The 40,515-nt window shown below is 76.3% G+C and carries 42 protein-coding genes and 1 pseudogene (1 of these 43 cut by a window edge); 14 read left to right on the top strand and 29 right to left on the bottom strand.

Features of this window, described 5'->3' with window-relative positions:
* Positions 1–117 precede the first annotated feature (117 nt).
* Complete coding sequence (locus tag ACI798_RS13775; protein ID WP_456942973.1) at positions 118–1,083, bottom strand: DUF3068 domain-containing protein; 966 nt, start codon at positions 1,081–1,083, stop codon at positions 118–120.
* Between the two features lie 157 nt (positions 1,084–1,240).
* On the bottom strand, positions 1,241–1,981 hold the full coding sequence (locus tag ACI798_RS13770; RefSeq protein ID WP_457048160.1) for a class I SAM-dependent methyltransferase: 741 nt from the start codon (positions 1,979–1,981) through the stop codon (positions 1,241–1,243).
* Between the two features lie 26 nt (positions 1,982–2,007).
* Here ACI798_RS13770 and ACI798_RS13765 point away from each other — a divergent pair.
* Positions 2,008–3,129 (top strand): annotated as a pseudogene (locus ACI798_RS13765) (glycosyltransferase family 4 protein); the annotation flags it as partial.
* Positions 3,130–3,201: 72 nt separating this feature from the next.
* Here ACI798_RS13765 and ACI798_RS13760 read toward each other — a convergent pair.
* Positions 3,202–3,300: a hypothetical protein gene (locus tag ACI798_RS13760; RefSeq protein WP_457048162.1), complete on the bottom strand. Its 99-nt coding sequence runs from the start codon at positions 3,298–3,300 to the stop codon at positions 3,202–3,204.
* A 59-nt stretch (positions 3,301–3,359) separates the two neighbouring features.
* Positions 3,360–5,105: a hypothetical protein gene (locus ACI798_RS13755; RefSeq protein WP_457048159.1), complete on the bottom strand. Its 1,746-nt coding sequence runs from the start codon at positions 5,103–5,105 to the stop codon at positions 3,360–3,362.
* Between the two features lie 59 nt (positions 5,106–5,164).
* On the opposite strand from ACI798_RS13755, the gene ACI798_RS13750 reads away from it, so the two are divergent.
* Positions 5,165–6,466, top strand: coding sequence for a hypothetical protein (locus tag ACI798_RS13750; RefSeq protein WP_457048158.1), 1,302 nt, complete (start codon positions 5,165–5,167; stop codon positions 6,464–6,466).
* Here the strand turns inward: ACI798_RS13750 and ACI798_RS13745 are convergent.
* A complete protein-coding gene (locus ACI798_RS13745; RefSeq protein WP_457048157.1) occupies positions 6,414–7,826 on the bottom strand; it encodes an MFS transporter in 1,413 nt (470 codons plus the stop codon). The genes ACI798_RS13750 and ACI798_RS13745 overlap by 53 nt on opposite strands.
* 178 nt (positions 7,827–8,004) lie before the next feature.
* Between ACI798_RS13745 and ACI798_RS13740 the strand changes: the two genes are divergently transcribed.
* The 3 genes from ACI798_RS13740 to ACI798_RS13730 all read left to right on the top strand — a co-directional run bounded on the left by ACI798_RS13740 (position 8,005) and on the right by ACI798_RS13730 (position 12,048).
* Positions 8,005–8,409, top strand: coding sequence for a cupin domain-containing protein (locus ACI798_RS13740; RefSeq protein ID WP_457048156.1), 405 nt, complete (start codon positions 8,005–8,007; stop codon positions 8,407–8,409).
* 53 nt (positions 8,410–8,462) lie between these two features.
* Positions 8,463–11,291: an FAD-binding and (Fe-S)-binding domain-containing protein gene (locus ACI798_RS13735; protein WP_457048155.1), complete on the top strand. Its 2,829-nt coding sequence runs from the start codon at positions 8,463–8,465 to the stop codon at positions 11,289–11,291.
* Between the two features lie 97 nt (positions 11,292–11,388).
* The gene (locus ACI798_RS13730) at positions 11,389–12,048 is read left to right on the top strand and encodes an NADPH-dependent F420 reductase (protein ID WP_456942980.1); all 660 of its coding nucleotides are present in this window, start codon (positions 11,389–11,391) and stop codon (positions 12,046–12,048) included.
* 2 nt (positions 12,049–12,050) lie between these two features.
* On the opposite strand, the gene ACI798_RS13725 is transcribed toward ACI798_RS13730, so the two are convergent.
* A complete protein-coding gene (locus ACI798_RS13725; protein WP_457048154.1) occupies positions 12,051–12,671 on the bottom strand; it encodes an SGNH/GDSL hydrolase family protein in 621 nt (206 codons plus the stop codon).
* A 109-nt stretch (positions 12,672–12,780) separates the two neighbouring features.
* Here ACI798_RS13725 and ACI798_RS13720 point away from each other — a divergent pair, with 109 nt between their 5' ends.
* Positions 12,781–13,269 carry a cation:proton antiporter regulatory subunit gene (locus ACI798_RS13720; protein ID WP_457048153.1) on the top strand — a complete coding sequence of 163 codons (489 nt, stop codon included), beginning with the start codon at positions 12,781–12,783 and terminating at the stop codon, positions 13,267–13,269.
* Positions 13,270–13,279: 10 nt separating this feature from the next.
* Positions 13,280–14,461 (top strand): cation:proton antiporter, encoded by a 1,182-nt coding sequence (locus ACI798_RS13715; RefSeq protein ID WP_456942983.1) that lies wholly within the window; start codon positions 13,280–13,282, stop codon positions 14,459–14,461.
* 42 nt (positions 14,462–14,503) lie between these two features.
* On the opposite strand, the gene ACI798_RS13710 is transcribed toward ACI798_RS13715, so the two are convergent.
* From ACI798_RS13710 to ACI798_RS13660, 11 genes are all read right to left on the bottom strand, one after another.
* Complete coding sequence (locus ACI798_RS13710; protein WP_457048152.1) at positions 14,504–14,800, bottom strand: hypothetical protein; 297 nt, start codon at positions 14,798–14,800, stop codon at positions 14,504–14,506.
* A 107-nt stretch (positions 14,801–14,907) separates the two neighbouring features.
* On the bottom strand, positions 14,908–15,669 hold the full coding sequence (gene fabG, locus ACI798_RS13705) for a 3-oxoacyl-ACP reductase FabG (protein ID WP_456942985.1): 762 nt from the start codon (positions 15,667–15,669) through the stop codon (positions 14,908–14,910).
* Positions 15,670–15,826: 157 nt separating this feature from the next.
* A complete protein-coding gene (locus tag ACI798_RS13700) occupies positions 15,827–16,246 on the bottom strand; it encodes a DUF350 domain-containing protein (RefSeq protein ID WP_456942986.1) in 420 nt (139 codons plus the stop codon).
* An 87-nt stretch (positions 16,247–16,333) separates the two neighbouring features.
* On the bottom strand, positions 16,334–16,813 hold the full coding sequence (locus ACI798_RS13695) for an AAA family ATPase (RefSeq protein WP_457048151.1): 480 nt from the start codon (positions 16,811–16,813) through the stop codon (positions 16,334–16,336).
* Positions 16,810–17,076: a hypothetical protein gene (locus ACI798_RS13690; RefSeq protein ID WP_456927976.1), complete on the bottom strand. Its 267-nt coding sequence runs from the start codon at positions 17,074–17,076 to the stop codon at positions 16,810–16,812. Before ACI798_RS13690 ends, ACI798_RS13695 begins: the two co-directional genes overlap by 4 nt.
* An 85-nt stretch (positions 17,077–17,161) precedes the next feature.
* Entirely contained in the window at positions 17,162–18,490 is a 1,329-nt protein-coding gene (locus ACI798_RS13685) for an AI-2E family transporter (RefSeq protein WP_457048150.1), read from the bottom strand.
* Between the two features lie 71 nt (positions 18,491–18,561).
* Positions 18,562–18,960, bottom strand: coding sequence for an ankyrin repeat domain-containing protein (locus ACI798_RS13680; RefSeq protein ID WP_456942989.1), 399 nt, complete (start codon positions 18,958–18,960; stop codon positions 18,562–18,564).
* A complete protein-coding gene (locus tag ACI798_RS13675; RefSeq protein ID WP_457048149.1) occupies positions 18,957–19,724 on the bottom strand; it encodes a dienelactone hydrolase family protein in 768 nt (255 codons plus the stop codon). Before ACI798_RS13675 ends, ACI798_RS13680 begins: the two co-directional genes overlap by 4 nt.
* Positions 19,725–19,771: 47 nt before the next feature.
* Positions 19,772–20,311, bottom strand: a complete 540-nt coding sequence (locus ACI798_RS13670) for a hypothetical protein (RefSeq protein ID WP_456942991.1) — start codon at positions 20,309–20,311, stop codon at positions 19,772–19,774.
* A gap of 68 nt (positions 20,312–20,379) precedes the next feature.
* On the bottom strand, positions 20,380–20,922 hold the full coding sequence (locus ACI798_RS13665; RefSeq protein ID WP_456942992.1) for a hypothetical protein: 543 nt from the start codon (positions 20,920–20,922) through the stop codon (positions 20,380–20,382).
* A gap of 61 nt (positions 20,923–20,983) precedes the next feature.
* A complete protein-coding gene (locus ACI798_RS13660) occupies positions 20,984–21,448 on the bottom strand; it encodes a PPOX class F420-dependent oxidoreductase (protein ID WP_387989820.1) in 465 nt (154 codons plus the stop codon).
* Positions 21,449–21,526: 78 nt separating this feature from the next.
* Here ACI798_RS13660 and ACI798_RS13655 point away from each other — a divergent pair, with 78 nt between their 5' ends.
* Both ACI798_RS13655 and ACI798_RS13650 read left to right on the top strand, forming a co-directional pair.
* Positions 21,527–22,888 carry an AI-2E family transporter gene (locus tag ACI798_RS13655; protein ID WP_456942993.1) on the top strand — a complete coding sequence of 454 codons (1,362 nt, stop codon included), beginning with the start codon at positions 21,527–21,529 and terminating at the stop codon, positions 22,886–22,888.
* Between the two features lie 70 nt (positions 22,889–22,958).
* Positions 22,959–23,912 (top strand): proteasome assembly chaperone family protein, encoded by a 954-nt coding sequence (locus ACI798_RS13650; RefSeq protein ID WP_456942994.1) that lies wholly within the window; start codon positions 22,959–22,961, stop codon positions 23,910–23,912.
* A gap of 282 nt (positions 23,913–24,194) precedes the next feature.
* Here ACI798_RS13650 and ACI798_RS13645 read toward each other — a convergent pair whose 3' ends face one another.
* The 8 genes from ACI798_RS13645 to ACI798_RS13610 form a co-directional block, all read right to left on the bottom strand.
* Positions 24,195–25,502: an MFS transporter gene (locus ACI798_RS13645; protein ID WP_457048148.1), complete on the bottom strand. Its 1,308-nt coding sequence runs from the start codon at positions 25,500–25,502 to the stop codon at positions 24,195–24,197.
* A 164-nt stretch (positions 25,503–25,666) separates the two neighbouring features.
* On the bottom strand, positions 25,667–27,331 hold the full coding sequence (locus ACI798_RS13640; protein ID WP_456942996.1) for a catalase: 1,665 nt from the start codon (positions 27,329–27,331) through the stop codon (positions 25,667–25,669).
* The gene (locus ACI798_RS13635; protein ID WP_456942997.1) at positions 27,328–27,828 is read right to left on the bottom strand and encodes a Fur family transcriptional regulator; all 501 of its coding nucleotides are present in this window, start codon (positions 27,826–27,828) and stop codon (positions 27,328–27,330) included. The genes ACI798_RS13640 and ACI798_RS13635 overlap by 4 nt, the downstream gene beginning before the upstream one ends.
* Before the next feature lie 106 nt (positions 27,829–27,934).
* A complete protein-coding gene (purU, locus tag ACI798_RS13630; protein WP_456942998.1) occupies positions 27,935–28,819 on the bottom strand; it encodes a formyltetrahydrofolate deformylase in 885 nt (294 codons plus the stop codon).
* A 47-nt stretch (positions 28,820–28,866) separates the two neighbouring features.
* Positions 28,867–29,787, bottom strand: a complete 921-nt coding sequence (gene ligD, locus ACI798_RS13625) for a non-homologous end-joining DNA ligase (RefSeq protein WP_457048147.1) — start codon at positions 29,785–29,787, stop codon at positions 28,867–28,869.
* Positions 29,788–29,797: 10 nt separating this feature from the next.
* Positions 29,798–30,781 carry a non-homologous end-joining DNA ligase gene (gene ligD / locus ACI798_RS13620; protein WP_457048146.1) on the bottom strand — a complete coding sequence of 328 codons (984 nt, stop codon included), beginning with the start codon at positions 30,779–30,781 and terminating at the stop codon, positions 29,798–29,800.
* 9 nt (positions 30,782–30,790) lie between these two features.
* Positions 30,791–31,750, bottom strand: a complete 960-nt coding sequence (ku, locus tag ACI798_RS13615) for a non-homologous end joining protein Ku (RefSeq protein WP_457048145.1) — start codon at positions 31,748–31,750, stop codon at positions 30,791–30,793.
* A 138-nt stretch (positions 31,751–31,888) separates the two neighbouring features.
* On the bottom strand, positions 31,889–32,494 hold the full coding sequence (locus ACI798_RS13610) for a DUF1360 domain-containing protein (RefSeq protein ID WP_456943002.1): 606 nt from the start codon (positions 32,492–32,494) through the stop codon (positions 31,889–31,891).
* A 157-nt stretch (positions 32,495–32,651) separates the two neighbouring features.
* Here ACI798_RS13610 and ACI798_RS13605 point away from each other — a divergent pair, with 157 nt between their 5' ends.
* Together ACI798_RS13605 and ACI798_RS13600 are read left to right on the top strand one after the other, a co-directional pair.
* A complete protein-coding gene (locus ACI798_RS13605) occupies positions 32,652–33,173 on the top strand; it encodes a hypothetical protein (RefSeq protein WP_456943003.1) in 522 nt (173 codons plus the stop codon).
* 262 nt (positions 33,174–33,435) lie between these two features.
* The gene (locus ACI798_RS13600; RefSeq protein WP_387989785.1) at positions 33,436–33,834 is read left to right on the top strand and encodes an STAS domain-containing protein; all 399 of its coding nucleotides are present in this window, start codon (positions 33,436–33,438) and stop codon (positions 33,832–33,834) included.
* Positions 33,835–33,897: 63 nt separating this feature from the next.
* Here ACI798_RS13600 and ACI798_RS13595 read toward each other — a convergent pair whose 3' ends face one another.
* Together ACI798_RS13595 and ACI798_RS13590 are read right to left on the bottom strand one after the other, a co-directional pair.
* Positions 33,898–34,908, bottom strand: a complete 1,011-nt coding sequence (locus ACI798_RS13595) for a DNA topoisomerase IB (protein WP_457048144.1) — start codon at positions 34,906–34,908, stop codon at positions 33,898–33,900.
* Between the two features lie 48 nt (positions 34,909–34,956).
* Positions 34,957–36,807 carry a SpoIIE family protein phosphatase gene (locus ACI798_RS13590; RefSeq protein WP_457048143.1) on the bottom strand — a complete coding sequence of 617 codons (1,851 nt, stop codon included), beginning with the start codon at positions 36,805–36,807 and terminating at the stop codon, positions 34,957–34,959.
* Positions 36,808–37,057: 250 nt separating this feature from the next.
* Here ACI798_RS13590 and ACI798_RS13585 point away from each other — a divergent pair, with 250 nt between their 5' ends.
* Both ACI798_RS13585 and ACI798_RS13580 read left to right on the top strand, forming a co-directional pair.
* A complete protein-coding gene (locus ACI798_RS13585) occupies positions 37,058–37,555 on the top strand; it encodes an ATP-binding protein (RefSeq protein ID WP_456943006.1) in 498 nt (165 codons plus the stop codon).
* A complete protein-coding gene (locus ACI798_RS13580) occupies positions 37,552–38,559 on the top strand; it encodes a SigB/SigF/SigG family RNA polymerase sigma factor (protein ID WP_456943007.1) in 1,008 nt (335 codons plus the stop codon). Before ACI798_RS13585 ends, ACI798_RS13580 begins: the two co-directional genes overlap by 4 nt.
* A gap of 1 nt (position 38,560) precedes the next feature.
* Here the strand turns inward: ACI798_RS13580 and ACI798_RS13575 are convergent, their stop codons facing one another.
* Both ACI798_RS13575 and ACI798_RS13570 read right to left on the bottom strand, forming a co-directional pair.
* Positions 38,561–39,769 carry an SPFH domain-containing protein gene (locus ACI798_RS13575; RefSeq protein WP_456943008.1) on the bottom strand — a complete coding sequence of 403 codons (1,209 nt, stop codon included), beginning with the start codon at positions 39,767–39,769 and terminating at the stop codon, positions 38,561–38,563.
* An 85-nt stretch (positions 39,770–39,854) separates the two neighbouring features.
* Positions 39,855–40,295: an NfeD family protein gene (locus tag ACI798_RS13570; protein ID WP_456943009.1), complete on the bottom strand. Its 441-nt coding sequence runs from the start codon at positions 40,293–40,295 to the stop codon at positions 39,855–39,857.
* A gap of 67 nt (positions 40,296–40,362) precedes the next feature.
* Here ACI798_RS13570 and ACI798_RS13565 point away from each other — a divergent pair, with 67 nt between their 5' ends.
* A protein-coding gene (locus ACI798_RS13565) for a hypothetical protein (protein ID WP_456943010.1) crosses the window boundary here: on the top strand, positions 40,363–40,515 show its start. Its footprint extends 588 nt past the window's final position; 153 of the gene's 741 nt are visible here — the first part of the coding sequence; the start codon lies at positions 40,363–40,365; its stop codon lies off the right edge, out of view.

Below are 40,515 nucleotides of genomic sequence, written 5' to 3'. Positions count from 1 at the left end.
GGTGGCGGCGGGGGTTTTTTTTGTTTGTGTGGTTTTGGGGGGGGGCGGCGGGGGGGGGGGGACTGGGGGGGCCGGGGGGGCGCGGGGCCCCCCCGCGCCCCGGGACCCGGCCCGGCCTCACTTGGCGAACGACACCGGTGCGGTCGGCGGGACGGCGGCCGTCGCGGGGGCCCGGTGGGCGCCCCGGTTCGCGCGCAGGAGCAGCACGGCACCGGCGACCAGCAGCAGGACGCCGAGCCCGGCGACGGCCAGCGGCAGGGTCCGCTGGACGAGGGTGATCTGGTCGCGGGTCCCGGCGGCGTCGGCGGCCGCGTCGCGCAGCCCCTCCTCGGTCGGGCCGAGGTCGGCCGCCAGCACCGTGACGCCGGTGGCGCCGCCGGGACCGCGCAGCGCGGTCACCGGGTGCTCCACCGAGCTGACGATCTTGCCGCTGACCGGCTCGACCAGGATCTCCCGCTCGCTGCTGAAGACGACGTCGGCGGTGACGGTCGCGTCGTCCGACTCGCCGGCCAGGCTGCCGGGGACCTCGATCTGGCGGATGACGGTCTCGGGGACCGACTGCAGGAAGCGGTAGACCTCGACGCCCTCGACCTCGTCCTCGCCGTCGTAGCGGGCGGTGACCGCCGCGCCGACGTTGCCGTTCCACACCTCGTAGTCCTGCCGCTGGGTGTCGAACGGGAAGGTGAGCGTCAGGCCGTCGATGTCCTCGCTGGCCGCGCCGCAGTCCACCGCCTCCGCGGTCGTGCGGTCCAGGCAGTTGACGACCTCGGTGGGCTCGGTGACCAGCGTGCCGTCCGCCGTGGTGATCGTCGTCCCCGAGGCCCACACGGCGACGTCGTCGGAGGCGTCCGGCGAGCCGGCGTCCCCCTGGACGGTCAGCCGCGCGGTGACCTCGCCCCGCGTCTCCTCCAGCTCTTCCATGTCCAGGTAGGTGGCGTCCTCGTCGACGACGGCCCGCGACGCCTGCTGGTCGAGGGGCAGGGTCACGAGGGTGGGCGCCAGCACCAGGCGGACGGCGAGCGCGGCGCCCAGGCACAGCGCGCCCAGGCCCAGCAGCACGAACCCGAGGACAGGACGACGCATGCGGGGGGACCTCCTCGACCGTGCGACGGCTCCACCGGCGTCGCAGCGCGGTCACATTACTGTCGGCTCCACCACACGCCAACACCGACCGGTTCCGGGCGGTACCGATCCCCCGATCGGGTCGGGTACCGGTGCGTACCGGCGTCGATAACGCCTGTTACCGCTCGTCACGCGCACGTCGGCGGAGCACCAGGACGACGTTCCAGCTCGCGACCTCCCGCAGGCCCGGGACGCGGGCGACCCAGACCGCCCACCACGGGTGGTAGCGCGGGCGGACGGCCACGAGGTCGGCGTCCGGGCAGCGCCGCGCCCAGCGGACCGCCGCCCCCGCGGAGACCGCGAACAGGGACTCGCCGTACCGGTTCTTCGGCTCGCGGCCGGTGCGCCGCCGGTAACGCCGGCGGGCCCGGGCGCCGCCGAGGTAGTGCCAGGGCGCGGTCTCGTGCCCGCCCCACGGCGACAGCCAGGGCGTGAACGAGAGCAGCACGGTGCCTCCCGGCCTGGTCACCCGCACCATCTCGTCGGCCATGACCCACGGGTGGCGCACGTGCTCCAGGACGTTCGAGGAGTAGCAGACGTCGACGGCGCCGGTGCGCACCGGCAGGGCCTCGCCGCTGCCGCGCACCGTCCCGGGCTCGGGCGCGCCGCGCGCGGCCATCTCGCCGGCGTCGGGCTCCAGGCCGACGTAGCGGGCGCCGGCCGCCCGGAAGGCGGCGGAGAAGTACCCCGGCCCGCCCCCGACGTCGAGGACGGTGGCCCCGGCGAGGTCGGTGTACCGGGCGAGCTGGCGCACCGAGTCGTCGGCGAGGACGCCGTAGAAGGAGGCGGGGTCGGTCTGCTCGCGCAGGAAGGCGCGGAACAGCCGCACCGACCGCCGCAGCGTCGCCGTCCGGTCCATTCGCGGTTCGTCCTCTCGGGTGGGGAATGCCGTCGATCGGGCGGGTGGAATGGCTGGTACCCGTCTGTATCGTGCCGCGGGTGATCCGCGTCTCCCCCCGGCGTGCGCCCGCCGACGTGCTGTTCGTCAACTGGCGCGACCTCGGTCACCCGGAGGGCGGCGGGTCCGAACGGTACGTGCACCGCGTCGCCGAGGGACTCGCGGCCGCGGGGCTGCGGGTGGAGATGTTCTGCGCCGCCCACGACCGCGCCCCGGCCGAGGAGGACGTGAACGGGGTGCACGTCGTGCGCCGCGGCGGCCGGCTCGGCGTCTACCCGCGGGCGCTGCTGCACGTCCGGCGCTCGCGCGCCCGGCTCGTCGTCGACGTGCAGAACGGCCTGCCCTTCTGCAGCCCGCTGGTCACCCGGGCGCCGGTGACGGTGCTGGTCCACCACGTGCACCGCGAGCAGTGGCCGATCGTCTTCGGCCGGCTCGGCGGCGCGGTGGGCTGGTGGCTCGAGTCGCGCGTCGCGCCGTGGGTCTACCGGCGGTCCCGCTACGTCACCGTCTCCGGGGCCACGCGCGCGGAGCTGGCCGGTCTCGGCATCGCGCCGTCCCGGGTCGCGGTCGTGCCCAACGGGGTGGAGCCGGTGCCGCCGGTGGCGGTGCGCCGCTCGCCGACGCCGCGGGTGGTCGTGCTCGGCCGGCTGGTCCCGCACAAGCGGGTCGAGCACGCCCTCGAGGTGCTGGCCCGGCTCCGGCAGCGGTGGCCGGACCTGGTCCTGTCGGTCGTCGGCGAGGGCTGGTGGGAGGACCGGCTGCGGGCCGAGGCCGAGCGGCTGGGCGTCGCCGACCGGGTCGAGTTCCACGGGTTCCTGGACGAGCCGGCCAAGCACGCCGAGCTCGCGCGGGCGTGGCTGCAGCTGTGCCCCTCGGTCAAGGAGGGGTGGGGCCTGGTGGTCACCGAGGCCGGCGCGCACCGGACGCCGACGGTGGGCTACCGGTCCTCGGGCGGGCTCACCGAGTCGGTGCTCGACGGCCGCACCGGCGTGCTGGTCGACGACCTCGGCGGGCTCACCGCGGCGGTGGACCGGCTGCTGGCCGACCCGTCCGCGCGGTCGGCGATGGGCGCCGCGGCGGCCCGGCACGCGGCCCGGTTCGACTGGCCGTCGGCCGTGCGGGGCTGGGCGCGGGTGCTGCGCGGGGTGCCGGCGCCCGCCCGTACGGACGCCGGCGGGGCCTCAGCCGCGGGTGCCGTAGTCGAGGACGTCGATCGACTGCTGGTCGCTCTGCTCGACCGCGGACGTGTCCGGGTCGACGGCGGCGGACACGCCGGCCACGGCGGCGGCGCCGATCCCGGCGCCGGCGCCGAGGGACAGGAGCACGGCCAGGAGGGTCTTCACGCGGGCACTCGCTTCCTCGGGGGACGACGACGGAGCGGGACCCTAGACGCCGCGAGCGTGATCCACAACGCAGCACCGGCCACCGCGCCCAGCGCGGCGCCGTGAGCGACCCCGACCGCGACCGCGCGCACCGCCGTCGGCCGGGGTCCCGGCAGCGCGCCGGGCACGCGGTACAGCCGCAGGTCGGCGCCGTCGACGACCAGCGGCAGGTCGGCCACGGCGGCGGCCACGGGCGGACCGGGCGTGTCGCGCTCCACCAGCACCCAGCCGACGCCGAGCCGGGCCAGCGCCCCCGGGTCCCCGGCGGCGGCGAGGACCTGCGCGGCACGGGCGTCCTCGCCCCGCACCGGCCGGCCGTCGACGACCAGCGTGTCGTCGGCGACGACCGGCCGGGACAGCCAGCGGGCCGCGGGGTCCAGCTGGGGGCGGCGGTCGTTCCAGCCGAACGCGCGGTAGGCGCCGGCGGGGAGGACCAGCACGTCGCCGGGCGCGGGGTCGTCGGCGAGCACGTCGCGCACGGCCTGCCAGTCGGCCGGCCAGGCCACCGGCTGCAGCCGGCCGCCCACCCCCCAGGCGAGGTCGGGGACGGCGACCAGCGGCAGCACCACCGCGGCGACGGCGACCGCCCCGGCGGCCGGGTCCGGCAGGAGCGCGCGGACGGCGGCGACGGCGCGCCGGGTGCCGACCCCGGCGCCGACGGCGAGCGGCAGCGCGAGCCACGCCGCGTACTTCTGCCCGTCGCGCAGCAGCCCGGCCCCCGGCACGCCGGCGACCGCGGCCTCGAGCAGGTCCCGCGTGCCGGGCAGGACGCCGGCGACGGCGAGCAGCAGGCCCGCGGCCCCCAGGACCAGCAGCCGGCCGCCGGCGCCCGCGCGGGCCGCCCGGGGCGCCCAGCCCGCGGTGGCGAGGGCGAGCAGCAGCGCGGTGACCAGCGGGGCGAGCACGGACGTGCGGCTCCCGGGGACGGCGGCGCCGTTCCAGATGCCACCGGTACCGAGGACGGCGACCACGGCGCCGGCCCAGTTCTCGCCGCGCGCGGCGAAGGCGGCCACCCCGGACGGGTCGGAGGTGCCGCCGGCCGGCGCGAGCAGTCCGGCCACCACCCACGGCGCGGACAGCAGCGCGACCGCGGCGAGCGCGCGGCCGGCGCGGCGGCGGCCGGTCCCGGCGAGCACGGCGCCCGCGGCGAGCAGGCTGCCGGTGGGGGTGAGCGCGGCCGGCGCGACGGCGAGCACCAGCCGGAGCAGCGCCCGCGGCTCGCCGGCGCGCAGCCGCAGCCCGGCCCGCACCACCCAGGGCAGCGCGGCCCACGCCAGCAGCAGCGTCCAGTGGCCGACGAGCAGCCGCTCGGCGAGGTAGGGGCTCCAGCCGTAGACCAGCCCGGCGACGGCGCCGGCCGCGCCGCGGCGGCCGTCGGGGCCCGGCGGCACCAGCCGCGCGGCGCCGAGCACCGCGGCGTAGACGGTCAGCAGCAGCACGGCGGCCTGCACCAGCGAGCCCGGCAGCACGGCGGTGAGCAGCGCGGCCGCGCCGTCGGCGGGGACCGCGCGGGGCAGCGCGCCGGACAGGCCGAGCGCGTCGAGGTCGAGGTCCTGGCGCGGCACGACGACCATGTCGGCGAGCAGCACGTACCCGGGCGCGAGCACCGGCGCGGTCACCAGCAGCGCCACCGCGGCGGCCAGCGCGCGGGCCGGCCACGGGGAGCGGTCGGGTGCCACGACGGGGTCGACGGCGGTCTCCACGCGCGCCCCTCTCCCCCGTCGTCCCCGGCTCCCGGGCGCCAGCAGCGTAGGGCGGGGGGATGAGGGGGACCCGCAGCCGGGCGGCCCGCGTGGCGCCGGCCGCGCTGGTGTCCGGGGCGCTGCTGTCGGTGAGTGCGCTGTCCTACGTGGTCACCGTGCTCGCCGCGCGGGTGCTCACCCCGGCGTCCTACGGGGAACTGGCCGCGCTGCTCGGCCTCCTGCTGGTCGGCACGGTGCCGGCCAGCGGCCTGCAGACCGCCACCGCGCTGCGGCTCGGCGGCCGGCCGCCGGGCGAGGCCGCGGCGGAGGTGCCGCGCCTGCACGCGACCGCGCTCGCCACCGGCGCCGCCACCGCGCTGGTCGGCCTGGCCGCGCTGGCCCCGGTGGTCGCCCTGCTGCGGCTGCCCGACGCGGCGGCGGCCGCCTGGCTGGTCGCCGCCCTCGTGCCGCACACGCTGGCCGGCACGTACGACGGCGTCCTGCAGGGCACCGGGCGGCACGGGCGGCTGGCGGTGGTCGTCGTCGCCTTCGGGACGCTCAAGACAGCGGGCGCGGTCGCCGGGCTGCTGCTGGGCGGGACGCCGGCCGCCGCCGTGGCCGGCGTGGCGGCGGGCAGCGCCGCCGGCGCGCTGGCGACCTGGGTCGGCGCCGGGCGGCCGGGCCTGGCCCGCGGGCTGCGCGCGCCCGCCCGGGCGGCGGCCCGGGCCGCGGGCGCGCTGGCCGGGCTGGTGCTGCTGGTGAACGTCGACCTGCTGCTCGCCCGGCACCACCTGCCGGCGGGACTGGCCGGCGAGTACGCCGTCGGTGCGGTGTTCGCCAAGGTCGCCTACTGGCTGCCGCAGGGCGTCGGGGTGGTCGTGCTGCCGCGGATGGCCGACGCCGCGGCCCGGCGGCGCGAGCTGCCCCGGGCGCTGGCGGTGGTCGGCGGGCTGGGCGCGCTGCTCACCGCCGCCACCGTCGCGCTCGGGCCGGCCGCGCTGCCGTTGGTGGGCGGGGCCGCCTACGGCACCGCCCTGGGCGGCTGGACCTGGGTGTTCACCGCCTGCGGCACGCTGTTCGCCCTCGCCCAGCTGCTCCTCTACTCCGGCATCGCCGCCGCGGACCGCGTCGCGGCCGCCGCGGTGTGGGGCGCCGTCGCGCTGGAGTGCGCGGTGGTGGAGGTCCTGGCCGCGGCCGGGCGGCTGTCGGTGCTCACCGTCGCCGGGACCGCGGCCGGTGCCGGCGTGCTGCTGGTGGCCGTCGGCCTCCTGCGGCTGCCCCGTGCGGCGCCGGACCCGGACGGCGACGCCGCGGTCGCCGCGACCGCGGTCAGCGGCGCGCCGGTCGCAGTGCCAGCACCGCCAGCGCCCCGGCCGCGCTGACCCCGGCGCCGGCGAGGGCGGCCGCGTCCCACCCGGCGAGCAGCCCGGCCGCGGTGCCGGCGGGCGCGCCCGCGGTCACCAGCAGGACGACCAGCGTGACGCCGACGGCGGCGCCCAGGTAGCGGGCGGTGTTGTTGGCGCCGCTGCCCATGCCGGCCCGCTCCGGCGGCACGTGCGCCACCGCCTCGCGGCCCAGCGCCGCGTTGGCCACGCCGTAGCCGACGCCGAGGACCAGCAGGCCCGGCAGCAGCGCGGCGGCCCGGTCGCCGGGGTCGAGGACGGCCAGCGCCGCCAGTCCCGCGGCCGACACGGCCAGGCCGCCGGCCAGCAGCACCCGCCCGTCGACGCCGGGCAGCCAGCGCAGCCCCACCGACGTCGCCGTCGCGACCGCGGACCACACCAGCACGAGCACCGTCGTCGCGAGCAGGCTCTCCCCCAGCGCCCGCTGCAGCACGGTGGCGAGGAAGGACATCAGCCCGACCGTGGCCGCGCCGGTGACCAGCGCGCCGACGCTCGCGGCCAGGAAGCCGCGGACGCGGAACAGGCCGAGGTCGACCATCGGCGCGCGCACCCGGGACTCGGTCAGCACGAACGCCACGGTGAGCACCGCGCCGCCGGCGAGCAGCGCGACCACCGTGGCGGTCCCGGTGCCGGTGCGGGTGGCCACCAGCCCGACGAGCAGGCAGCAGACCGCGGCGACGAGCAGGACCGGCCCGGCGACGTCGACCCGCGGCCGGCGGCCGGGCGCGGCCTCGGGCAGCAGCAGCCGGGCGGCGACCGCCAGGAGCAGCGTGACGACGGCGGTGGCGACGTGCGTGGCGCGCCAGCCGGTGTCGCCGTCGAGGAGCACCGCGGCCAGGCCGCCGACGCCGGTGCCCGCGCCGAGGCTGGCGCCCCACACCGCCGCCGCCCGCGCCCGCCCCGGGCCGAGCGGGAACACCTGCGCGATCAGCCCCAGCGAGCAGGCCAGGACGGCCGCGCCGCCGACGCCCTCGACCAGCCGGCCGGCGACGAAGACCCCGGTCGACCCCGCGGCGGCCGACAGCGCGGCGCCGGCGGCGAGCAGCACGAGGCCCGCGGTGAACACCCGGCGGCGGCCCACGTCGTCGGCGGCGGCACCGGTGACCAGCAGCGCCGCGGCCAGCCCGACGCTCATCGCCGACAGCAGCCACGCCTGCCCGCCCGCGCCGGTGCCCAGGTCCGCCGCGGTGGCCACGGCGGTGGCCAGCGGGGTGACGAAGGCGGCGAGGACGACGAGGGTGCTGACCGCGACGACGGCGAGCGTCCGCCGCTGCAGCACGGCGGCCGGGGCGGAACCGGCGGCCGCGGGGAGGGGACGGGACTCGACCGATCGGGACACGCGCGCCCCCAGCAGGCTTGTCGGTTGGACATTCCAACCTGGATGCCGGCGACGCTAGCAGGAGCGGCGGCGGCCGCACCACCCCCGCGGGGGACCAGGCATGGCCGGCGGCACCGGGGGGCAAGGGTCGGACGAGGAGCACCGTCCGGGTGCCGCGAGACAGGGAGGAGCGCCGTCGATGGCGTCCGTCATCCACTTCACCATCGCGACCGTCGCCGAGGAGAGCCCCGACTTCCGCCGGGTCCTGTGGACCGGGGAGAAGACACAGTTGGTCGTCATGACCATCCCGCCGGGTGGGGAGATCGGCGAGGAGGTCCACGAGGACATCGACCAGATCCTCACCTTCGTCAGCGGCATCGGTGAGGCGAAGGTCGGCGGGGCCACGAAGAAGGTGGCGCAGGGCGACCTGGTCGTCGTCCCGGCCGGGACCAAGCACAACTTCGTCAACACGGGCGAGAACCCGTTGATCCTGTACACGGTCTACGGCCCGCCGGAGCACGCCGACGGCGCGGTGCACAAGACGAAGGAGGAGGCCGACGCGGCGGAGGAGTCCGGCGAGGACGAGCCGCCGACCGGGAACTGACACGCTGCCCCGGTGCCGTCCGCGCCCGTGGCGGCACCGGGGACACTGGGAGGGTGAGCAGCGCCGTCGCCGACACCACCTCCGACACCGCCGAGGTCACCGCCGCGCTCCGCCGGGCCGGGATCGGCGACGTCGACGACTCGGGCCTGGCCCGGGCGCTGTACTCCTCCGACGGCTCGCTGTACCGCGTGCTGCCGCGCGCGGTCGTCCGCCCGCGCGACGCCGACGAGGTCGTGGCGGCCCTCGAGGTGTGCCGGACGCTCGGCGTGCCGCTGACCATGCGCGGCGCGGGCACCTCGATCGCCGGCAACGCGGTGGGCACCGGCGTCGTCGTCGACACCAGCCGGTACCTGGACCGGGTGCACGCGGTCGACGCCGAGGCGCGCACCGCGGTCATCGACCCCGGCGTCGTCCAGGCGCGGCTGCAGCTGGCCGCCCGGCCGCACGGGCTGCGCTTCGGGCCGGACCCGAGCACCGCCAACCGCTGCACCGTCGGCGGGATGATCGGCAACAACGCCTGCGGGTCGCGCGCGCTGGGCTACGGCCGGACGTCGGACAACGTCGTCGGCCTCGACGTCGTCACCGGGACCGGGCAGCGGCTGCGGCTGTCGTCGGGGTCCGCCGTCGACGGCCTCGAGGACCTGCGCGCCCTGGTCGGCCGCGAGCTGGCCACCATCCGCACCGAGCTCGGCCGCTTCGGCCGGCAGGTGTCGGGCTACTCGCTGGAGCACCTGCTGCCCGAGCGCGGCTTCGACGTCACCCGTGCGCTGGTGGGCAGCGAGGGGACGCTGGCCGTCGTCCTCGGCGCCACCGTGCGGCTGGTCGCCGACGCCCCGTACCGCGGGCTGGTGGTGCTCGGCTACCCGTCGATGGCCGACGCCGCCGACGCCACCCCCGGCCTGCTCCGGCACGGGCCGACCGCCGTCGAGGGCCTGGACGAGCGGATCGTGCAGCGGCTGCGCGACGTGCCGGCCGCCGTCGTCCCGGACCTGCCGCGCGGCGCGGGCTGGCTGATCGTCGAGGTCACCGGCGACACGGTCGCGGAGGTCGAGGCCACGGGCGCGGCCGTCGTCACCGACGCCGGCGCGCTGGACGCCCTCGTGGTCACCGACGTCGCGCACGCCGCCGCGATCTGGCGGATCCGCGAGGACGGCGCGGGCCTGGCCGCGCGCACCTCCGACGGCCGCCCCGCGCACGCCGGCTGGGAGGACGCCGCGGTGCCGGTGGAGTCCCTGGGCGCCTACCTGCGCGAGTTCGACGCGCTGCTGGCGCAGCACGGGCTGCAGGGCGTGCCGTACGGGCACTTCGGCGACGGCTGCGTGCACGTGCGCATCGACTTCCCGTTCGGGCGCGAGCCCGACCGCGGCCGCGCCGCCTACCGCTCGTTCGTCGAGGACGCCGCCCGGCTGGTCGCCCGCTACGGCGGGTCGGTGTCGGGTGAGCACGGCGACGGACGGGCCCGCAGCGAGCTGCTCGGCACCATGTACTCCCCCGCCGCGCTCGACCTGTTCGCGCAGGTCAAGGCGCTGTTCGACCCGGACGACGTACTGAACCCCGGCGTGCTGGTGCGCCCGGCCCGCCTCGACGACGACGTCCGGGTGGCCGCCGCGCCCCGGCTGCGGGACGGCCTGGCGCTGGCCTACCGGCACGACGACGGCGACCTGTCCAACGCCGTGCACCGCTGCACCGGCGTCGGCAAGTGCCGGGCCGACCCGTCCGGCGTCGCGGTGATGTGCCCGTCGTTCCCGGCCACCCGCGAGGAGAAGGACTCCACCCGCGGCCGGGCCCGGGTGCTGCAGGAGATGCTCGCGCCCGGCGGGCCGGTGCGGGACTGGCGCTCGCCGGAGGTGCACGCCGCGCTCGACCTGTGCCTGTCGTGCAAGGGCTGCTCGCGGGACTGCCCGACCGGCGTGGACATGGCCAGCTACAAGTCCGAGGTGCTGCACCAGTCCTACCGGCGGCGGATCCGGCCGCTGGCGCACTACACGCTGGGGAAGCTGCCGATGTGGTCCGACCTGGCCGCGCGGGCGCCGCGGCTGGTCAACGCGGTGCTGCGCAACCGGCTCGGCGGGCGGCTGGCGAAGTGGGGCGCCGGCGTGGACCGGCGGCGGTCGCTGCCGTCGTTCGCGCCGCGCACCTTCCGGCAGTCGTTCTCCCCGCGGCCGGGCGGCGGCGCGCCGGTGGCGCTGTGGGTGGACTCTTTCACCGACCACTTCGCACCGGAGGCCGCGCACGCCGCCGTCCGGGTCCTCGAGGCGGCCGGCTACTCCGTGCAGGTGCCCGGCGACGACACCTGCTGCGGCCTGACCTGGATCACCACCGGCCAGCTGGACACGGCGAAGCGCATCCTCGGCGACACCGTGCGCCGGCTGGCGCCGCTGGCCGACGCCGGCATCCCGATCGTCGGCGTGGAGCCCTCGTGCACCGCGGCGCTGCGCAGCGACGCGGTCGAGCTGCTCGACGACCCGGCCGCCGGACGGGTCGCCGCGGCCACCCGGACGCTGGCCGAGCTGCTCACCGCCACCGAGGGCTGGGCGCCGCCGTCGCTGGCCGGCGTCGAGGTGGTCGCGCAGCCGCACTGCCACCACCACGCGGTGATGGGCTGGGCGACCGACGAGCGGCTGCTGCGCCGGGGCGGTGCGGCGGTCACCCGGCTCGGCGGCTGCTGCGGGCTGGCCGGCAACTGGGGCGTCGAGCGCGGGCACCACGAGGTGTCGGTGACGATCGCGGAGCAGCAGCTGCTGCCCGCCGTCCGGGCGGCCGGGCCGGACGCCGTCGTGCTGGCCGACGGGTTCTCCTGCCGCACCCAGCTCGACCAGCTCGCCGACCGGCCCGGCCGGCACCTCGCCGAGCTGCTCGCCGACGCGCTGGACCGGACATAGGGAGCGATCCCCGCGTTCCCGGCGCGGGGACGCAGGGATCGCTTCCCACACCTCGGCGGCCGGGAATGGGCCGCCGGGCGGCGCGTTGGCGCGAGGCATGACCACTCTCGGCATCATCGGCGCCGGCCACATCGGCACGGCGCTCGCGCAGGCGGCCACCGACCTCGGCCACGACGTCGTCCTCTCCAACTCGCGCGGCCCGGAGACCCTCGCCGGCCTCGTCGACGCGCTCACCGACCGGCCCTCCCGGCGCGGCTCGGTGCGCGCGGCCACGGCCGCCGAGGCGGGCGCCGCCGGCGACCTGGTCGTCGTCACCGTGCCGCTCAGGGCCGTGCCGGACGTCCCGGTCGAGCCGCTGGCCGGGAAGGTCGTGATCGACACCAACAACTACTACCCGGAGCGCGACGGGCACGTGGCCGCCCTCGACGAGGGGACCACCACCAGCTCCCAGCTGCTGCAGGACCACCTGCCCACGTCGCGCGTGGTCAAGGCGTTCAACCACATCGCCGCCGCGCAGATCACCGCCCGGCGGACGCCGAGCGGCACGCCGCACCGGCGCGCGCTGGTCGTGGCCGGGGACGACGCCTCGGCGAAGGACGTCGTCGCCTCGTTCATCGACGAGGTCGGCTTCGACGTCCTCGACCTCGGCCCGCTGGCCGAGAGCTGGCGGATCGAGCCCGGCACCCCCGGCTACGGGCCGGACCTGGACCTCGAGGGTCTGCGCCGGGCGACCGCGGAGGCGACCCGGGCCGCGTGAGCTCAGGCGGCGCGGCGGTCCCGGCGGGCGCGGGCTGCGGCCAGCACCGTCGGGGCCAGCGCGGCCGCGATCCGCGCGTAGCCGGCCGAGGAGGGGTGGAACCGGTCGGCGGAGAACAGTGCCGGGTCGGTGGTGAACGCCCGGCCCACCTCGCCGGACACGGCCGCGACGACGGCGCCGCGCGCCTGGGCCACCTCCGCCTGCCGCAGCTGCATCGCCGCGCAGGCGGCCTGCACCACCGGCCGGAACGCCGGCGGCACGAACGGCACGCTGGACATGTCCGGCGCCGGCACCACGACGACGTCGGTGCCCGCGGCGCGCAGCCCGTCGACGGCGGCGCCGAGCGCGGCCACCGCCGGCTCGACCGGGAGGAACCGGGCGAGGTCGTTGGCGCCGATCACCACGACGGCGAGGTCGGCGCCCAGGGGCGCTGTGCGGCGTACCTGCGCGGCGAGGTCGCGGGAGACGGCGCCGGGCACGGCCAGCACGGACAGGTCGGTCTCGATGCCCGCACTGCGCAGCACCTGCGCCAGCCGCGGGCCGAGGCCGTCCTCGACCCGCGCGGCACCGGTGCCGTACGCGATCGAGTCACCGAGGACGGCGAGGTGGAGACGGTCGGTCACGCCCGGTACAACGCCGGCCGGCGGGGCGCTCTGCCCGCCGGCGCGGCCGGCCGCCGGTGACCCCGGCCACCGTGCGCCCCGACCTGCGACGCTCTGCCACGATGCCCGCGTGGTGGATCTCGACGAGACCATGCTGCCCGGCGTCGGCGTGCGCTACGGACTCACGACGCGCGCCGGTGACCGCCTGGCCGTCGTCGTCCAGCGCGAGGGTGGCGCGGAAGTGGCCGTGTTCGACCGGCGCGACCCGGACCGCGCCCGCGCCGTGTTCCGGCTCGACGCCGAGGAGACCGGCGTCCTGGCCGAGCTCCTCGGCGCGCCCCGGCTGACCCAGCGGTTCGTGGACCTCTCCCGGGAGGTGCCGGGCCTCGAGTCCGCCCGCTTCCTCGTCCGGCCGGGATCCCCCTTCGACGGGCGTCCGCTCGGGGAGACCCGCGCCCGCACGCTGACCGGGTGCTCGATCGTGGCCGTGGTGCGCGAGAGCGACGTCGTCCCCTCTCCCGGGCCGGCGGAGGTCCTGCACGCCGGGGACGTGCTGGTCGCCATCGGCTCCGACGCCGGGCTCACCCAGCTCGGCGCGCGGCTGGACGGCGCGGCCTAGGCCCCCCGGCGTGCACGGCACCGAGGCGCTGCTGGTCGAACTGGGGCTGCTCTTCCTGGGGCTCGCGCTGCTCGGCCTGCTCGCCCGGCGCCTGGACCTCTCCCCCATCCCGTTCGTCCTCGTGGCCGCGCTGGCGGTGGGCGAGGGCGGGGTCGCGCCCCTGACCACGGCCACCCCGTTCATCGAGGCCGCGGCCGAGATCGGCGTCGTGCTGCTGCTGCTCGCCCTCGGCCTGGAGTTCTCACCGGACGAGCTGTTCGCCTCGCTGCGCCACCACGGCCGTTCGGGCGTGGTGGACCTGCTGCTCAACGCGCCGCCGGGCATCGTGGGCGGCCTGGCGCTCGGTCTGCCCTGGCAGGGAGCGCTGGCCCTCGGCGGCATCACCTACGTCTCGTCGTCGGGCATCGTGGCCCGGCTGCTGGCCGACCTCGGCCGGCTGGCCAACCGGGAGACGCCGGCCGTGCTGTCGGTCCTGGTCCTCGAGGACCTCGCGATGGCGCTGGTGCTGCCGCTGCTCGCGGTGGCGCTGGCCGGGGGCGGCCCGGCCGCGGCCGCGGGCGGCCTCGCCCTGGCCGCCGGGGCCGTGGTGCTGGTCCTGGCCGCCGCCCGGCGCCACGGTCACCGCCTCGGGGTGCTGCTCACCTCTCCCGACGACGAGCAGGTCCTCCTGCGGCTGGTCGGGCTGACCCTGCTGGTCGCCGGCGCGGCCCAGGCGCTGGGCGTCTCGGCCGCGGTCGGCGCCTTCCTCGTCGGGCTGGCCCTGCCCGCCCCCTTCGCCGCACGGGTGCGGCGGATCCTCACCCCGCTGCGCGACCTGTTCGCGGCCACCTTCTTCGTGGCCTTCGGGCTGGGCACCGACCCCGCCGACGTCCTCCCGGTCCTGCCGGCGGCGCTGCTCCTCGCCGTCGTGACGGCGGCGACCAAGGTGGGGACCGGCTGGTACGCCGCGCGCCGGGACGGGGTCGCGGCTCCGGGCCGCTGGCGTGCCGGGACGGCGCTGATCGCCCGCGGGGAGTTCTCCGTGGTCATCGCCGGGCTGGCCGTGGTGGCCGGCCTGCCCGAGCTCGGTCCCCTGACCACCGCGTACGTGCTGGTGCTCGCCGTCGCCGGCCCCGTGGTGACCCGGCTGGCCGAGCCCCGGACCGCGCTCCCCGGCACGGCCCACCCGGGGCCCGGGGCGCCGGCCGCGTGAGCGTCGGCGCCGCGGGCCCGGGGTGGGACACGGCCGCTGCGGTCAGTGCAGGACGGGCGCGCCGCCCTGCTCCTCGGCCAGCCGCTGCGCGCCCGACGTCGTCTTCAGCGGCTTCTCCGGGATGAACAGCACCACGAGCAGCGCGAGCGCGGCCGGCGGCGTGGCGATGAGGAACAGCTCCGCGGTGGCGTCGGCGTAGGTGCCCCGCACCAGCCCGACCACCTCCGGCGGCAGCGCGCTGACGTCCGGCGCCGCGGCCTCGCCGCCCGGGGCCGGCGCGCCGCCGCCGAGGGCACCAAGCCCGTCGGCGACCCGCGCGGCCAGCACCGCGCCGAGCATGCTGACGCCGATGGTGCCGCCGAGGCTGCGTGAACGGCCCCACAACACGACGGGGCCCGGCCGGGATCTCTCCCGGCCGGGCCCCGAAGGTGCGTGCGTGGTGGCTGTCAGGCCTTCGGGCCGCCCGCGGCGTAGACGACCTGGCCGGAGACGAAGCCCGCGCCCTCGCTGACGAAGAACGACACCAGGTGGGCGATGTCCTCGGGCTGGCCGACGCGGGCCACCGGGATCTGCGAGGCGGCGCCCTTGATGAAGTCGTCGAAGGCGATGCCCATGCGCTCGGCGGTGGCCATCGTCATCTCGGTCTGGATGAAGCCCGGGGCGATGGCGTTGGCGGTGACGCCGAACTTGCCCAGCTCGATGGCGAGGGTCTTGGTGAAGCCCTGCAGGCCCGCCTTCGCCGTCGAGTAGTTCGCCTGGCCGCGGTTGCCCAGCGCCGAGGTGCTCGACAGGTTCACGATCCGGCCCCACTTGGCCTCGACCATGTGCTTCTGGCAGGCCCGGCTCATGAGGAAGGCGCCGCGCAGGTGCACGTTCATGACCAGGTCCCAGTCGACCTCGGTCATCTTGAACAGCATGTTGTCCCGGATGACGCCGGCGTTGTTGATCAGCACGACCGGCGGGCCGAGCTCCGCGGCGATCCGGTCGACGGCGGCCTGCACCTGCTCGGCGTCGCTGACGTCGGCGCCCACGCCGAGCGCGCGCCCGCCGGCGGACTCGATGGCCTGCACGGTGTCCTTGGTGTTCGCCTCGTCGAGGTCGAGCACGGCGACGGCGAAGCCGTCGGCGGCCAGGCGCTTCGCCGTCGCGGCGCCGATGCCGCGCGCGGCGCCGGTCACGATGGCGACGCGGGGGGTGGCCTCGCTCATGGCAGTTCCTCTCGTTGGTGGCGGCGTCGTCGCCGGCCGGTCCGGGTGGGGGGCTCGGGCCGGGTCGACCCCGCGCCGGCCCCCGGGCTGCGCCGGACAGGTTACGGCGGGCTCCCGCGGCGTCCGGAGACGCCCCCGTACCGGTGCGCGGCGGCCGTCAGGGCCAGATCGAGGCGACGATGATCGCGGCGACCGAGAGCTGGGCCGCGCCCATCACGAGGCAGGCGGGGTGGAAGCCGGGCTCGGTGACGAGGTGCCCCATCTTCCCCGGGGTGAGCAGGTCGAGGATGACGAAGGCGACGGCCTGCAGCACCACGCCGAGCACGCCGAACACGACGGTCCAGAGCAGCGCCTCCCCGAACCCGGACGTCGCGTTGGTCCAGATCGAGGCGAAGATGACCGCGCCCTGGGCGAGGAACCCGGCGGACAGGACGACCGCGGCGCTCACCGACCGGTCCTCGTAGATGCGCCGGCCCAGGTGGCCGGGCGTCAGCAGGTCGAGGACGAGGAAGCCGAGGGCCAGCAGCACGAGGCCGACGGCGGTGTAGGCGACGGCGTAGCCGAGGCTGGCCAGCACGGGACGGGTACCTCCGGGGGCGGGAGCGGACGGGCCTGCCAGTTCCTACCGCACCGGCTCCCCCGGCCGCACGCGACCGCCCGCCGGTCAGTCCCCCGGGCGCACGACGTCACCCCGCACGCCGTCACCCCGCACGCCGCCACCCCGCACGACGTCGACCCGGTCGAAGCCCTCGGCCTCGGTGGGCGGGGCAAGGCGGGCGCGGGCGGCGTACACGCCGACCAGCGGCACCGGCGACTCGCGGGCGGCGTTGCGCGCCAGGCACTCCTCGAGCGGGGTGTCCACCCAGATCGCGCGCACCGGCACGCCGGCCGCGCGGGCCGCGGCGACCAGCGGGGCGCGCTCCTCCGGCGACGGACTGGTGTTGTCGACGACGACGCTGCGCCCGGCCGCCAGCAGCCCGGCGACGACCCGCTGCTGCCGGGCCTCCCGCCGGCGGGCGCGGGGCCAGTGGTCCTTGCTCACCACCTCGTGGGTGGCGGCGAGGGTCCGCTCCACCCAGGTCGACTTGCCCGCGCCCTGCAGGCCGACCATCACCACCAGCTCGGGTGAGGTGCTGGGGTTCACGCGCTCCGGCGCAGCGGGGTCACCGGCTCGTCGTCGTCCTCGAACACCGGGCGGGCCGCCGGGTGCTCGACCAGCGCGAGCACCCTCCCGGACATGAAGCGTGCGGTGCGCACGGGCGTGCCGCCGCGGGTGGTCTCGGTGACCTCCACGACGCCGCGGCCGTGGGACACGTCCACCCGGCGCCCGGCGCGGGTGGCCTCGATCTCGTAGGTGCGGGTGTCGCCACCGGCGTCGATGACGACCTCGACACGATCGCCCTTCACGGGTCCTCCTCGGGGTCTCGCCGGGACCTTCTCCCGGCTTGTGGACAACGTCCTCCAGACCCCTGACATTCCCCGAACGCGCTGGTCAGTCCCCGGATCCGCGCCGCGAGGGCCAGTGCGGGTGCAGCGCCCGGACCGAGGCCAGCGCCGCCCGGCGGGCCTGCGCGCGCTGCCGCGCGCGGCTGGTCCGCGGGGCCCGCGGCTCCTCCCGCAGCAGCGCGTCCAGCCAGTGCCCCCGCGGGTCGACGTCGACCAGCAGCGCTTTCACCAGCAGCGTGAGCGGGATGGCCAGCAGCGCGCCCAGCGCGCCGAGCACCCAGCCCCAGAACAGCAGCGCGAGGAAGGTGACCGTCATCGACAGGCCGACCGAGTCGCCGACGAAGCGCGGCTGGATGAGCGTCTGCACCACGAAGTTGAGCAGCGAGTAGACGACGATGATCACCCAGAACTCGGTCCAGCCGCCGGCGAGCAGGCCGAGCAGCGCCGGCGGGATGACGCCGAGCACGAAGCCGATGTTGGGCACGTAGTTGGTGATGAACGACAGCAGGCCCCACAGCACCGGCAGCGGGACCTCGAGGATCGCCAGCGCGACGGTGTCGCCCACCGCCACGATCGCGCCGAACACGGTGCTCACCAGCAGGTAGCTGCGGGTGCCGCGGGCGAACAGGCCGAGCGCGATGGGCAGGTGCGGCCGGTCCTCGGCGACCAGCGCCAGCCGGCGGCCGAACCCGCCGGACTCGATGGCGAGGAAGACCATCGCCGACAGCAGCAGCACCAGCGTGCTGGCGGTGTCGGTGACCCGGGCGAGCAGGTCGGTGGCGAGGCCGACGAGCTGGCCGTAGTCGAACCGGTCGACCAGGTCCTGGATCTGCGTCGAGGACAGCCCGGCCTCGTCGAGCCGCTGCACCGTGTCGTCGAGCAGCACCGCGAACTGCGGGGCGTAGTCGGGCAGCAGGACGGCGAACTGGGCGATCGCCACCACCAGCAGCGACCCGAGGCCGAGCAGCACGCCCCACACGAGCAGCAGCAGCACGCCGGCCGCCGCCCAGCGCGGCACGTGGTGGCGCAGCAGCCAGCGCTGCACCGGCATGAGCGCCACGACGACGACCAGCGCGAGCAGCACCGGCGCGACCAGCCAGGCGATCTCCCGCACCCCGGCGACGGCGATCGTCGCGGCCGCGGCCCCGACGAGCAGCACCAGCCAGCGGGGCAGCCCGCCGGGGCCGGACGGCGTGCCGGCCGGTCCCGCCGCCGGGCCGCCGTCGGGGGCGGGGGTGAGGGTGACGTCGGCGGCCAGCGGGAGCCCGTCGGCCAGGTCCCCCGGCAGCTCGGTGGGCTCCGGCGGGACCACCCGGGAGGCCCCGGTGCGCGTCCGCTCCGCACCCGGCTCGGGCAGGTGCGACTGCGCGGCCATGGACGTCCTCCCCCCGTAACGGCGCCGTGACGCCCCAGGGTGTCACGGCGGGGCGGCTCCCGCGGGGAGCCTCAGCCGGACCGGCCCTCGAGCAGCGCGGTCATCTCCGGCAGGTCGAAGAACGCCGCGGTCTCGCGGGCGCTGGGCCCGCCGGCGTCGGGGTCGGCGCCCGCGGCCAGCAGCGTCCGCACGCCGGCCTCGGAGCGGCGGAACACCGCCGCGGCCAGCGCCGTCTGCCCGCGGTCGTTGGCCCGGCCCGGGTCGGCGCCGCGCTCGAGCAGCGCGGCCACCGTGTCCGGGTGGTCGTGGTAGGCGGCCAGGATCAGCAGCGTGTCGCCCTTGTCGTTGGTGAGGTCCACCGGGACGCCGGCGTCGACGTAGGCGGTGAGCTCCTCGGTGTGGCCGAACCGGGCCAGGTCGAAGACCCGCGCGGCCAGCTCGACGACGCCGGGGTCGATCGGCTCGCTCACGACCGCGCCCCCGTCCCGAGGCCGTCGACGAGGGCCAGGATCCGGCGCCAGGCGTCCTGGCAGGCATCCTCCCACTCGGGCGCGGCGCGGTCGAAGAAGGAGTGCGGGGCGCCGTCGTAGACGGCGGTCTCGACGTCGGCGCCGGCGGCGCGCATCGTCTCCGCGAGCGCGAGCTGGTCCTCGACGGGGGTGGCGGCGTCGGCGCCGGCGACGATCATCAGCGTCGGGCGCGAGGCCCGCCCGGCGGCGTCGCCGACCATGGCCGGCCGGCCGTAGAAGCCCACGCAGGCGGCGACGTCGAGGTCGCCGCCGGACTGCCGCCAGGAGTGGCTGCCGCCGAAGCAGAAGCCGACGGTGACCACCGCCAGGTCGGGCCGGGTGCGCCGGCGCAGGTCGGCGACCGCGGCGGAGAGGTCGGCGTCGACCCCCTCGGGCGTGGTCTGCGGGACGTGCGCCTGCCAGTCGAAGCCGGCGTCGCGCGTGCCGCCCTCGGCCGTGCCGGCGGTGCGCCCGAAGTAGTCGACGGCGACGGCGGGCACGCCGGCCTCGGCGAAGCGCTCGGTCAGCGCGACGTAGTAGGGGTGCAGCCCGCGGATGTCCGGGAGGACCACCACGCCGGCGGGCGCGGCCGCGACGTCGGCGGGCAGCGCCCAGGCGGCGGAGACCTCCGTGCCGTCGGCCGCGGTGAGGACGGTGAGGCCGCGGTCGCCGACCTCCCCCGTGCGCGGCGGGGCGGGCGGGCGGCCGGCGGGGTCGTGGCACATGGCCCTGTGCTACCAGGCCGCGCCGGGCACCGCGCGAGGGACCCGGGTCAGACGCCGCCGGTGCGCTCGGCGGCCCCCGCCCGGCCGCCGAAGACGGCGGCGGCCACCTCGCGGCGGGCGTCGGTGAGCCACGCGTACTGCCGGTGCGCCTGGTCGATGAGCCGGTCGAGCTCGGCCCGGTCCAGCCGGTGGTCGGCCTCGGCGACGATCCGCAGCGTCTCGAAGCCGCTGCGCTTGGCGCGCACCCCGGAGGCGAGGAACTCGAACTCGACGAGGTCCGACAGCGGCGAACGGGACAGCAGCCGGCCGTTGAGCTTGGCGCGGGTGATCTTCTCCGCCAGCCAGACGCCGAGCTGCTTGTACTGCCGCACCGGGATGCCGAGCGCCCGGGCGGTGGCCAGCAGCGAGGACTTCTCCTCGCGCAGCTCGCCGAGCAGCTGGGTCAGCGGCGCCTCCCAGCGGGAGCCGCGGTGCACGCCCAGCATCCGGCCGACCAGCTCGATGCCGCCGGTGGCCGAGGCGAGGTGGTCGTTGACGTAGACGCCGAGGAGCTCGGCGTTGCGCAGTGGCTGCACGGGTTCGGACACGGGACCTCCTGCGGGGCGGGACGTCCCCATCCTCCGGGACCGGTGATCACCGCGCGCGGCGGCGTCCCTCATCCGGGCGGCCGGCCGGCGGCACGGGCGAGCAGCCGCGCGGCGGCCGGGCGCAGCTCCTGCTCCAGCTCCCAGGACCCCGCGGCCAGCCGCTGTGCGACCGCCTGCCGGGAGACGCCGAGCGCGGCGGCCGCGGCGGCCCGTGTGGCGCCGGCCGCGACCAGGTCGACGGCGGCCCAGGCCGCGGCGCTGCGGCGGGCGAGCAGGACGGCGAGCGCGGTGAGCACCGCCTGTGCGTCGGCGGCCGCCTCGGCGTCGGACCCGCGCACGGCCAGCCGGGCCGGGCGGCGCCCGGCGGCCTCCAGGGCGCGGCGCGCGGCCAGCACCACCGGGCCGTCGCCCGGACCGGCCGGCGCCGCGCCGACGCCGATCCGCCGGCCGCCCTCCCGCGCCAGCGCCGCGACGGCGTCGACCGCGGCTGGGGCGTCGACGACGGCCGCCCAGCCCTCCCCCACCGCCCGCGCGCCGGCCCCGAGGACCGCCGGGGGGCCGCCGGCGGCGGAGCCCGCGGTCAGCGGGGCGCACGCGACGGCCAGGGGCACGCGGGCAGCGTCGCCGCCGGCCGGGCCGGGTGCAAGCTCCTGGGCTTGCCCGGCGCGCCGGTCAGTCCTGCGCGAGCTCGGGTGGGAAGCCGCCGGTGGCCACCGGCCCCCAGCGCTCGATCGTGACCCGCAGCAGCGACTTGCCCTGCCGGGCCATCGCCGCGCGGTACTCGTCCCAGTCGGGGTGCTCCCCGCTGATCGACCGGAAGTACTCGACCAGCGGCTCCAGCGCCTCCGGCAGGTCCAGCACCTCGGCCCGGCCGTCCACCTGCACCCACGCGCCGTCCCAGTCGTCGGACAGGACGCAGAGGGAGACGGCGGGGTCGCGGCGGGCGTTGCGCACCTTGGCGCGCTGCGGGTAGGTGGAGACGACGACCCGGCCCTCGGCGTCGACGCCGTAGGTCACCGGGGACAGCTGCACCCCGCCCTCCCGGCGCCGGGTGAGCAGCACCGCGCGGTGCCGCGGGCGGAGGAAGTCGAGCAGCTCGGCGCGCTCGACCCGGTCGGCTCTGGCGGTCCTGGGCACGTCCCCGACGCTAGCCGCGGCCGGCGGCCCTCCCGCCGTCGGGCGGTGGGCGGCGGTGATCCGTGGTGCGATGTGACCATGAGGTTCCGCCTGTCCGGACGCCGGGACGACGCCCCCGGCGGTGGCGGCGCGTCCGCCGCCGGCGCTCCCCCGGCCGGGGACCGCGCGGCCGACGACGCCTCCGGCACCCGGCCGGTCGGCGACGAGCGGGCCACCCCGACGCTCACCGGCGAGGGCGGCCCGGGCGACCCGCGCGCGGCCGACCACGACGCGACGGCGGCCCCCGCCCCGACCTGGCAGCGCGGCGAGCGCGTCCGCTCCGCCACGCGCACCCTCGCCATCGCCTCGGCGCAGCTGCTGCTCATCAGCGCGGCGCTGGTGGTCATCGGCTGGGTCCTGGGCAAGCTGTGGGTCGTCCTCCTGCCGGTCATCCTCGGTCTGCTGTTCGCCACCGTGCTGTGGCCGCCGACCCGGTTCCTGCGCCGGCACGGCTGGCCCCCCGCCCTCGCCGCGGCGCTCGTGCTGCTGCTGTTCCTCGGGGTCATCGGCGGGCTGATCGCGGTCATCGCGCCGCAGGTGGCCGACCAGGTCACCGAGCTCGCCGACCAGTTCACCAGCGGTCTGCAGCAGATCCAGAACTGGCTGCAGGGCCCGCCGCTGAACATCGACGAGGAGCAGCTCGGCCGGTACGTCGACCAGGCGATCGACTCGGTCCAGAACAACGCGTCCAACATCGCGGGCTACGCCGCCACCGGCGCCTCCGCCGTCGGCAACGGGCTGATCAACCTGGTGCTGGCGCTCGTGCTGGCCTTCTTCTTCGTCAAGGACGGGCCGCGCTGGGTGCCGTGGCTGGCCGCGCAGACCGGGCCGAAGGCCGCGCCGCACGTGGCCGCGCTGTCGCAGAAGACCTGGACCACCCTGTCGGAGTTCATCAAGCAGCAGGCCCTGGTCGGCTTCGTCGACGCCTTCTTCATCGGCCTGGGCCTGTGGATCCTCGACGTGCCGCTGGTCGTCCCGCTGGCCGTGCTGACCTTCTTCGGCGCGTTCATCCCGATCATCGGTGCGTTCGTCGCCGGCGCGTTCGCCGTCCTGATCGCGCTCGTCGACGAGGGCCTCACGGTGGCGCTGATCGTCTTCGGGATCGTGCTGCTGGTGCAGCAGATCGAGGGCAACGTGCTGCAGCCGATCATCCAGGGCCGCGGGTTCAACCTGCACGCCGCGGTGGTCATCCTCGCCGTGACCGCCGGCGGCAGCCTGTCCGGGATCATCGGCGCCTTCCTCGGGGTGCCGGTGGCCGCGCTGATCGCCGTCGTCTACCGCTACACGCGCGACGTCCTCGACGGGCGCCATCCCGAGGTCGCCGGCGACGGCACGCGTCACCAGGTGGCCGGCGACGACGACGGCGCCGTCCTGACCCGCTCGCCCGCGGCGCCGGCCTGACCGGCCGGGAATGCGGGCCCGGTCGCCGTCGCTGATCCCTGACGACGTCCGACCAGCAGGAGGTGCCCCCGTGGCGCAGCGACCGGAGGAGCTCGTCCAGCTCACTCCCGAGGCCGACCCGTTCCTCGCCGCCGAGGAGGCGGCCGCCGGGGCCGCGCAGCGGCGCGGCCTCGTGCTCGTGCACGCCCTCGCCGGCGACTTCGACGCCGCCTCGTCCGCCCAGCTCGCCGCCTCGCACCTGCTGGCCTCGCTGCCGCACCGCACCGTCGCGCGGTTCGACGCCGACCTGCTGGTCGACTACCGCGCCCGCCGTCCGCGGATGTCGTTCAACGGCGACCACTACGAGGACTTCACCGCGCCGGAGATCGTGCTCTCGGCGCTGGAGGACGACGCCGGCGAGCCGTTCCTGCTGCTGCACGGCCCGGAGCCGGACTACCGGTGGGAGGGCTTCGTCGCCGCCGTCGCCGGGGTGGTCGAGCGGCTGGGGGTGACCTCGGTGGTGGCGCTGCAGGCCATCCCGATGCCGGTGCCGCACACCCGGCCGGTGACGGTCACCGCGCACGCCACGCGGCGGCAGCTCATCGAGTCCTACCCCGTCTACTGGGGCGAGCTGCGCGTCCCGGGCAGCGCCCCGGCGCTGCTGGAGCTGCGCCTGGGCGAGGCCGGCGTGGACGCCCTCGGCGTGGCCGCGCACGTGCCGCACTACCTGGCGCAGGCCACCTACCCGGCCGCGACGCTGACGCTGCTCGAGCACCTGGGCCGGCTCACCGGCCTGCTGCTGCCCACCGAGACGCTGCGCGAGGCCGCCCAGGAGCACCGCACCGAGGTCGACGAGCAGATCGCCCGCTCGGCCGACAACACCGCCGTCGTGGCCGCGCTCGAGCAGCAGTACGACCAGTTCGCCGCCGCCCGCGAGGGCGAGGACCTGCTCGGCGGGGGCGGCGAGGTGCCCAGCGGCGACGAGATCGGCGCGGAGTTCGAGCGCTTCCTCGCCGAGCAGGACCGCCGCGGACGAAGCGACTGACGGCGTCCCGAGTGGGCCCCGGAGGGGTCCCCGAGGAGGACTCGACCGCGGGGCTCCGCCCTCAGGGGGACGGCACCTGGCCGCGGTGCGGTCCGGCGAGCGGGGCCCGCAGGGTCCCCGAGGAGGACTCGACCGCGGGGCTCCGCCCTCAGGGGGACGGCACCTGGCCGCGGTGCGGTCCGGCGAGCGGGGCCCGCAGGGTCCCCGAGGAGTACTCGACCGCGGGGCTCCGCCCTCAGGGGGACGGCAGCTGGCGGCGGTGCGGTCCGGAGGACCGCGGTGTCATCGCGCGGGGCGCATCGCCCGCGTGACGCTCAGGGCCAGCGCGCCCAGTGCGCCGACGACGGCGAACACGTAGAAGCCCCACGGGAAGGCGATGCCCGCCGTCACCAGGGCCCCGGTGATCACCGGCCCGACGATCGCGCCGATCCGGCCGGCCCCGGCCGACCAGCCCAGCGCGGTGGCGCGCACGGCCGGCGGGTGGTTGGCGCTGGTGAACGCGTACACGAGCACCTGCGCCGAGAAGACGAAGCAGCCGGTGAGGAAGCACATCAGGTAGAGGCCCGCGGTGGGCAGCTCGACCGACAGCAGCGCCAGGAACAGCGCGCCGGAGGCGAACCAGATCATCCCGGCGGTGCGGGCGCCGATGCGGTCGGCGACCGTGCCGGCCACCAGCAGACCGACGATGGCGCCGACGTTGAGCACCAGCAGGAACGCCAGGGAGGAGCCGAGGTCGTAGCCGGCCTCGCGCATGATCGTCGGCAGCCAGTTGTTCAGGCCGTAGACCAGCAGCAGCCCCATGAACGAGGTCACGCCGATGGCCACGGTGTTGCGGGCGAACCCGCCGGTGAACAGCGAGCGGACGGTCGAGGCGGCGCCGGCGGTCGCGCCGGCCGACGCCGGGCCCGCGGTCCTCTCCAGCTCCAGCCCGTACCGGCGGGCCACCTCCTCGGCCTCCGCCCGCCGGCCGGCGGCCTGCAGGAAGGACGCCGACTCCGGCAGCCGCGCGACCATCAGCGGGACGAGCACCAGGGCCGGGGCCGCGCCGATGACGAACATCCACCGCCAGCCCAGCGACGGGATGACCACGATGGCCAGCGCCGCGGTGGCCACGGCGCCGACGTGGTAGCCGGTCATGATCGTCGTGGTGGCCCGGCCGCTGCGCCCGGCGCGGGTGAACTCGTTGACCATGGCGATCGCCGTGGGCAGGCAGCCGCCGAGGCCCAGGCCCGCGAGGAAGCGCAGCACCCCGAAGACGACCTCGTTGGGCGCGAACGCGCACAGCAGGGTGAACAGCGAGAAGGACGCCACGGCGCCGATCAGCGCCTTGCGACGGCCGACCAGGTCGGTGAGCGTGCCGATGGTCAGCGCGCCGATCATCATGCCGACCAGGCCGATGGTGATCACCGCGGTGGCGCCGGTGCCGGTGAGGGCGAACTCCTCCGGCTCCGACAGCGTGGGGACCACGGTCCCGACGACGACCAGGTCGAAGCCGTCGAGCAGCACCGCGATCCAGCACAGCGGCGCGACCCACCCGGCGGCCCGGGCGGCGGCGCCGGGCGTCGTCGGGCGGACGGGGGTCGAGCTCATCGGTGTCCTCCACGGCGAGGCGACGGCGGTCGACCGACGGTAGGAGCGCCCCGCGCCGCGTCCCAATCGGCTCCCGCCCAGCGGAAGTCCGCCGCGCCCCGACACGACAGCGGGCCGCGCCCGGGGATCCCGGACGCGGCCCGCTGCGGTGTGCCGTGTGCTGCTCAGGCCTCGACGGTGACGTGCTCGTTGGGCACGCAGTGCGTCATCTGGTGGCCGGTGACGTCGCGCGGGCCGTTCTTGCCGAGGTTGGCGGCGCGCTGCAGCTCCTCCTCGGTGAGGGTCTGCGTCTGCAGCGGCTCCAGGCCGCGGACGTCGTCGGCGCTGATGCCCAGGCCGTCGCCGACCCGCTGGCCCCACTCGTCGTCGCACATGAAGAAGTGCCAGACCATCCGCTCCTGGATCTCGCGGCGGCACTGCGAGAGGGCGTCGACCAGGTTGGCGACCAGGTCGTCCTTCTCCCACTGCTCCGAGAGCTGGTAGCGCTCGCCGGCCTGCGCGTAGTCGTTCGTGCGCGGGATCCGCTTGCGGGTGAGCCGGCCGGTGACGACCGGGCCCTGCTCGTCGTGCGTCGGGTACTGGGCCTCCCGCAGGCCGCCGAGGATCGACGGCTCGTAGTTCACGTGCGGGTTGGTGCCCTCGGCCCGGTCCACGCCGTAGGCCATCTGGCCGTCGCGCTGGTTGGTGGCCACCCGCGCCTTCGGCGCGTTCACCGGCAGCTGCAGGTAGTTCGGGCCGACCCGGTAGCGCTGGGTGTCGGAGTAGGAGAACGTCCGGCCGACGAGCATCTTGTCGTCGGAGAAGTCCAGACCGTCGACGAGCACACCGGTACCGAACGCGATCTGCTCGTTCTCGGTGAAGTTGTCCACCGGCATCCGGTCGAGCGTCATCGTCCCGACCTTGCGGACCGGGAACAGCTCCTCGGGCCAGACCTTGGTGTCGTCGAGCGGGTCGAAGTCCAGCTCCGGGTGCTCGTCGTCGCTCATGATCTGGACGTAGAGGTCCCACGACGGGTGGTCGCCGGCGGCGATGGCGTCGTGCAGGTCCTTGGTGTGGGTGCCGAGGCTCTTGGCCTGGGCGGCCGAGGCGTCCGCGGCGGTCCAGGACTTGACGCCCTGCTTCGGGTACCAGTGGTACTTGACCAGGACGGTCTCACCCTCGGCGTTGACCCACTTGTAGGTGTTCACGCCGAAGCCCTGCATGTGCCGGTAGCTGGCCGGCGTGCCCCGCGGGCTGAAGACCAGCGAGATCATGTGCATGGCCTCGGGGGTCTGGCTGAAGAAGTCGAAGGCGCGCTCGGCGACGTTGGCCTCGAAGGTGACCGGGTCCGGCTTCTGCGAGTGGATGAAGTCGGGGAACTTGATGGCGTCCCGGATGAAGAAGACACCGAGGTTGTTGCCGACGAGGTCCCAGTTGCCCTCCTCGGTGTAGAACTTCACGGCGAACCCGCGCGGGTCGCGCGCGGACTCCGAGGAGTCGCGGCCGCCGGCCACGGTGGAGAACCGCAGCGCCACGTCGGTGCGCTTGCCCTTCTCCTGGAACAGCTTGGCGCGGGTGTACCGGCTGATCGGCTCGTCGCCGACGGTGCCGTCGGCCTCGAAGTAGCCGAACGCGGTGATGCCGCGCGCGTGGACGACGCGCTCGGGGATCCGCTCCCGGTCGAAGTGGCTGATCTTCTCGAGGAACTGGTAGTTCTCCAGCGTCGCCGGGCCGCGCGCGCCCACCGTCCGCTGGTTCTGGTTGTCGTAGACCGGGTGGCCCTGACGGTTGGTCAGGACCGGGCGGTCGGCCTCGCTCGGGGCCGGCCCCTGCGATGCGACGTCGGTCATGCTCCTGCCTCTCCTCGGGTGTGGTGCTGTCCGACCTCTGGACGGACTCGGACGGACGGGCCGGGGGCGGCGGCCGGGTGGCCGGCGCCCCGGCAGTCGGGGCACAGCCCCCAGAACACGACCTCGGCCTCGTCGACGACGAAGCCGGCCGTGTCCGACGGGGCCAGGCACGGTGCCGCGCCCACGGTGCAGTCGACGTCGGCGACCGCACCGCACGAGCGGCACACCAGGTGGTGGTGGTTGTCCCCCACGCGGACCTCGTACAGCGCCGGTGCCCCGGCGGGTTCGACCCGGCGGGCCAGCCCGACGGCGACCAGCGCCTTGAGGACGCCGTAGACCGCCTGCGGCGAGATCGTGGGGTGTGCCTGGCGGGCCACCGTGACCAACGTGTCCGCGTCGGCGTGCGGATGGGCGGCGAGGGCGTCGAGGACCGCGAGCCGGGGCCGGGTGACCCGCAGCCCGGCGTCGCGCAGCCGCGGCGCCCACGTCGTCTCCATCGGGTCCCACCCAACCCGCTTTTCTTTAGTCAGTCAAATCAAGGGCGCGTGTCGGGTGGGGCTCCCCGCTGGACCAGCGGTACCCGGGTGGGCAGGAACACACGCGTCAGGCGAAGACGATCGTGCGGTCGCCCTCGACGACGACGCGCTCCTCCACGTGCCAGGTCACCGCCTGCGCGAGCACCTGGCGCTCGACGTAGCGGCCGATGCGGCGCATGTCCTCGACGGTGGCGCGGTGGTCGACCCGGGCCACCTCCTGCTCGATGATCGGGCCGGCGTCGAGCTCCGGGGTGACGTAGTGCGCCGTCGCGCCGATCAGCTTCACGCCGCGGTCGTGCGCCGCCCGGTACGGGTTCGCCCCGACGAAGGCCGGCAGGAAGCTGTGGTGGATGTTGATCAGCCGCTCGGGGAAGCGGCTGCAGAAGTCCGCCGAGACGATCTGCATGTAGCGGGCGAGCACCACCAGGTCGACGTCGCCGACCAGCTCCAGCGCCCGCGCCTCGGCGTCGGCCTTGGTGTCGGGCGTCACCGGCACGTGGTGGAAGGGCACCCCGGCCGCCGCGGCCACCGGCTCGAGGTCGGGGTGGTTGGAGACGACGGCGGCGATGTCGGCGCGCAGGTCACCGGCGCGGACCCGGTAGAGCAGCTCCTGCAGCACGTGGTCGGTCTTCGACACGAACACCGCCAGCCGCGGCCGGCGTGCGGCCTCGGTCAGGCGCCAGGTCAGCTGCCACTGCGCGGCGAGCAGCTCCAGCGCGCCCTCCAGCTGCGTCCGGCGCGTGGCCAGCCCGGGCAGCACGAACTCCAGCCGCAGGGTGAACACCCCGCCGGTCGGGTCCGAGGAGTGCTGCTGCGACTCGGTGATGTTCGCGCCGACGTCGGCCAGCAGCCGGGACAGCACCGCGACGATCCCCGGGCGGTCCGGGCAGCGGACGACCAGCCGCCCGAGATCGGAGGAGACGGGGTCGTGCGCGAGCGGGGCGGCGGACACGGTCGGAGATGGTGGCAGAAACGGCCGTTTCTGCCGCTCACCGGGGCTCAGACGGCGGGCAGGCGGGCGCGGGTGCGGGCGGCGACGTCGAACAGGTCCCCGTACTCCTCCACCCGGGCGAGCACCTCCTCGGTGCGGAAGCGCAGCTCCGCGGGGTCGGCGCCGTCGCGGACGGCGTCCACCTCGTCCCACCCGATCGGCGTGGACACCGGCGCGTCGGGGCGGGCACGCAGCGAGTACGGGGCGACCGTCGTCTTGGCCGGGTTGTTCTGGCTCCAGTCGACGAGCACCTTGCCCGGCCGCAGGACCTTCTCCATCCGCCAGACGACGCGGTCGGGCGTCTCCGCCGACAGCTCCTGGGCCAGCGCCTTCGCGTAGCGGCTGGGGTGCTCGCGGTCGGTCACCCGGATCGGCGCGTAGACCTGCACCCCCTTGGACCCCGACGTCTTGACCACCGGGTCCAGCCCGTCGGCCACCAGCCGCACCCGCAGCCGCTCGGCGACGTCGCAGCACTCGCGGATGCCGGCGTCCGGGCCGGGGTCGAGGTCGAGCACGAGCAGGTCCGGCAGCGCCGGCTGCCGCTTGCTGCCCACCTGCCACTGCGGCACGTGCAGCTCCAGCGCGGCCAGGTTCGCCGCCCAGGCGAGGTCGGCGACGGTCTCCAGGACCACCATCTCCAGCACCTCGCGGTCCCGCGAGCTGCCGGGGCTCGGCACGGTCACCCGCCGCACCCAGTCCGGCGCGTGCCGGGCGGTGTTCTTCTCGAAGAAGGCCTGCCCCTCGACGCCGTCGGGCCAGCGGGTGAAGGTGACCGGCCGGCCGGACAGGTGCGGCAGCAGCACCGGCGCGATGCGCACGTAGTAGTCGATGACCGCGGCCTTGGTGAACGAGACCTCGGGGAAGAGCACCTTGTCGAGGTTGGACACCGACAGCTGCCGGCCCTCCACCCGCACCCGCTGGCGGTCCATCAGGCTCCCCTCAGGGGGACCACTCCACGACGACGTCGTCGACGTCGAGGTCCTCGCGCAGCCCCCGCCACGCAGGGTGGCGCATCCGGCCGTCCGCGGTCCACGCGGCGAAGGCGACCTCGCCGACCAGGTCCGGCTCGGCCCAGCGCGCGTCGCGGGCCACGTCGCGCGGGACGGCACCGGCGAACGGCGCGCTGCGGCGCGGGGTGAGCAGCCCGCCCAGCTCGCGCAGCACCGCGTCGGTGAACCCGGTGCCGACGTGCCCGGCGTAGACCAGGCGGCCGTCGTCGTCGTGGACGCCGACCAGCAGCGACCCCACTCCCCCGGCCCGCCGCCCCTTGCCCGGCCGCCAGCCGCCGACGACGACGCTCTGCGTGCGGACGTGCTTGACCTTGCGCCACTCCGGCGAGCGCGCGCCCGGCCGGTACGGCGAGTCCAGCCGCTTGGCGACCACGCCCTCCAGCCCGTTGTCCCGGCTGGCCGCGTGCACGCCGGCGCCGCCGCCGCGGAACCACGGGGTCGCCGCCCAGCGGTGCCCCTGCGGGGCGAGCGCGTCCAGGCGCTCGCGCCGCTGCGCGTAGGGCACGTCGAGCAGGCTGCGGCCGCGCTCGGCGAGCAGGTCGAACACCAGGTAGGTGACCGGCACCGCGGCCGCGAGCCGGGCGACCTCCGGCCCGCCGGTGCGGTGCATGCGGTTCTGCAGCAGCCCGAAGTCCGGGCGGCCCAGCCGGTCGAGGGCCACCACCTCGCCGTCCAGGACGGCCTCGACGCCGGCCAGGGTGCCCGGTAAGCGGCTGAGTTCGGGATAACGGGCGGTCAGGAGGGTGCCGCTGCGCGCCCACAGGTCCACCCGGCCGTCGCGGACCGCCGCGAGCGCCCGCACACCGTCCCACTTGAACTCGTAGCCCCACGCGGCGTCGTCGGCCGGCAACTCGCCGGCGACGGCGAGCATCGGCGCCGGCACCGGCGGCCCGGGCAGGGCGGGACGGACCATCCGGGCGGGTCAGGCGCTGCGGCGGGACGCGCGCTTGGCCGGCTCCTTCTTGGCGGCCGTGACCTTGCGCGCGCGGGCCGGGCGGGCCGGCGCCTCCTCGGCGGTCGCCTCCCCCGCGGGCGCCTTCTTCGCCGCGGCCTTCTTGGCGGGCTTGCGCGCCGGCGCCGCCTCCGCGGGCGCCTCGTCGTCGGCGGCGCCGCCGCGGGCCCGCTCGACGCTGCGCCGCAGCGCGCTCATGAGGTCGACGACGGCCGCGCCCGGGTCGGCGGTCTCCGGCACCGGCTGCACGTCGCCGCCGGTCTGCTTGGCCTCCAGCAGCGCGGTCATCGCCTCGCGGTAGTCGTCGGTGAACTCGGCCGGGTCGAAGTCGCCGGCCATCGAGGTGATCAGCGCCTCGGCCATCTGCAGCTCCTGCGGCCGGACCGAGACGTCCTCGTCGAGGAAGCCGAAGTCGGGACGGCGGATCTCGTCGGGCCAGCGCATGGTGTGCAGCACCAGCACGCCGTCGCGGACCCGCATGGCGGCCAGCGACTCCCGCTGCCGCAGCGCGATCTTGGTGATCGCGACCCGGCCGGTGTTCTCCAGCGCGTCGCGCAGCAGCACGTAGGGGCGGGTGGCCGGGCCGTCGGGCTCCAGGTAGTAGGTCTTCTCGAACTGGATCGGGTCGATGTCCGCCTGGTCGACGAACTGCAGGACCTCGATCTCGCGCCGGGTGGCCAGCGGCAGCTCGGCGAGGTCGTCGTCGGTGAGGATCACCAGCTGGCCGTCGGGCAGCTCGTAGCCCTTGGCGATGTCGCCGTACTCGACCTCCTCGCCGTCGATCGAGCAGATCCGCTTGTACCTGACCCGCCCGCCGTCGACGGCGTGCACCTGGTGGAAGCGGACGTCCCTGTCCTCGGTCGCGGTGTAGAGCTTCACCCCGATGCTGACCAGGCCGAACGAGACCGCGCCGCGCCAGATCGAGCGCATGTCACTCCCCTTCCCGGGCTCCGCGACCGTCGGGCGGCGCGGCCCGCAGGATAGGTGCGGGCCGGCGCCCCGGCAGTGCGGTCGCTGGTGATCTCCTCCGCCCGGGGGAAGCGGGCGCTCCTCTCGCTCCTGTCGTGCTCAGTCCTGTTCTGCGTGCCGGCCGGACGTGTCGTCCTGACTGCCATCGTCCTCCGGGCCGCCGCCGGTGACACTGCTCTGCAGCGCGTCGTAGGCGAACTGGAGGACGTCGGAGCCGGCCACCATCGTCATGGTCAGCGCGGCCAGCCGGGTGGCCCGCGGCGCGGCGACGTAGGAGAAGACGAACGCGGTGCCCACCCACTGCGCCAGGCAGAACGGGCAGGTGACCAGCTCGCCGACGGCGTGCTTCCAGCCGTGCTCGACCCGCAGGTCCTCGGCGAGCTCCGCCTCGCCCGACGCGCCCTGGAACCGGGCGAACGGCGCGCGCAGCGGGCTGGTGACCGGGTCCTTCGCGATCCGCCGGGCCAGCCGGAAGGTGCCGACGGTGAGCAGCACGGCGTCGCCGAGCGGGATCCTGCTGGGCAGCTCCCGGCCGGAGGCGCGGACCACCGCCGCGCCGGCGGTCACCGCGGCGCTGTACACGCCCATCGCGCCGAGGAACCCGCCGAGGGGCCGACCCTCGTCGCCGGCGTAGCCGCGCGCCTGCTCGTTCGCCCAGCGGCGCACCGGTTGCACGGTGCGCGCCACCTCGTCGGGGATCGCCATGCGGCTCCCGCTACCCCTGCGGCCGGTGCGCCATGCCGTCCGGCCCGGCCGGTCGCGTCACGTCCCGCCGCCGCATGGCTTCCCGGGAGGCGGGTAGGCGGGAGGGCAGTCCGCCGCCGGGGGCACCGTCCGGCGGCCCGAGAGAGAGGAACGCCCGATGACCCAGCCGGAGCCGAACGACAGCGGGGCGGTCCACTCCGCGCAGAACGACGCCGAGTTCCCCGACGACGAGCGGGGCCTGACCGGCGTGCGCGAGGGCGGCGCGCCGGGCTCCCAGGGGCAGACCGCCCGCGACGTCTTCCCCGAGGACCAGGGTGTGCCGGACGTCTCGCAGGACGACTTCCCCACGATGCAGCGCTCCGAGGACCCGCAGTTCGCCCCCGAGCCGGGTGACCGGGAGGACGAGCCGGTCGGGTTCGGGACGACGGCGCGCGAGCAGCAGGAGGGCGAGTCGCTGACCGCACGCCTGGAGGAGGAGGTCCCCGACGACGACCCCGGCGTGCGCCCCGCCGAGGACCCGTCGCGCGCGTTCGCGCAGCTGGACCAGGACCAGGACACCGACGCGCTCAGCGACTCGGGCACCAACCGCACCGGGGACGACGTCGAGGCCTTCGCCGACGCCCCGGTGGCCGGGGAGGGCCCGGAGGAGTCGGCGATGCACGTCGTCGAGAACACCTGACGCCACTCTCCAGCACCGTTCCGTCACCGGCCCGGGTGAGCGCCGCCACGCGCACACCCGGGCTGGTTGGCGGACGGCCACCGGGTTGTCTACGTTGTAAATGCGGTTGAGCAGGCAGCCGCGCTCGCCGGTCGGCCGACCGCCTCCGGCGTTCTCACTGCGACGCCGGCCTGCCCGGGGGCCACGACACCTCCGGGTCGCACGGCGGTAGATTGACCGGTGGCCGCACCGCTCGGCGTGGCCACTGAGAGGAGCTGCGTCCGTGACCGCATCCGACCTGCCCGCCGGGGGGCAGCACGACGTGTCCACCGAGGGCACGGAGGCACCCTTCGACGACGTGATCACGCTCTCGACCTCCACCAGCGAGGACGGCGCGGTCACGGTGACGGTCGTCGGCGAGGTCGACACCTTCACCGCCCCGGTGCTGCGCTCCTCGCTGGACACCCAGCTCGAGCAGCAGCCCCGTGAGCTGGTCATCGACCTGTCGGGGGTCCAGTTCCTGGGCTCCGCCGGCCTGGCCGTGCTCGTCGAGACCCAGAAGTCGGCGAAGTCCCGGGACGTCGAGCTGCGCCTGGTCGCCACCACCCGGGCGGTCACCCGCCCGCTGGAGGTCACCGGCCTGATCGACCTGTTCACCATCGTGGACAGCAGCGCCCGCTGACCCCTCCGCACCACCCGCGACGAGGCCCCGCTCCGGCGGGGCCTCGTCGGCTTCCGGAGCCGGTCAGGCGGAGAGCAGGCGACAGACCGCCTGCTCGAGCACCTTCTGCGCCTCGCGGTCGTCGTCGGCGCCGGCCAGGTCGGCCAGCGCGTCGGCCACCGTCTCCCCGTTCTCGTAGCGGTCCACCACCCGCGGGTCCACGTAGCTGGCCTTGCACACCGCGGGGGTGTTGCCGAGGTGCTCGGAGACCCGCACGTACGCCTCGCGGATCGTCCGGTTCCGCGCCGTCCGGGTCCTCGGCGGCGGCTGCTCGGCCAGCGCGGCGGCCATCAACACCGTGGCGTTCCAGGTCCGGAAGTCCTTGGCGGTGATCTCCGCGCCGCTGACCTCCTTGAGGTAGGCGTTGATCTCGTCGCTGGTCACGTCGTGCCAGGTGCCGTCGTCCAGCTGATACGCCAGCAGCTCCTCGCCGGCGTCGTCGGGGCGCTCCAGCAGGTGCCGGACGACGGTCGCCGTCGGCCGGTCGGTGATCTCCACCTCCCGCTCGATGCCGCCCTTCGCGGTGTACCGGAAGAACGTCCGCTCCCCGCGCACGGTCACGTGCTCGCGGCGCAGCGTGGCCAGGCCGTAGGTGCCGTTCTCCTCGGCGTACTCCTCGCTGCCGATGCGGAAGGTCCCGAGGTCCAGCAGCCGCAGCGCGCAGGCGAGCACCCGCTCCCGGTTGGGCCCGCGGGTGCGCAGCGCGTCGGCCACCCGGTCGCGGACCTCGGGCAGCTCCGAGGCGATGGCCAGCACCCGCTCGTGCTTCTCCGCGTCCCGCCGCGCCCGCCAGGCGTCGTGGTAGCGGTACTGGCGGCGGCCGGCCGCGTCGAGCCCGGTGGCCTGGATGTGGCCGTTGGGCCACGGACAGATCCACACGTCCTTCCAGGCCGGCGGGATCGCGATGGACCGGATCCGGTCCAGCCGGTCCGCGTCCCGGATCAGCTGCCCGGTCTCGTCGCGGTAGGAGAAGCCGCGACCGGCCCGGCGCCGGGTCCAGCCGGGCCCGTGCACGTTGCTGCGCCGGAGTCTCACGCTCCGTTGATGGGCACCGCGCCGGTCCCGTAAACGGACCGGCCCGGGTCAGCGCAGCTCGACCAGCCGCTGCAGGCCGCTCACCTCGAGGATGTGCCGGGTGACGCCGCCGTCGGGCGCGTGCACGACCAGCCGCCACCCCTCGGCCTCGGCGATCGCGGCGACCGCGAGCACCACGCGCACCGCCGCGCTGCTGAACAGCGTGACCGCGGTGAGGTCCAGCTCCACCCGGACGGTGCCGCCGTGGCTGGCCTCGAGCAGCCGGATGCGCAGCTGCTCGGCGCTGACCATGTCGACGTCGCCGGCGGCACGCACCACCGGGTCGGCGCCCTCCCGGTCGACGACGACGGTCGCGCCGGTGCCGCCCACCGGGTGCTCGGGCTCCTCGTCGGGCGTCTGGCGCAGCCGGGTGCGCAGCGTGACCGTCGTGCCGTGCTCGCCGCGCACGACCATCCCGTCGACCAGCTGGCGCATGATCAGCAGCCCGCGGCCGCGGTCGCCGGGGTCGCGGTCCGGCGGGCGCCAGGTGCCCTCGTCGTGCACGGTCACGGTGAGCACGCCGTCGACGTCGACCGCGGCGGTGACCTGCATGGGGCCGGGCTCGGTGCCGCGGTAGGCGTGCTCGGCCGCGTTGGCGCAGGCCTCCCCCACCGCGACCATGACACCCACCCGGTCCTGCTCGCCCATGCCGAGCGCGGTCAGCCAGGCGCTCAGCCGGCGGCGCACGGCGGGCAGCGACGCGGGCACCGCGAGCAGGTCCAGCCGCAGCGCCTCCACCGACCGCGCGCGGCGGTGCGCCACGAGGACGGCGACGTCGTCGGGGCGGCCGTCGGCGGTGAGCACCCCGCCGGCGATGGTGGCGGCCAACCCGGCCATCGCGTCGCCGTCGAGGGTCGCGGGGTCGGTCAGCGCCGCCCGGGCGACCTCGGTGAGCCGGTCGAGCCCCGCGGCGGGCGGCGGGCCGGCCGCGGCGACCGCGCCGTCGGAGTACAGGACCAGAGTGGCGCCGCGCTCCAGCCGGGCCGAGGCGACCGGCGTCGCCGCGCCGCGCACCGTGCCCAGCGGCGGCCGCGGGTCCACCGCCAGGCGGGTCGTGCGCCCGTCGGCCTCGACCAGCAGCGGCGGCGGGTGCCCGGCGGCGGCGTAGGTCAGCGCGCCGGTGGCCGCGTCGAGGACGGCGTAGAACACCGAGGCGCCCTGGACGTCGTCCATCTGGGTGGCGAAGTCGTCGAGGGCGGCGAGCACCGCGGCGGGGGCGGGGTCGCGCAGCGCGCTGGAGCGCATCGCCCCGCGCAGCCGGCTCATCGCGGCAGCGGCCGGCACCCCGGAGCCGACGGCGTCGCCGATGACCAGCGCCAGCCGGCCGTGGCCCAGCGGCACGGCGTCGTACCAGTCGCCGCCCGCGACGCGGTCGGAGCTGGCCGGGTGGTAGCTGCCCGACAGCCGCACGTCGGGCAGCAGCGGCAGGGAGGGCGGCAGCAGCGAGTGCTGCACCTCCCCCACGACGTCCCCGGGCACCCCGTCCCGGGAGTCTCCGGGCTCCTCGCTGCTCTCGACGACGAGGACCGCACCCGGGTCGGCGCCGGCGGCCAGCGGCCGCACGGCCACGGTCACCTCCGGGCCGTCGCCGGCCAGGACGCCGGAGAGGGTGACCGGCCGGCCGGTGCGCAGGACGTCGGCGACGACGTCGGCCACCGAGCGGTCGCCGACGACGGGCAGGTCGTGCGGGGTGGGCCCCAGCATGCGCGCGCGGGCGTTGGCCCACAGGGTCCGCGGGTCGGGGCCGGCGACGAACCACAGGGCCGAGGGCACGTCCTCCAGAGCGGCCACCAGCGCCGCCGGGCCCACGTCCTCGGCGGGACGGGGCCCCGGCGGCAGACTGCCCTGGCTGGTGCTCATCCGGGGACCAACAGACCACAGGGCCGGTGCCCCGGCAACCGCGCGCGACGCCGTCGGCACACCGTGTTTGCCGACGCGCCGGGGACGGGTAGACGGTCCTGCTGGGACACGGCCCGGTCGCCCCCCGCCCCCCGCCCCCCGCGCACCGCGGACCCGCGAGCGGGGCAGGATGGAGGCCGGGTGCCGCGACCCCGGACACCTGCGTGGAGACCGGTCGCGGCCGGACGGACTGACGAGGAGCGGACGACGGATGGCGGACTCGAGGGGTGCCCTCGCCCAGGACGGGCGGCGCGCGGAACGGCTGGAGCTGCGCGTGCCGACCACGCCGACCCAGCTCCCCGCGGTGCGGGCGATGGCCGGTGACCTGGCCATCCGCATGGACTACGACCTGGACTCGGTGGAGGACCTGCGGCTGGCGGTCGACGAGGCCTGCGCGACGCTCGCGGCGATCGCGCTCGGCGACGCGCCCCTGACGGTCGTCTTCGAGACCACCCGGGCCGGCCTGCACATCGACGCGTGGGTGCCGACCGCCGAGGGGACCGACGTCCCCCGCGACGGCTTCGGCTGGGCGGTGCTGCAGACGCTGGCCGACAACGTCGAGGGCCGGCCCGCCTCCCAGCGGGAGGTGCCGGCCGGTGACGGCGGTGGGGGCGCGGTGGCGGTCATCTCCATGGACAAGTACCTGCCCGGGCAGCGGCCGGCGCAGCTGGTCGGCTCGGCGGGCAGCGACGACTCGGTGGCCCCGTGACGCCGGCGACCGCCGGTCCCCGGGCCCCCGTCGAGGAGGACGCCCTGCACGACGACCCGTCGGTGGACGCCCCCGACCCGGCCGACCGGGCGGAGGCCGAGGACACCGGGGCCGAGGACGTCCAGGACACCGAGGACGCCGACACCGAGGACGCCGACACCGAGGACGCCGACACCGAGGACGCCGGGCCCGGGACCGGCCGGGGCGCCGGCGCCCGCGAGGGCGACAGCGCGCCGGTGTCGGACAACCGGCGGCGCGCCGAGCGGACCGCGCCGCTGTTCGCCGAGCTGGCCACGCTGGAGAAGGACGACCCGCGGCGGGAGCGGCTGCGCGAGATCCTGGTCGAGGAGCACCTGCCCCTCGTCCGGCACTTCGCCCGCCGGTTCAGCAACCGCGGCGAGCCCTTCGACGACCTGCTGCAGGTCGGCACGCTGGGCCTGATCGCGGCGATCGACCGGTTCGACCCGACCCGCGGGGTGGAGTTCCTCTCCTTCGCCGTCCCCACCATCACCGGGGAGATCAAGCGGCACTTCCGCGACCAGGGCTGGTCGGTGCGGGTGCCGCGGCGGCTGCAGGAGCTCCACCTGTCGCTGAACTCCGCCGTCGGCGAGCTGGCGCAGAAGAACGGCCGCGCGCCGACGCCGTCGGAGCTGGCCGAGCACCTGGGCATCCCGCGCGAGGAGGTCCTCGAGGGCCTGGCGGTGGCCAACGCCTACCGCAGCAGCTCGCTGGACGAGCGGCTCTCCGGCGAGGACGACTCCCCCACGCTGGCGGCCACCCTCGGCGAGGAGGACGCGGCGCTGGAGGGCGTCGAGTACCGCGAGTCGCTGCAGCCGCTGCTGGCCACCATCCCGGCCCGCGAGCGCCGCATCCTCATCCTGCGGTTCTTCGGGAACATGACCCAGTCGCAGATCGCCGCCGACATCGGCATCTCCCAGATGCACGTGTCCCGGCTGCTGAGCCAGACCCTCGCCAAGCTCCGCGAGGGGCTGCTCAAGGACTAGCTCACCCCTGCGGCCGCCCGGCGTCGGGGGTCCCGCCGTGGGTGACGTCCTCCTCGGCCGCCCGCGCCAGCGACGTCGTGGGCGGCAGCTCGGGGGCGGGCAGCGCCGGCCCGGCCTCGGCGATGCTGTGGAGCTCGATCCTCGCCTCGGGCTGCTCGGCGGCCGGAGGCACCTGTGACTCGAACCAGCCGGTGGTGTCGATACCGCCCCCGTGGGCGCCGGCGGCGGGAGCCCCGTCGGCGGGCGGCGGGACGTCCAGGAACGACCGGCCGTCGCCGTCGGCGCCGCCGAGCTTCGCCAGGCCCTCGAGCGCCCGGCTGAACTCGCTGGGGACGATCCACATCTTGTTCGCGTCGCCCTGCGCGATCCGCGGCAGCGTCTGCAGGTACTGGTAGGCCAGCACGCCCTGGTCGGGCCGGCCCTCGTGGATCGCCCGGAACACCGTCTCGATCGACTTGGCCTGCCCCTGCGCCTGCAGGTACAGCGCCGCCCGCTCACCCTCGGCCCGCAGGATCCGGCTCTGCCGCTCCGCCTCGGCCTCGAGGATCGCGGACTGCTTCTTCCCCTCGGCCGACAGGATCGCGGCGGCCTTCTGCCCCTCGGCGGTGGTGATGGCCGACTGCCGGGCGCCCTCGGCCTGCAGGATGATCGCCCGCTTGTCGCGGTCGGCCCGCAGCTGCTTCTCCATGGAGTCGCGGATCGACGGCGGCGGGTCGATCGCCTTGATCTCCACCCGCGCCACCCGCAGCCCCCACGGGCCGGTGGTGCCGTCGAGCACCTCGCGCAGCTGGCTGTTGATGCCGTCGCGGCCGGTCAGGGACTGCTCGAGGTTCAGCCCACCGACGACGTTGCGCAGCGTCGTCGTGGTCAGCTGCTCCATGCCGGTGATGTAGTTGGCGATGCCGTACACCGCCAGCCGCGGGTCGGTGACCTGGAAGTAGACGACGGTGTCGATCCCCACCTGCAGGTTGTCGGCGGTGATCACCGGCTGCGGCGGGAACGAGACGACCTGCTCGCGCAGGTCGACCGTCGCGCGCACCCGGTCGACGAAGGGCACGAGCAGCGACAGGCCCGGCGAGAGCGTGCGGCTGTAACGACCGAGCCGCTCCACCACCTTGGCCTGGGCCTGCGGGACGATCGTCACGCTCCTCGCGACGACGAGCACCACCAGCAGGGCGACGACGATCAGCGCGATCAGGGCAGGGGTCACGGCGGCGCTCCTCGGATCGGGTCCCGCTGTGATCATCCCCCGGGTGGCACCCGGGGTCACGCCCTCGCGCCGCGGGCGCGAGGCGTCAGAGCTCGAGCGCCTCGCCCACGACGGCGGTCGCGCCGTCGACCTGGAGGATCCGCACGGTGGCGCCGACGGGGAAGCTGCTGTCGCCGTAGTCGGTGCGGGCGGTCCACTCGTCGGCGCCAACCCGGATGCGGCCGCTGGAGCGACCGACCTCGCGGGTCACCGTGGCGGTGCGGCCGACGAGGGCCTGCACGCCGTCGACGTGCCGCGGCGTCCGGTTCTCCAGGTGCGCCTTGGCCGCGGGCCGGACACTGGCCAGCAGGAACACCGAGACGGCGATGAACGCCACCACCTGGAAGGCGAGCGACCCGCCCGCCAGCGCCACCACGGCCCCGCCCAGCGCACCGCCGGCGAACATCAGCAGGACCAGGTCGAGGCTGGCCACCTCGCCCGCGACGAACAGGCCCGAGGCGACCAGCCAGAGCACCCACGCAGCCACGTCCCCAGTCTCCCAGAACACCCGCCGTCCCCGGGCCCCCGGGACGCCGCCGACGTAGCCTCGCGGGGTGCTCCACGACCTCCCCGCCGGGCGGTTCGCCGTCTGGGCGACCGCGTGGCTGTCCGGCCGCGCCTCCTACGACGACGCGCTCGACGCGCTGGCCGACGACCGCGCCCACCGCGTCAGCGGCCTGCCCGGCACCTCCGGCGCCGTCCCCCTC

The organism is Geodermatophilus sp. SYSU D01045, from assembly GCF_054050295.1.
This window is presented reverse-complemented; position numbering and strand designations above follow the sequence as displayed.

Coding starts and splice junctions, on each gene's coding strand:
- ACI798_RS13775 (WP_456942973.1), bottom strand. CDS start 1,083: ATGCGTCGTCCTGTCCTCGGGTTCGTGCTGCTGGGCCTGGGCGCGCTG.
- ACI798_RS13770 (WP_457048160.1), bottom strand. CDS start 1,981: ATGGACCGGACGGCGACGCTGCGGCGGTCGGTGCGGCTGTTCCGCGCC.
- ACI798_RS13750 (WP_457048158.1), top strand. CDS start 5,165: ATGAGGGGGACCCGCAGCCGGGCGGCCCGCGTGGCGCCGGCCGCGCTG.
- ACI798_RS13740 (WP_457048156.1), top strand. CDS start 8,005: ATGGCGTCCGTCATCCACTTCACCATCGCGACCGTCGCCGAGGAGAGC.
- ACI798_RS13730 (WP_456942980.1), top strand. CDS start 11,389: ATGACCACTCTCGGCATCATCGGCGCCGGCCACATCGGCACGGCGCTC.
- ACI798_RS13710 (WP_457048152.1), bottom strand. CDS start 14,800: ATGCTCGGCGCGGTGCTGGCCGCGCGGGTCGCCGACGGGCTTGGTGCC.
- fabG (WP_456942985.1), bottom strand. CDS start 15,669: ATGAGCGAGGCCACCCCCCGCGTCGCCATCGTGACCGGCGCCGCGCGC.
- ACI798_RS13685 (WP_457048150.1), bottom strand. CDS start 18,490: ATGGCCGCGCAGTCGCACCTGCCCGAGCCGGGTGCGGAGCGGACGCGC.
- ACI798_RS13675 (WP_457048149.1), bottom strand. CDS start 19,724: ATGTGCCACGACCCCGCCGGCCGCCCGCCCGCCCCGCCGCGCACGGGG.
- ACI798_RS13655 (WP_456942993.1), top strand. CDS start 21,527: ATGAGGTTCCGCCTGTCCGGACGCCGGGACGACGCCCCCGGCGGTGGC.
- ACI798_RS13645 (WP_457048148.1), bottom strand. CDS start 25,502: ATGAGCTCGACCCCCGTCCGCCCGACGACGCCCGGCGCCGCCGCCCGG.
- ACI798_RS13640 (WP_456942996.1), bottom strand. CDS start 27,331: ATGACCGACGTCGCATCGCAGGGGCCGGCCCCGAGCGAGGCCGACCGC.
- ACI798_RS13635 (WP_456942997.1), bottom strand. CDS start 27,828: ATGGAGACGACGTGGGCGCCGCGGCTGCGCGACGCCGGGCTGCGGGTC.
- ligD (WP_457048147.1), bottom strand. CDS start 29,787: ATGGACCGCCAGCGGGTGCGGGTGGAGGGCCGGCAGCTGTCGGTGTCC.
- ligD (WP_457048146.1), bottom strand. CDS start 30,781: ATGGTCCGTCCCGCCCTGCCCGGGCCGCCGGTGCCGGCGCCGATGCTC.
- ku (WP_457048145.1), bottom strand. CDS start 31,750: ATGCGCTCGATCTGGCGCGGCGCGGTCTCGTTCGGCCTGGTCAGCATC.
- ACI798_RS13610 (WP_456943002.1), bottom strand. CDS start 32,494: ATGGCGATCCCCGACGAGGTGGCGCGCACCGTGCAACCGGTGCGCCGC.
- ACI798_RS13605 (WP_456943003.1), top strand. CDS start 32,652: ATGACCCAGCCGGAGCCGAACGACAGCGGGGCGGTCCACTCCGCGCAG.
- ACI798_RS13590 (WP_457048143.1), bottom strand. CDS start 36,807: ATGAGCACCAGCCAGGGCAGTCTGCCGCCGGGGCCCCGTCCCGCCGAG.
- ACI798_RS13585 (WP_456943006.1), top strand. CDS start 37,058: ATGGCGGACTCGAGGGGTGCCCTCGCCCAGGACGGGCGGCGCGCGGAA.